This window comes from Arthrobacter sp. Y3223151 (assembly GCF_059091125.1).
On sequence record NZ_JBNHGI010000001.1, the window covers coordinates 55889 to 112280 of the forward strand.

Sequence of the window (56392 nt, forward strand, 5' to 3'; positions counted from 1 at the left end):
CGGTTGCCCCGCCCGGGCCGGCGGAGAAGGTGTGCGTCTCGTCGATGATCAGCAGCGTGCCGTGCCGGCGGGTCAGTTCCCGCACGCCGTCCAGGTAGCCCGGTTCCGGCAGCACGATGCCGATATTGGTCAGTGCCGGTTCCATCAGCACAGCCGCCACGTCTCCATAGGCAAGCTGGCGCTCCAGGGCGGCAAGATCGTTGAACTCGGCGACCCTGCTGGTTTCCGTGACGTCCACCGGCGCCCCGACGTTGCCCGGGCGGTTCAGCCCCTCGCCGTCGGGGCCGGCCACGATCAGCGATTCGTCCACCGACCCGTGGTAGCAGTACGGGTTGAACAGGATTTTGCTCCGGCCGGCCAGGGCCCGGACCAGCCGGATGGCCCACCGGTTGGCATCGGTGGCGGTGAGCGAGAAGCTCCAGCGCTCCACGCCGAACCGGCGGGCCAGCTCCGCCCCCACCCACTCGGCGTCCGCGGTGGGCAGCATGGTGGCCAGTCCCCCGTCGTCGGCGGCACGCCGGATCATCGCCTCGACGGTGGGCTGCGGGGAGTGGCCGGCCATCGCGCCGGTATCGCCGAGCGCGAAGTCCACGTATTCGAGTCCGTCCACGTCCCACACCCGGCAGCCGCGGGCCCGTGCCAGGTAGAGGGGGAAGCTGCCCGCCTTCTTGTTCATCCAGGTCATCGGGACTTTCCCGAAGAGGTGGGACGCGCCGTCGTACAGTGCCTTGGACTGGGGATGCTTGGCCTCGAAGTCCTGCAGTTCGCGGGCGAACAGCATCGCCAGCCGGTTCCGGTCGATCATGAAGGGCTCCTGGTCAGCAGGTTGGGCGGGTCAGCGCGCCGCCAGCATCTTGGCGCGGCGGTGGGCGAGGATCTGCCCGCCGATCACGATCAGCAGCGCGATGATGAACATGGCCGAGCCGATCACGTTGGCCTGGGCGGGGATGCCGCGGGTGGCGGCCACGTAGATGAACTTCGGGAAGGTATCCACGTTGCCGGAGTTGAAGTTGGTGATGATGAAGTCGTCGAAGCTGATTGCGAAACTCAGCAGGGCCGCCGCCACGATCCCCGGCAGCAGCAGCGGGAAGGTGACCCGCCAGAACGCCTGCATCGGGGAGGCATAGAGGTCCGCCGCCGCCTCCTCCAGCTTCGGGTCGAGGCTGGCGACCCGTGCCTTGACCGTGACCACGACGAACGAGATGCAGAAAACGGTGTGGGCGATGATGATGGTGCCCTTGCCCAGTTCCGCGCCCACGTTCAAAAACTGCGCCAGCAGCGAGGCGCCGAGGACGACTTCCGGGGTGGCCAGCGGGAGGAAGATCAGCATGTTGGCGGTGGAATTGAACCGGAACCGGTAGCGGACCAGCCCGATGGCGATGGCCGTGCCCAGGAGGACGGCGATCACCGTGGCAACCGCGCCGATCTGGAGGCTGTTGCCCAGCGCCTGGCAGACTGCCGGGGCGCCGCACGGGTTGACCCAGTTGTCCCAGGTGAAGGCGCGCCAGGTGAGGTTGGTGCGCCCGGCGTCGTTGAAGGAGAACACGAAGACGTAGGCGATGGGGACCAGCAGGAAGACGAATGCCAGGCCGCCGAACACAGGGACCAGCCAGCGGCCGAAGGAGTTTTTCACGTCAGAGCCCCTTACAGCAGTTCTTTGGTGCCGAAACGGCGCACGTAGATGAAGACCAGGGCGAGGATGGCCAGCATCAGCACAAAGGACAGTGCCGAAGCGCCCGGATAGTCGACGATGCGGAAGAACCGGGAGTCGACGACCTGGCCGATCATGGTCGTGTTCTGGTTGTTGCCCAGCAGCGAGGCGTTGATGTAGTCGCCGGCAGCCGGAATGAAGGTGAGCAGCGTTCCGGCCATCACCCCGGGCATCGACAGCGGCAGCGTGACCGTCCTGAAGGTGGTGAAGCCGTTCGCGTAGAGGTCGTTGCCGGCCTCGATCAGCCGGGTGTCCAGCCGCTCCAGGTTCGCGTAGATGGGCAGGGTCATGAAGGGCAGGAAGTTGTAGGTCAGGCCGCAGACCACGGCGAAGGCGGTGGCCGTGAGCCGCCCGTCCGGCGGAAGCAAGGCCAATGCCCTGAGCACGGAGACCACCGGGCCCTCGTCGGCGAGGATCTGTTTCCAGGCCTGGGTGCGCAGGATGAAGCTGGTGAAGAACGGCGCGATGATCAGAACCAGCAGGATGCCACGCAGCAGGCCGCGCCCGCGCAGCCTGACCGCAATCAGGTAGGCCATCGGATAGCCGATCAGCAGCGCCGCGGCGGTGGCGGCCAGCGCGAACCCGAAGGAACGCAGCAGCTCCGGCCAGTAGCTGCCCAGCACCCGGACGTAGTTGTTGAACTCCAGCGCCGGCACGAACTGGCCGATGTCGGCCCCCGGCGGCTTCGTGTAGAGCGAGGTCGCGAGCAGCGAGAACACCGGGAGCACGAAGAAGAGCAGCAGGAAGAAGAAGCCGGGCAGGATCAGCCAATAGCCCATCCGTCCCCGGCGGCGTTCCTCCTTAAGCTCGCCGCTGCCGCCTCCCTGATCCGGCGCCGATGACGTGTCTGCGGTGGCCAGCGCACTCATCAGACACCGTCCTCGGGCGCCCCGTACTGCGGTTCCTCGTCGCCGTCGAGGCCGAAGGCGTGTTCCGTGTCCCAGCTGAGCACGACGGCGTCGCCCGGCTGGGCCAGCTGCTGGCCGTGGTTCTGGCTGAAGACGCCCACCGTGCCGATCCCGGCAACCTCTACCAGGTACTCGGTACTGACCCCGGTGAACGAGGTGTCGAGCACGGTGCCGCGCAGGACGTTGGCGGCCTCGGCCGGCGCATCGTCCGGCCACATCATCTTCAGCTTCTCCGGGCGGATCCCGATCAGCGCCTTGCCCCGGTGCACGGTCGCGCGCTCCTTCAGCACGGTCAGCCGGTTGCCGTTGGCATTGACGACGACGGCGTCGCCCCGGTCCTCGATGATCTCACCGGCGACCAGGTTGGACTTGCCCAGGAAGTTGGCCACGAACACGGTGCGCGGCAGTTCATACAGCTCGCGGGGAGCACCCATCTGCTCCACCTTGCCGGCGTTCATGACGGCCACGGTGTCCGCCATGGTCATGGCTTCTTCCTGGTCGTGGGTGACGTGGACGAAGGTCAGCCCGACCTCGGTCTGGATCTTCTTCAGTTCCACCTGCATTTGCCGGCGGAGCTTCATGTCCAGCGCGCCCAGCGGTTCGTCCAGCAACAGCACCGCCGGTTGGTTGACGATGGCCCGCGCCAGCGCCACGCGCTGCTGCTGCCCGCCGGAGAGCTGGGCCGGCCGGCGTGCGCCCAGGTGCGACAGCTCCACCAGCGCCAGTGCCTTCTTCGCCTGCTCCTGGGCGTCGCGGACCTTGCGCCGGCGCAACCCGAACGCCACATTGTCCAACACGCTCATGTGCGGGAACAGGGCGTAGTTCTGGAACACGGTGTTGACCGGCCGCTGGTGCGGGCTGGCCTTGCTGATGTCCTTGCCGCCGATGCTGATGCTGCCGGACGTGGGCTGTTCCAGCCCGGCTACCATCCGCAGGGTGGTGGTCTTGCCGCAGCCGGAGGGGCCGAGCAGGGCAAAGAACTGGCCGGCCGGAATGGTCAGGTCCAGGTCATCCACGGCCACGAAATCGCCGAACCGCTTGGTCACGGACGCCAGCACCAGATCCGCGCCGCTGTCTTCGCCGACGGCGTTGGCGTGCTCTGTCCTCAGTGGTGCCTGGGTCATCAGTTGCCGATCGCCTGCTGGAAACGGTTGCCGAAGTCGGTTTCCTCGTCGGCCTCAAGGCTGCGGAAGACCTTGACCTTGGCCAGGTCTTCGTCCGTCGGGAAGATCAGCGGGTTGTCGACCAGCTCCGGATCGATCTTCTCCATCGCTTCCTTGGCCCCCTGCACCGGGCAGATGTAGTTCACATAGGCCGCGACGGTCGCCGCGTTTTCCGGATCGTAGTAGAAGTCCATCAGCGTTTCCGCGTTCTTCTTGTGCGGCGAGCCGATCGGCACCAGCAGGTTGTCCGACCACAGGGTTCCGCCGGCTTCCGGGAGCGCGAACTGCCACTTGTCGCCCTCTTCGAAATTCAGCTGCGTGATGTCGCCGGACCAGCAGATCACCGCCAGCGCGTCGCCGGAGATCAGGTCTTCCTTGTAGGAGTTGCCCTTGACCTGGCGGATCTGGCCGTCGGCAATCTGCTTCTGCAGGACCTCCAGGGCGGCGTCGTATTCGCTCGTGCCCCAGTCGCCGGAAATGTCCACGCCGTTGTCCAGCATGAGCAGGCCCATGGTGTCGCGCATCTCGTCGAGCACTTCCACGCGTCCCTTGAGTTCGGGCTTCCACAGGTCGGACACCGTCCGCAGCCCGCCGGGGACCGCTTCCTTGTTCCAGGCAATGCCCGCGTATCCGGACTGCCAGGTCAGGGAGTTCTTCCGTCCCGGGTCGAAGTCCACGTTCTTCAGGGTCTCCAACAGGTTGGCCGCGTTCGGAATGTTCGCGTGGTCCAGTTCCTGCGTGTAGCCGAGCCGGATCAGGCGGTCCGCCATCCAGTCGGTGAGCGTGATGATGTCCTGTCCGATGTCCTGCCCTGCGGCGAGCTGGCCCTGGACCTTCCCGAAGTACGTGTCGTTTCCGTCGATGTCCTCGGAATAGTTGGCCTGGATCCCGGTTTTCTTGGTGAAGGCCTCCAGCGACGGGTAGGTCTGGGTGGAGTCGTCATAGTCCAGGTACAGGGTCCAGTTGGCCCAGTTGACTTCCTTTTCCTGGTCCGACAGGTCTTCGGCCGGGGACAGCGCACCTGCCGAGCCGGTGTTCGACGAGCCGCCCGTGCCGCCCGTGCCACACGCAGCGAGCAGGCCGGCCAAAGTCAGTCCGCCGGCGCCCATCAGGACGTTCCGGCGGGACATCTGCGCAGCGATCAGGCGTCGCAGGCGTGGGTCTTCAGGTAGTCGTTTCGGCATCTGGTGCTCCTGTTGACGGATCGGGCCTCGCTGGTGCGTCGATACTTGCAGACGGCCGAGACCCCGACAATAGTTTCAGTTGTAAATTTTTGGTACCACAACGAAATCCGAAGCACCCGCTGCCTGAACGTGGAGTGTCCCCTCCCCGAAGGGCGCACCCGCGAAGTATGCACCCGGCGGACGGAACGGCCGCACGCTCAAGCCCAAGTGAGCTGCTTCACAACAGATAGTAGCCTCTAGATCTGCGTATATCGATAGCCTCGGCCGCGAATCTTTTCGGATTCAGCACTTGCGCTCTCATCAGACAACGGATTCAATAGTCAGCAATCCCTGCCGGTGGCGGGTATTCGCTTAGGAGGTGGATACGCTTGACCTTGCTGCCCAGTGCCGGCCATGGCCTCATCGGCAACGGCCACAGCCCTGCGGTTGACGAGGTCTCCAAGGCCATCATCGAGCAACTGCAGGAAGACGGCCGCCGCTCCTACGCCGCCATCGGCAAGGCGGTCGGGCTCTCCGAAGCAGCCGTCAGGCAGCGGGTGCAGAAGCTGATCGACTCCGGCGTCGTGCAGATCGTCGCGGTCACCGATCCGCTGCAGCTGGGCTTTGCGCGGCAGGCCATGCTGGGCATCAAGACCGCCGCCGACCTGCTGGAAGTGTCGGACAAGATCGCCGAACTGGACCAGGTGCACTACTGCCTGGTCACCGCGGGCTCGTTCGACATTCTGGCCGAAATCATTTGCGAAAACGACCAGGATTTGTTGCGGCTGGTCAACCAGATCCGCGGCATTCCCGGTGTCCTGAGCACCGAAACATTCATGTATCTCTCTCTGCGCAAGCAGGAATACAACTGGGGAACCCGATGACACAGACATCAGCATCGCCAAGCACCAGCATCCCGGGCCAAGGCACGCCCGCCGGCACCACGACCGACGCCCCGATGCGCCGGGCCTACACCACTCCGCTGGGAACGGACCGCCAGCAGGCGGCCCGCGACCACCTGTGGATGCACATGGCCCGTCACTCACCACTGGTTGCCGGCGGCAACGTACCGGTGATTACCCGCGGCGAGGGCCACCTCATCTACGACGATCAGGGCCGCGAATACATCGACGGCCTGGCCGGGCTCTTCGTGGTCCAGGTGGGCCACGGCCGCGAGGAACTCGCGCAGGCAGCCGCCCGGCAGGCCAAGGAACTGGCCTTCATGCCGCTGTGGTCCTATGCCCACCCGGCGGCCATCGAGCTGGCCGAACGCCTGGCCCACCACGCCCCCGGCGACCTGAACCGGGTCTTCTTCACCACCGGCGGCGGCGAAGCCGTGGAATCCGCGTGGAAGCTGGCCAAGCAGTACTTCAAGCTGCAGGGCAAACCCAACAAGACCAAGGTGATCTCCCGCGCCGTTGCCTATCACGGCACCCCGCAGGGAGCGCTCTCGATCACCGGTATCCCGGACATGAAGGCACCCTTCGAACCGCTGGTGCCAGGCGCTTTCCGCGTCCCCAACACGAACCAGTACCGCGCCCCGGCGGGCCTGGAAGATCCGAAGGCCTTCGGCCGCTGGGCCGCGGACCGGATCGGCGAAGCCATCGAGTTCGAAGGCCCGGACACCGTTGCCGCGGTGTTCCTGGAACCGGTGCAGAATTCCGGCGGCTGTTTTCCGCCGCCGCCCGGGTACTTCGAGCGGGTGCGGGAAATCTGCGACGAGTACGACGTTCTGCTGGTCTCCGACGAGGTGATCTGCGCGTTCGGCCGGATCGGTTCCATGTTCGCCTCCACCGACTTTGACTACGTGCCGGACATGATCACCTGCGCCAAGGGCATGACCAGCGGCTACTCCCCGATCGGCGCGATGATCGCCTCGGACCGCCTGTTCGAACCGTTCAAGCATGGCGACACGACGTTCTACCACGGCTACACCTTCGGCGGGCACCCGGTCTCGGCCGCCGTTGCCATGGCCAACCTGGACATCTTCGAACGCGAGGGCCTGAACAACCACGTCAAGGAGAACGCCCCGGCCTTCCGCAAGACGCTGGAGAAGCTGCTGGACCTGCCGATCGTCGGCGATGTCCGCGGCGAGGGCTATTTCTACGGGATCGAACTGGTCAAGGACAAGGCCACCAAGGAGACGTTCAACGACGAAGAGTCGGAGCACCTGCTGCGCGGCTACCTGTCCAACGCGCTGTTCGACGCCGGCTTGTACTGCCGCGCGGACGACCGTGGCGACCCCGTGGTGCAGCTGGCTCCGCCGCTGACTATCGGCCAGCGCGAATTCGACCAGATCGAGCAGATCCTGCGCTCCGTCCTCACGGAGGGCATGAACCACCTCTGACCGCCAACGGGACTCCCGGGGAGGGGGCTTTTCCCGAATCGGTGAGGGCGGTGGGTGGTTGGCCACCCACCGCCCTCAGCCGGCTTCGCCGCGGACCTGCCGCAGCCACGTGCGCCGCGCGGCCAGGCAAGGCTCGATGTCGGCCACGCTTTCCAGCGCCACCGCCTGCGCCTCGAGCCCGGCCGCTTCGATGATGATGCCGTACCGTCCGCGCTCGGCACCTGCCCACCACTTGCCGCCGTCCTGCCAGAGCGCGAATTCCACCTGCTCACCGTCGACGGCGATGCCCACCATCCGCGGCTCCTGGCGGTCCAACTCGTCCAGCTGCCGCAGGTAGGCGTCCTTGTCCTCCACCATGGCGCGGGCGCCCAGCCGCATGGTTCGAATGCTCTGGTTTACCTCGTGGGCCGTGGTCAGGACCTGCGCATAAGGCGAACCAAGCCCCGGATCGCCATGCAGCAACCCGTGGGGGCCGCCGTCGAAAATCCATTCGCCGACCATGACGCCGCCGTCCCAATCGCGGAGGCCGAAACACGGCAACTCCGGAAAAGTCTCGCGAATGCGCTGCTCCCCTTCGGCCACGATGGCCCAAAATCCGTCCTGGTCCCGCTGCCCCTCAACGCCCATGGAGCAAGTATGGCAGCGGCCTGCCCGGTTTCGCCCGGAAATTTTGGCCGCGGGCCCCGCGGACCCGGCGGGCACGTACACCACGCCCGTGTCCCGGCCGGCGGTGCGCAACGCACGGCGGCCGGCGGTGCCGCCGTCACGAGGGGCATTCGGGTGCCGGCGCCCTACAGTTCGGCTTTTCCGGCCCGCCAATAGCCCATGAACGCCACCTGTTTGCGATCCACTCCCACGTCCCGGACCAGGTAGCGGCGCAGCCCGCGGATGACCGCCGCCTCCCCCGCCATCCAGGCGTAGAACGGCCGGGTGGAACCGGCAGTGGTTTCCCACAAGATCACCTGGTCAATGTCCACTTCTTCGGGGTCCTCCCCCGTCGCCGGGGCCAGGCCGGCTCCGGGCACGACGACGGCGGCGCGCACCGCTTCGTCCAGCAGCTCGCCGTGCGGGCGGCCGCCCCGCGCCAGCCAGGAGATCTGCACGTCCGCCGCAGACCGGATGTCCTGGAAGTCCGCCGGGTCGGGGACCTCGAGCACGGCGTGGCCCGTCATGTGCCCCGGGAGGCTCTCCAGGATGGACGCGATGGCGGGAACGGCGGTTTCGTCGCCGGCGAGCAGCACGTGCGAAGCCAGCCCGCGCCGCCACTCAATGCCGCCGTAGCTCTTCGCCGTCGCGCAGTTCGCCGCCGCGGCGTTCGGGCCGATGATGGTGACCTCGTCGCCGGGCACGGCGGCGGCCGCCCAGCACGACGCCGGGCCGCCGTTTCCGTCGGCGTCGAAATGCAGCACGAAGTCCACGTCCAGTTCGGGCCCCCGCCTGCCTTCCGCCGGCCGGAAGGCGCGGACGGTGTAGGTGCGCATGGAGCCGCGGCGGGCCGGGTCCATGGCCAGCCACTGCTGGTACCAGCCGCCGCCCAGTTCCACCGCGGTGTCCGTGCCGGCCGCCGAGGCTCCTTGGCCGGCCGGCGTTCCGGCACCGGACGGGCACGCGGGGCCGCCAAATGCCGGCAGCGGCAGCGGACGTCCGTCGGCGCCGGCGGACGGGATCATCACCTTGATCCGCAGATCCAGCGTCGGCCCGTCCACGCCGAAACGGCGGAGCGACTCACCGCAAAAGGTGACCCGCCGGTAGCTCGGCGAGAGGTCCTCTACCCGGGCGACGGCTACGCCGAAGGCCAGCACCGGCACCACGGCGGATGTTTCAGTTGCTACGGCGGTCATCGTGCTCCGTTCTCCCTGTCCGTTCCTTCGGCTGCGCGCCGGGTTTTCCTTCGGCTGCCCGCCGGAGTTTCCTTCCGGCGCCGCCGGGACCCTGTCCGGGCGGTTGTCGGCGCCTGCCGGCCGCGCTCACGCCGCGGGCTCTTCGTGCTTGAGGTCCGTCGTGGACAGGGTTGGGGCGGCGCCGGGTTCCCCGGCCGGGGCGGGCGCCTCGCAGTGGTGGCGGCCGACCGGAACCACCATCGGCGTTCCGGAGACCGGGTCCTGGATCACCCGCGATTCCAGTCCGAACACCGTCTGCACCAGCTCCTCGGTGACCACCTGGGCGGGGGCGCCCTCGGCCACCACCCGGCCGCCCTTCATCGCCACGAGCTGGTCGGCGTAGCGGGCGGCCAGGTTCAGGTCGTGCAGCACGATGGCCACGGAGGTGCCGCGGCGCCGGTTCAGGTCGGTGATCAGGTCAAGCACCTCCACCTGGTGGGCCACGTCAAGGAAGGTGGTCGGCTCATCCAGCAGCAGCACGTCGGTCTCCTGGGCCAGCGCCATCGCGATCCACACCCGCTGGCGCTGGCCACCGGAGAGTTCGTCCACGTTCCGGTCGCCCAGCTCCAGGGTGTCGGTGGCCGCCAAGGCCGCGTTGACGGCGTCGTCGTCCTCCCGGGTCCACTGCCGGAACCAGCCCTGGTGCGGATACCGGCCGCGGCCCACCAGCTCCGCGACGCTGATGCCGTCGGGGGCCGCCGGGCTTTGCGGCAGCAGGCCCAGCACCTTCGCCACGTCGCGGGTGGGCTGCCGGTGGATGTCCTTGCCGTCCAGCAGCACGGACCCGGCACCCGGCTTGAGCAGCCGCGCCAGCCCGCGCAGCAGCGTCGACTTGCCGCAGGCGTTCGCCCCGACGATGATCGTCACCTTGCCCTCCGGCAGCCGGACGGTGAGGTCCTGCACGACGGTGCGCTGGTCGTAGGCCAGCGTCAGGTTCCGGGATTCGAGCGTGCGCACTTAGCCTCCTTGGCCTCGGCGGTTGGTGGTGACCAGCAGCCAGAGCAGGAACGGCGCACCCAGCGCACCCGTCACCACCCCGACCGGCAGCGAGGCGCCGTCGGTCAGATACATCGGAATGAGGTTGGCCGCGGCGAAGTCGGCGGCCAACACGATCAGGGCACCCACCAGCGCGGCCGCCGGCAGCGATGCCGCACCCCCCAGCAACCGGCGGGCGATCGGCCCGGACAGGAACGCGATGAACGCGACCGGACCTGCCGCGGCAGTGGCCGCGGCGGCCAGCAGCACCCCCACCGCCATCAGGCCCAGCCGGGCCGGCGCCACCCGGACGCCCAGCGCGGCAGCGGCGTCGTCGCCCATTTCCAGGCCGTGCAGGCTGCGGGCCAACAGTGCCACGGCCACGAACAGGACGCACAGCCCCGCCACCAGGACCGCTGCCCGGTCCCAATTGCTGGAGTTCAGCGACCCGTTCAGCCAGACCAGCGCGCCCTGGGCGGTGCGGATATCCGTGCGGGTCAGCAGGTAGCTGACCAGCGCCTGCATCACCGCGGCGAAGCCGATGCCCACCAGGATCAGCCGCGAGTTGGCAGCCCCGGACACCGTGCTGGAGCGGTACGAGATCGCGTAGATTCCCCCCGCCACCACCAGCGCACCGGCCATGGCGGCGGCGGAGACCGCGGCGCCGGCCGCGCCGAACACGACGATCGCGGTCACGGCGGAGGCGCTGGCCCCGTAGCTGATGCCGATGATGTCCGGGCTGGCCAGCGGGTTCCGCAGCATGGTCTGGAAGATGCTGCCGGCCAGGCCGAACGCGAGCCCGACCAGCACGCCAATCACGGCCCGCGGCAGTTTGTGCTCCATCACGATGAAGCTGGCCCCGGGGATCTGTTCGCCGGCCAGCAGCCGGAAGAAGTCCGGAACGGTCACGGTGTAGCTGCCCAGCAGGACGTTGACCAAAAACAGGACGACGACGATGCCCGCCAGGGCGGCGATGACCGCCGCGCGCCGCCGGCTGCGTCGTCCGGCCCTGACGGGAGCCGCGGCTCGCCGGCCGCCGCCTCCGCGGGTGCGGGGTAAATCTTCGAGTGCACCCTCCATATACCCTGCACTCGACGACAAACCCTGTCCTGGCCGGTCCGGGGCCTGGGGCAAAGCGGAGCCGGCCGCCTGCTGCGCCGATTCGGGGCGCTTTCCGCGCGGGGTGTCCACCTTGCTCACAGCCCGGCCGCCTTCCGCCGCCGGACCAGCCAGATGAACACGGGCGCGCCGATCACCGCGGTGGTGATGCCGGCTTCGATCTCGCCGGGCGGTGCCAGGAAGCGGCCGGCCACGTCGGCGCCGACCAGCAGCACGGGGGCCAGCACCATGGAGCAGGGCAGGATCCAGCGGTAGTCGGGTCCGGTCAGGGCGCGGACCATGTGCGGGATGATCAGGCCCACGAAGGCGATCGGGCCGGCGATGGCGGTCGCCGCGCCGCACAGGATCACCACGCCGAGCGCCGTGACGGCACGGGACAGGCCCACCTTCTGGCCCAGCCCGCGGGCCACGTCGTCGCCCAGCGACAAGTTGTTCAGGATCCTCCCGGTGAACAGCGTGATCACCAGTCCGACGGCGATGAACGGGGCCACCTGGCCGATCAGGTCCCAGCCGCGGCCGGCCACGGATCCCACCTGCCAGTAGCGGAAGCCCTCCAGCGTGTCCTGGTTGGTCACCAGCACCGAGTACATCAGTGAGCTCAGCCCCGCGGACAGGGCGGCGCCGGCCAGCGCCAGCTTGATCGGGGTGGCCCCTTCCCGTCCCATGCTCGCCACCCCGTAGACCAGCACGGCAGCGAGCGCGGCGCCGGCGAACGCGAACCAGACGTAGCCGGAAAGTTGGGTCACGCCGAACAGGAAGATGCCCGCCACGACCGCGAGCGCGGCCCCGGCGTTTACGCCCAGGATGCCGGGATCGCCCAGCGGGTTGCGCGCCACGCCCTGCATGGCGGCGCCGGCGACGCCCAGGGCCGCTCCCACCAGCAGTCCGGTGACCGTCCGCGGGATGCGCGAGTGGACCACGGCGTGGTCTCCGTTGGCGGGGTCGAAGGCGACAAAGGCCTGGATGAACGTCTCCACGCTGATGGGGCGCGCCCCGAGGGCCAGCGAGGCGCAGCAGACCAGCGCCAGGACCACCAGGGCGGCCGGGATGCCCGCCAGCACCCTGCGCGGGAGCCGTGCCGCGCAGGGAGCGGTCGAGGACGGCCTGCCGGTCCCGTTCGCGCCGCCCGCAGCGCGGCCCAGCCGAGGCCCGGGCGCCGGCCGGGAAGGCGCCGTTGCCGCCGGATCAGCTGGCATGCGCATACCCCCTCGGGCCGGAAAAAGCGACTCAAGTAAGGCTAACCTATGTTCTCCGCGCTTAAGAAACGCTTCCCTGCCCTAATTGCTGCCCGTGCCGCACGCAGGCCGCGGGCCCGGACAGCGCGGCGCCCGCCCGCCTCACCGGCCGCCCGGGGCGCCCTGTTTCCGGCGGACTGCCGGGCATAATCGAGCCATGACGCATCCGATCGTCCTGCTGCACGGCTGGGCCTGCTCCGCCGGCTACTGGAAACCGCTGGCCGCCCGGCTCTCCGCCGGCGGCCGCGACGTCGCGGCCCCGGACCTTCCCGGCTACGGCAGCGGCCCGCCCGCCGGCTTCGACTGGACCGTGGAGAACGTCGCCGCAGCCCTGGTCGACCGCTTCGGCAGCGGGCCGGTGCACTGGGTCGGGCACTCCCTGGGCGGCAACATCGCCGCCACCATCGCGGCGCGCTTCCCGCGGACGACGGCGTCGCTCACCGTCATGGGGATGGTGCCGGTGCCGCCGTCGGCGGCAACCGTCGACAAGCTCAGCCGCCTGTTCGGCGGGGAATCTTCCGATCCGGCGGCGGACCTGGCCGCCGGCGAGGAGCTGATTCGCGCGTGGTTTAGCGGCGGCAGCGAGCCGCAGGGCGGGGACCGCGAAACATTCCGGGCCCCCTTCAGGCGGCACCCCGACGTCGTGCGCCGGAGCCTGCCCGCGGGGCTGGCCGGGGCCGCACCCGAGGTCGCGGCGCTGGTGGCCGCTCCCACCCTCGTGGTGACCGGTACCCGCGATCCCACCCGGCCGCCTGCCGCGGTCGCCGACTTCCTGGCCCGTCACCCGCACTGGCACCACGTGGCCGTGCAGGATGCCGGGCACATGGTGCACTGGGAGCAGCCCGCCGCCTGCGCCGACGCGGTCCTGCGGCACGCGGAGTCCGCCGAGCACGGCGCCTGACCCCGGCCGCGCAAGCGGCCGGGCCCGTCAGCAGGCCGCCCTAGGGCTGCTTGGCCGGATGCGTCTCCCGCTGGATGACCGGCATGATCTCGGTGGCCAGGAGTTCGATGGACCGGGCGGTGTCCGCGAACGGCAGCCCGCCGAGGCCCACCTGGGCCATGTAGCGGTCGTGGCCGAACAGCTGGTACTGCTCCATGATCTTGTCGATCACTTCCTGCGGGCTCCCGGCGAGCAGGCCGCCGCCCGGTCCGGCCCACGCTTCGAAGGTCTCGCGGGGGAAGTGCCCGGCCGGCCGCGGCATGTTCTGCTCGAAGTATGCGCGATAGTACGGGTAGAACGTGTCGCGCGCCTGCTGCGAGGTCGGAGCCACGAAAAAGTGGCCGCCCGTTCCCACCGGCAGCGCGGCCGGATCGTGCCCGTGCGCCGCGGCGGATTCGCGGTAGTACTCAATGTGCCGGACGAAGTGCTGCGGACCGGAGAGCAGCGCCAGGTACAGCGGCAGCCCCAGGCGTCCGGCCCGCTCGAAGGAAGAAGGCGTGCCGCCCACGCCCACCCAGACCGGAAGCCTCTCCTGCAGCGGCCGCGGCGACACGTCCATGCCCCCGATGCTGTGATGGTAGGTGCCGTCCCAGGTCAGGTTTTCCTGTCCGCGGGCGGCCAGCAGCAACTGAAGCTTCTCTTCGAACAGTCCGTCATAGTCGGCCGTGTCGTACCCGAACAGCGGGTAGGACTCGGTGAAGGCGCCGCGGCCGGCAATGACCTCGGCGCGTCCGCCGGAGAGCAGATCCAGCGTGGCGAACTGCTCGAACAGGCGCACCGGGTCTTGGGTGGACAGCACGGTCACGGCGGTGGCCAGGCGCAGGTTGGTGGTCTCGCGGGCGATGGCGGCCAGGACGATTTCCGGCGCCGAAATGGCGAAGTCCTTGCGGTGGTGCTCGCCCAGCCCCAGGAACGAGATGCCCGCCTGGTCGGCAATCTTGGCCAGCTGGACGAGTTCCTCCAGTCGCCGGCGCGGCGACAGCGCCTCCCCGCCCGGGCCACGCGTCAATTCGCCGAAGGTAAAAATGCCGAAGTCCATGGTGCTCCCGGGGTAGCGCGTGCAATAACTAATTAGTTGAAGCTTCAGCTATTCGCCGTTATTCCCGTTCAAAGGATTCCACCCTCGGCAAAAGGGCTACCGGGCAGTAACATGAGGGGACAGCACAGGGCCTGGAGCCCGCAGGCCCGCGTCGAAGGGGACTGCCATGAGCGCCGAGACCGACCAGACAACTGCCGCCCGCACCGCCGCTGCCGGAGCGAAGGCCGGGAACGCCGCCACGGCGCCCGACGCGGGACCGCTGCCGGCCGAAGCAGGGACAGCCGGCCCGGCCGAGAGCGGGGAGCGGGAGGCGAGGGAACTCGCCGAGGCAGCCCGCGAAACCGAATGGAACCGGCCGAGTTTCGCCAAGGGCCTGTACATGGGCCGCTTCGACCTGGACCTGATCCATCCACATCCGCTGCCGACTCCGTCCGAGCGCGAGGCCGGCGAAGCGTTCCTGGCGACGCTGGCGGAGTTCGCCCGGAGCATGGACGGGGCGCGGATCGAGCGCGAGGCGAAAATCCCCGACGAGTACCTGGCCGGCCTGGCCGGAATCGGCGCGTTCGGCATCAAGATCCCGGTCGAATACGGCGGCCTCGGACTGTCGTTGCTGTACTACGGCCGCGCCCTGATGCTGCTGGGCTCCGTGCACCCCTCGCTCGGCGCGCTGCTCTCGGCCCACCAGTCCATCGGCGTGCCCGAGCCGGTGAAAGTCTTCGGCACCGAGGAGCAAAAGCGCGAATACCTTCCCCGCTGCGCGGCCGGCGCCGTGACGGCGTTCCTGCTGACCGAGCCCGACGTCGGCTCCGACCCCGCCCGGCTGGGCACCACCGCGACCCTCACCGAGGACGGCGGCGCGTACCTGCTCAACGGCAGCAAGCTGTGGACCACGAACGGCGTGATCGCGGAACTGGTAGTGGTGATGGCCAAGGTGCCGGAGCATGACGGCCAGCGCGGCGGCATCTCCGCCTTTGTGGTGGAAGCGGATTCACCCGGCATCACGGTGGAAAACCGCAACGCCTTCATGGGCCTGAGGGGCATCGAAAACGGCGTGACCCGGTTCGACAACGTCCGCGTCCCCGCAGCCAACCGCCTGGGCCGTGAAGGCCAGGGCCTGAAGATCGCCCTGACCACGCTGAATACCGGGCGCCTGTCCATTCCCGCGCTCTGCGCCGCGAACGGCAAGTGGTCGCTGAAGATCGCCCGCGAATGGTCCAATGCGCGGGTGCAGTGGGGCAGACCCGTGGGCAAGCACGAGGCGGTCGGCAAGAAGATCGCCTTCATCGCCGCGGGCTCCTTCGCCCTCGACGCGGTTTTTGAGCTGTCTGCCGGACTCGCGGATGCCGGCATGAAGGACATCCGGATTGAAGCGGCGCTGGCCAAGCTGTGGTCCAGCGAAACCGCCTTCAGGATTGCCGACGAACTGGTGCAGATCCGCGGTGGCCGGGGCTACGAGACCGCCGAGTCACTGGCTGCCCGCGGCGAGCGCGCCGTTCCGGCGGAACAAGCGTTCCGCGACATGCGGATCAACCGGATCTTCGAAGGCTCTACCGAAATCATGCACCTGTTGGTTGCCCGCGAGGCCGTCGACGCCCACCTGGCCGCGGCCGGAGACCTGGCCTCGCCCGACGCCGACGCCCGGGCCAAGGCGAAGGCCGCCGTGGGCGCCAGCGGCTTCTACGCCAGATGGCTTCCCCAGCTGCTCGCCGGCCGCGGCATGAACCCGCGGTCCTACAGCGATTTCGGCCTGCTGGCCCGGCACCTGCGGTTCATCGAACGGTCCTCCCGCCGGCTGGCCCGGCAGACCTTCCTCGGGATGGGCCGGTGGCAGGCCGGGTTGGAGAAGCGGCAGGCCTTTTTGGGCAGGATCGTGGATATCGGTGCCGAACTCTTTGCCATGGCGGCCTGCTGCAGCCACGCCGACATGCTGCGCAGCCTGGACGCCGCCCAGGGCAGGTCGGCCTATCAGCTGGCCGATGCCTTCTGCCTGCAGGCCCGGCAACGGATCGGCCACCTCTTCGACGACCTCTGGCGTAATTCCGACGCAAGCGACGGCAGGCTGGCCGCGCACGTGCTGGCGGGCGACTACACCTGGCTGGAAGCCGGCGTGCTGGACCCGTCCGAGGGCACCGGCCCGTGGATTTCCCAGCGTCCGGACGGCGCCTCCGCCAAGGAAAACCTGCACCGCTCCTACCGCTGATTCCCCGCCGGGCTCAGAGCAAGGGCCACACCCGGCGCTCCCTGTCGAAAACGTCCCAGGCCCGCGGCACCAGACCCAGCGACACCTCGCACATCCGCCGCAGCTGCCGCATGCTCCCCGGCCGGAACTCCTCGGCCCCGGAGTCGCTGAACGGATCCGGGTACCGGACCCCCTGGGCGGATGCCCACTGAAGCCCGTGCGAATGCCCGCTGCAGAACTGCCAGACATACATTAACGACGGCGGCAGATCCCCCTCCCGCAGGTCCTTCAGGATGGAGGTTTGCGTACGGTTCTTGGTGGCGTAGCCCCAGGAACCGTCGGCCTTGCGGGCGAAAATCGGCGGCAGCTGCAGCGACTCGGCGGCCTCGTTGACCGCGCGCCGGAGGCCATCGAAGTAGTCCATGGTCCGGGCATGCCGGTCCGGCCGCAGGTCACCCAGATACGCATCCCAGAACGACGCCGCATTGAAGACGTCGCGGGCAATGAGAACCAGGCCGCGCCGCGCCCGCTCCGTTCCTCCCTCGGGCTGGAGGGCCCACAGCACCGTGGAGGTGCATTCGATGACCGACCGCACCAGCGAGTACGGCGAGTGCGTGTGCACCCGATACGACGTCGTTCCTTGCTCCCCCTGTTCGTCGAACAGCAGCCGGCGCAGCGCCAGCACATTGTCCGTCGCCGCAGCCAAGGACTGGCGCAGCAGGCTGCTCACGCTGTGGACCGCGGCGAATCGATCGTCCAGCAGCGCCAGCGCGGACCCCGGCTCGACGGCGGCCCCGTCCCGCAACAGCCATGGCTCAAGGTCCCGCAGCATCTGCAGGACGGCCAGGGCCGCGCGGCTCTCCGGATCCGCTCCGGAGACCGAGCGCACCGGGCCGCAGGAGGCACCGCCGTCGTCCATTGGGCCATGGTAGCGCCGGCCACCGCCAGGCTGCCCGCGGCGCCCGACCTTCCTAGCGAACGCGGCCGGAACGGCGTGCGCGGCCGGCCTTCCTAGCGTGCGCGGCCGGAACGCCGTGCGCGGCCGGAACGGGCGGCAATCAGCAGCCCGGCGCCCGTCAGCGCGATGCCCACCAGCGTCTGCGGGCCGACCGCGCTCCCCGCGGACGCCCAGAACAGATCCAACACCAGCGCACCCACCAGCTGTCCGCCGATCACCGTCAGGGTGGTCAGCAGCACGCCGCTGCTGGCCACCGCGACGGTGGCGGCGGCCAGGATCAGGGTTCCGAGCGGCCCGCCCAGGTACAACCACCAGTCACCGGTGATCAGGTCGGCCCGCCCGGTCATCATCGCCTGGGCCGCCCAGACCGCCAGCAACGCGGCCGTCCCTACCCCGAAGTTCAGCAGCGTGGAAATCACCGGGCTGCCGTGTGCCGCGCCGACCTGGCCGAGGACGCCTTGCTGCACGCTCTGCAGCAACCCGGCCACCAGCGGGATCAGCATGAACAGTAAGAGCAGCCCCGCTGTCCTTGACGATCCGAGGTGGGCGCTGGCGGCAATGAGCGAGGCCAGGAAAGCCAGCGCCGCGCCGGCGAACCTTGCACCGCTGACCTCGATTTTCCGTCCGGCCCCGATTCCCCACCGGTCCATCAGGAGACCGGAAGCCATTTGGCCGGACACAATGGCAATGGTGAACAGCGACAACCCGATCGGCCCGACGGTGGCCGCCTGAGCGAACACGTAGAAGGCGCCGACCAACCCGGCCCCCAGGTACCAGCGCGGATAGGCCCGCTGCCGCAGGAGCCGGGGAACGGCACGCAACTTGCCCCGCACCGACGGGTGCACCAGCGCGAAGAGCAGAACGGCCGCCAGCCCGGTACCGAAACTGACCAGGGCCGCTCCCACCTGGTCCCCCAACTCGATGCCCAACTGGCTGTTGAGGCGGCTCTGCATGGCCAGTCCGACCCCTGCCAACATCGCCAGGAACAACGCGAGCGGCGCGGACATCCGGATGCCTTGGCGGTGCGCCACGTTCTGCCCGCCGGGCGGGGAGACACCGCCGCCGGGGCCTCGGGGAGAATCTGCGGGCCGGTCGGTGTGCACGTGCCGATGCTATCCCGGACGGCCGGGGATCCGCCGCACCGGCCCACTTGACCTTGCCGCTGCGTCAACCTCCATAGTGGTTGTCATGGGAACAGCACCGCAGGTTGATCGGGGCGAATACTCGATCCAGGAGGTCGCCAAGGCGGCGGGAACAACCAGCAGGACCCTCCGGCATTACCAGGACATTGGCCTGCTTGCGCCGAGCCGCATCGGCCACAACGGCTACCGCTATTACGACGACGGAGCCCTCCTGCGGTTGCAGCGCATTTTGCTGCTGCGGGAACTCGGGTTGGGGCTGCCGGAGATCGGCAAGGTGTTCGAGGGCACCCGGGACGCGTCGGCGGCCCTGCGGGGCCACCTGGAACTTCTCCTGCAGGAGCGCGACCGGCTGGAGCGGCAGATCGCCTCGGTCAAGACCACCATCGACAAGACGGAAAGGGGCGAGGATCTCGTGGCCAGTGAGATGTTCGACGGATTCGACCACACGCAGTACAAGCAGGAGGTCGAAGAGCGCTGGGGCAAGGACGCGTATGCCAAGGGCGACAAGTGGTGGCGCGGGATGTCCGGCGCGGAGCGGAAGGCTTGGGCGGAACGGTCCCGCCAGCTGATGGCCGACTGGGTCGCCGCCGGCCAGGCCGGGGTCGCCGCCGACAGCGCGGAAGCTCAGGCCTTGGCGCAGCGCCAGTTCGACTGGCTTTCCAGCGCCAACGGCGGCCAGCAGGTGTCCTACGGTTACTTCACCGGCCTGGGCGAGATGTACGTGGCCGACCCGCGGTTCGGCGCCAACTACGGCGGCGAGGCCGGTTCATCGTTCGTGCGGGATGCCATGAAGGCCTACGCCGAGAGGCATTTGGCTTAGTGCCGGCCTCTGTCAGCCCAGGCCTGCGGTCGTCTTCCGGCACGCCTCGACGAAGGGTCTGAGCAGCGCCTGGAACTGCCCTTCGGACGACCCGGGTTCTTCGGGGTGCCACTGGACCGCCAGCAGCCAGCCTTCGTCGGGGCGGGCGAGTTCCACGGCTTCCACCACGCCGTCGGCCGCGGTGGCCACGACGCGGAGCCGGTCACCCAACCGGCGCACGGCCTGGTGATGGCCGGACTGGACCGCGACTTCGCCGGTGCCGAGCGCCGCCGCCAGCAGGCTGTCGGGGGCAATCCGCACCGGATGGCTGGCCATGGGCGGCTGCGGCCGATGGATCTTGTGGAACGACTCCGGGCCCAGATCCTCAAAGAGGGTGCCGGCGAAGGCGACGTTGATCAGCTGGAGACCGCGGCAGATGCCGAGGACCGGCCGGCCGTTGGCAATAGCCCCCTTGACCAGGTCGATCTCGGTCTCGTCGGCGGCCGTGTCCACGCCGTGGACGGTTTTTTCGTCGGTGTCGCCACCGTAGCGGGCCGGGTCCACATCCCCGCCGCCCAGGATGACCACGCCGTCATAGTCGAGCGCGCTGAAGACGTGGCCCGACGCGGAATTCACGACGACGGGATCCGCGCCGGCGGCTTCCAGGCCTGCGGCCGCGTGCCGGGCCAGAGAGGCCAGGACGTCAGAGAACCAGGCGGGATGCGACGCCGCGTCCCGGGCGTAGCTGACGGCAATGTGGGGACGGCCGTCGTCATCCACCCCGCGGGACATGCTGTTATGCGGGGTAGAGCGGGTTGTGGCCGGCGGTGACACGTTCGGACTCGCGCACCGGACCCGGTGCGGTGCCGTCCCCGAAGGGGCTGCCGCCGAGGGCCTCGCGGCCGTGATCGGTCAGCCAGCCGGAGAGCTCGGGGCCCTGCGGGACGATCCGGGTGGGATTGATGTCCTCGTGCACGATGTAATAGTGCTGCTTGATCTGCACGAAGTCGGTGGTGTCGCCGAAGCCCGGGGTCTGGAAGAGGTCACGGGCGTAGCCCCACAGCGCGGGCATCTCGGTCAGCTTGTTCCGGTTGCACTTGAAGTGGCCGTGGTAAACGGCGTCGAAGCGGGCCAGCGTGGTGAAGAGGCGGACGTCCGCCTCGGTGATGGTGTCGCCCATCAGGTAGCACCGGCTGGTGAGGCGCTCCTCGAGCCAATCCATGGCGGCCCAGAGCCGGTCGTAGGCGGCGTTGTAGGCTTCCTGCGAACCTGCGAAACCGCAGCGGTAGACGCCGTTGTTGACCTCGGTGTAGATGCGCTTGATGACCGGCTGCATTTCGTCGAGCTTGTCCGCGGGCAACAGGTCCGGGGCGCCGTCGCGGTGGAATTCCTTCCACTCGGTGGAGAAGTCCAGGGTCATCTGCGGGTAGTCATTGGTGACGACGGCGCCGCTCGCCTCGTCCACGATGGCCGGCACGGTGATGCCGCGGGGGTAGTCCGGGAAGCGCTTGAAGTAGTTCTCCTGCAGGCGCTCGGTGCCCAAAACCGGATCCCGGCCGCCGGGGTCCAGGTCAAAGGTCCAGGAACGGGCATCGTGGGTGGGGCCGGGCAGGCCGAGCGAAATGGCGTCCTCGAGCCCGAGCAGGCGCCGGACGATGATGGCGCGATTGGCCCAGGGGCAGGCGCGGGCGGCGACCAGGCGGTAGCGGCCGGCCTCCACCGGCCAGGCTTTGGCGCCGTCGCCGAGGCCGCCGTTCGGGTTGCCGATGGTGCCGCCGGTCGGCCCGTCCGAGGCACGCACGGCATCGGGATCGGCCACGATCCGGTCCTCGATGTAGTTCGTGTCCCGGTCGAACTCTTCGCCGCTGTGGACGTAGGCGCCCTTGGTGCTGAACTCCGCCGTGTCGCTGCTCTGGCTCATGCTTCCACCATATCGGCCGGTCGCCCACCGCTGGCAAGGGTTCGCTGCCGGCCTAGCCTGCGCCGGGCCGGTCGGGTCAGCCGCGCATCCTGTGCAGCAGCAGGGCCACGTGCAGCGACGTCCGCGACTCGGCGTCCTCGAGCGGGACGCCGAGCTGCTCCTGCAGGCGCGCCAGCCTCGCATAAAGCGTGGGGCGGCTGAGGTAACCGTCGCGCGCGAGCCGGGCCTTGTTGCCACCGGCCTCCAGATACCGCTGCAGCAGGTCCAGGGCGTCGCGGTCGTGGGCGACCGCGGCGAGTTCGGCGTCGGCGAAGGCGGCCACGCGCGGATCGTCACGCAGCAGGGAGAGCACGCCGCGCAACCGTACATCCGACGAACGGTAGAACCGTTTGCCGGTGCCGAGCCCGGCAGCGGCTTCGGCCACATGTGCCGCTTCGTCCATCCCCGCAGCAGCGGCCAGCAGCTCCGGCCGGCCGCGGCCAACCCCCACGGTCCAGTCGGGGCTGGTCTGCTCGGCCAACTGGCCGCACAGCCGCTCCAGCACGGGGTCTTCCAGCTGCCTGGCCGGCACCGAGACCAGCAGCCCGATGGAGCCGGCCTGCAGGCTCGCTGCCAGCACCGACACCCGGGCGGCCGCGGCCACACTGTTCAGCAGGTCCAGCAGCGCCCGCTCCCGGCGCTGCAGTTCGATCGGTTCCTCGGCGGCAGGCCGCGCCAACTGAAACACCACCGGCAGGTAGACCGGAGCGGACGCCAGCCCCAGGGCCGCAGCCCTGGCCAGGGCCTCGGCCTCTTCCAGCGCGCCGGGCCGGCGGAGTTCGTGCAGCAGGCCGGAGCGGGCCTGGTGGGCAAGTTCGCGCTGGTCCCGTTCCGCCATGCGGTTGATGGTCAGGGCCTGGCCGGCCCGCTCCAGCACCATGGCGGCGTCGGCGTCGGCGGTTTCGGCAGTCCCGCCCGCCCGCCCGCCGGCCAACGGTTCGCCCGCCACCGGCACCACGAGGCGGCCCCAGCGCTGGCCGCGCAGTCCCACCGGCGCCTGCAGCCATCCTGCCGATCCGGCACGGGCCGTCTCCTCGCGATAGTGCACCAGGCGCGAGCGTTCGGCCCAGCCGTCGAGCAGTTCGGAAGCAGGCATGCCGGCCGGGGCGAACGCGAGCACCAGATGGGCCACGTCTTCCAGCACCACAGGGGCATTGATCAGTTCGGCGGCCCGGGCCACGATCTCTTCCGGCGGGGCGTTCTCCAGGCTGAGCATGGTGAAAACCTCGTGCACCTGGCGCGATCGCTCCAGCTGCGCCAGCTGTCCGGCCACCAGCATGCGGTGGACCACCTCGGTGACCTCCACGAACCTGATGCGGCGGGTCACCAGGATGACCGGCAGGCCGGCGGTGCGGCCGGCCTCGCGCAGCGCGGCGGCGGCCTGCGGTCTCTGGGCGGTGATTTCGACGATGACGGCGGCGGCTCCTGCCGCTGCCAGCTCGGCGAGGTAGCGGGTCGCGTCGGCGGCGGAGTCCTCGAACGCCAGGCCGGTGGTCAGGACCAGCTCGCCGCCCTCCAGCAGGCCGGCAAGGCTCCGCAGCTCGGCCACGTGGACCCAGCGGACGGGCGAGGCCAAGGCGTCGGCGCCCGAGAGGACCTCGGGTTCGCCGGCCCGCACCACCTCGAGGTCGAGTACGTCCCGCACGCTCAGCTGCATTGACACAGTGTAAGCCCCAGCGCGCATCTTCCGACAGAGTGTCAGTGGCACCGGCAGTCCGGGCACCCGAGGATAGGGGAAGACCCTTCGCACGTGTCCCGGTTCACTTCATGGCCGCGGGCCAAGTGCGTGCAACAACTCAAAGCAAGGAGCACCATGCAGACCATCCAGCACTGGATCGAGGGGACCTACACTGCCCCGGAGCCCGACAGCCGACTCGGCGACGTGAGCAACCCGGCCACCGGCAAGGTCTCCGCCCGCGTCGCCCTGGCCAGCACCGCCGTCGTCGATCAAGCGGTGCAGGCGGCAGCGGCAGCGTTCCCGGCCTGGCGCGACACGTCGCTGGCCCGCCGCATGCAGATCCTGTTCAACTTCCGCGAGCTGCTGAACGCGCGCAAGGGCGAACTGGCCGCCATCATCACCGCCGAACACGGCAAGGTGCTGGACGACGCGCTCGGCGAGGTGTCGCGCGGGCAGGAGGTTGTGGAATTCGCCTGCGGCATCCCGCACCTGCTGAAGGGCGGCTACACCGAGAACGCCTCCACCAAAGTGGACGTGCACTCGATCCGGCAGCCGGTGGGGCCGGCCGCGATCATCTCGCCCTTCAACTTCCCCGCGATGGTACCCATGTGGTTCTTCCCGGTGGCGATCGCCAGCGGCAACACCGTGGTCCTGAAGCCCAGCGAAAAGGACCCGACGGCCGCTAATTGGATGGCCGAGCTGTGGAAGGAAGCCGGGCTGCCCGACGGCGTCTTCAACGTGGTGCACGGCGACAAGGAAGCCGTGGACGCCCTGCTGGAGCACCCCGAGATCAAGTCCGTTTCCTTCGTCGGGTCGACTCCGATCGCCCGCTACGTGTATGAGCGCGGCACGGCCTCCGGCAAGCGGGTGCAGGCGCTGGGCGGGGCCAAGAACCACATGCTGGTACTCCCCGATGCCGACCTGGACCTAGCCGCGGATGCCGCCGTCAACGCCGGTTACGGCGCGGCCGGCGAGCGCTGCATGGCGATCTCCGCGGTGGTGGCAGTGGAGTCCGTCGCGGACGAACTGGTGGCCAAGATCGCCGAGCGGACCGCAAAGCTGCGCGTGGGCGACGGCCTGCGCGGCACGGATATGGGGCCCCTGATCACGGCGGCGCACCGCGACAAGGTGGCCGGCTACATCACGGCAGGCGTTGAAGCAGGCGCCGAACTGGTGCTGGACGGGCGCACCGTGGAACCGGATGCGGAGGGCGACGGCTTCTTCCTGGCCCCGACGCTGTTCGACCGGGTGACGCCGGAGATGTCCATCTACACGGATGAGATCTTCGGACCGGTCCTGTCGGTGGTGCGAGTGCCGGGCTACGACGAAGGGCTGGCGCTGATCAACGAGAATCAGTACGGCAACGGCACGGCGATTTTCACCAACGACGGCGGTGCCGCCCGCCGCTTCGAGAACGAGGTGCAGGTGGGTATGGTGGGGATCAACGTGCCGATCCCGGTGCCCATGGCGTACTACTCGTTCGGCGGCTGGAAGAACTCGCTGTTCGGTGACAGCCATGCGCATGGTTCCGAGGGCGTGCACTTCTTCACCCGCGGCAAGGTTGTGACCTCGCGCTGGCTGGACCCGAGCCACGGCGGCATCAACCTGGGCTTCCCGCAGAACATCTAGGAGGAGAGAGCCATGACCACCACCACAGGCACACCGTTGAGTTCGGCCGAGCTGGAAGCCGGACGCCGCGCCTACCAGCTGGACCGGCAGCATGTGTTCCATTCCTGGTCCGCCCAGGAACAGATAACCCCTATGGTCGTCACCCGGGCGGAGGGGTCCTGGGTCTGGGACGGCGAGGGCAACAGGCTGCTGGACTTCTCCTCGCAGCTGGTGAACACCAATATTGGCCACCAGCATCCCAAGGTGGTCGCGGCCATCCAGGAGCAGGCCGGGCTGCTGTGCACCGTGGCGCCGCAGCATGCGAACGCCGCCCGGTCCGAGGCCGCGCGGCTGATCGCCGAGCTGACCCCCGGGGACCTGAACCGGGTCTTCTTCACGAACGGCGGCGCGGACGCCGTCGAGCACGCGGTCCGGATGGCCCGTCTCCACACCGGCCGCTACAAGGTGCTCTCCGCCTATCGCTCCTACCACGGCGGGACGGCGCTGGCGGTCAACATCACCGGCGACCCCCGGCGGGTGGCGAACGACTACGGCAACGCCGGCACGGTCCACTTCCACGCCCCCTTCCTGTACCGCAGCCAGTTCCACTCCGCCGACGAGGCGCAGGAATGCCAGCGCGCGCTGGAACACCTGGAAACCACGATCCAGCTGGAAGGAGCGGCCAACATTGCCGCCGTCGTGCTGGAATCGATCCCGGGCACCGCGGGCATCATGGTGCCCCCGCCCGGCTACCTCCAGGGTGTCCGCGACCTGGCGACCAAATACGGGATCGTGTTCATCGCCGACGAGGTGATGGCCGGGTTCGGCCGTGCCGGCACGTGGTTCGCCATCGACCACGCCGGCGTGGTGCCGGACCTGCTCACCTTCGCCAAGGGCGTGAACTCCGGTTACGTGCCGCTGGGCGGCGTGGCGATCTCCGAGGAGATCTACGCGACCTTCGCCCAACGTGCCTACCCCGGCGGGCTGACCTACTCCGGGCACCCGCTGGCCTGCGCCGCGGCGGTGGCCACGATCAACGCGATGCGGGACGAGAAGATGGTCGAGCATGCGGCGGAGCTGGGCACCACGGTGTTCGGCCCGGGGCTTGCGGAGCTGGCGGCCAAGCACCCGTCGGTCGGCGAGGTCCGCGGCGTCGGGGCCTTCTGGGCGGTGGAACTGGTCCGCGACCGGGCCACGCGCGAACCGCTGGCGCCGTACGGTTCCTCCAGCCCGGAGATGAACGAGCTGATCGCGGCCTGCAAGTCCCGCGGGCTGCTGCCGTTCGCCAACTTCAACCGGATCCATGTGGTGCCGCCGCTGAACATCAGTGCGGAGGATGCACGCACCGGCCTGGCCATCCTGGACGAGGTGCTGGAGCTGGCGGACACGCACGCGGCGGGCTGAGCGGGCGCGGCGGGCTGAGCGGGCGCGGCGGGCGCGCCCGAACTGGGTGCGTTCGCCGCGGGCCCGCAGTCCGCTCCCGGCATCCTGCGGATACGTTCCGCGGCCGCTGTCTTGGTAGGTTATTCACTTACCGCATGAAGCTACCGCAGGAGAGCCAGGAGCATGGGCATGCATTGGGATCGGTTGGATGAGCAACTGCGCCCGCAGGTGGAAGCCAGCACGGCGCACTACGAGCGGGTTCGCCCGGCGTTGGAAACGGTCACCTCGCAGCTGCAGTCGGACATCCGCAACATCTTCCGCACCGCCGAACTCACGCCTCTGTTCGTCACGGCCCGGACCAAAAGCGTGGAGTCTTTCCGCGACAAGGCGTCGCGGATGCTCCAGCCGGCCGAACCCGGCGGCGCCCCGGCGCTGGAATTCCCCGATCCGCTGCGCGAAATCCAGGATCTGGTGGGCGTACGGGTGATCGTCAGCCTGCCGCACCAGATCCGGCAGGCCGCCGCGCTGATCAAGCGCCAGCGCAGCGACTTCGACTGCCGCGCCGACCGGGAGAAGGATATCGGCTCGATCGAGTCCGGCACCTACGGCTACGCCAGCCGCCACCTGATCCTGCGCACGCTGCAGAACAACGCGGTGAAGGCGTACCAGCAGGCCCTGGGCGAGCCTGCCCGCGCCACCGGCAGCTACCTCTTCGAGGTCCAGATCCGTACGATCCTTTCGCACGCCTGGTCGGAACTGGAGCACGATATCCGCTTCAAGTCCGCTGACCCGCGCGCCTGGAGCCCCTATTTCGACCGGCAGTTCACGGCCACGGCGGCCATGCTCGAAGCGGTCGAGTCGGCCTTCGCCGAACTCCACGATCGCTACGAAACCGTCACCGGCTACTGGGACGAAGAGGGCGAAGGCGCCGCGCCGCTGACCCCCCGCCGGGTCCGCGAGGTCTGGCAGACCCTGCTGCCGCACGTGGACCGCAAGTCCGACGACGACTGGGGCTGGGCGGCGGAGTTGCTGGCGGCGCACGGCCTGAAGACCACGACAGAACTGGCGGCCTTGCTGAATCCGGAAACCATCACGGATGTCCGCGCCGCCCTGGAACACCGCTACTCCCCCGGACCGGACCGCCTGCTGGACGATCTGCTGCTGTGGCGCTTCGGCCGCCGCCACATCGAGCTCACCGCCGGCGAGGATGAGCACCGGCGCGAGTCGCTGCAGCGCCGGTTCCGGCAGCTGGAGACCTACCGCCAGGGCATGTAGGCGGCCGCCCGGCCTGTCAGGCGCGCGCTCGCTTGGCCGTTCACCCGGCCGGCGCGGTCGGGCTCACCGGTGTGAAGGCGAAGCGGTCCCGTCCAACCAGCAGCCCGATCGCCGCCTGCGCCACGGCGATGAGGCACAGCAGCGCCAGGGAGGTTTCCCAGGCCCCGGTGGCGGCGAAGAGCCCGCCGAAGATCGGCGGGCCGGCGGCGGCCAGCAGGTATCCAATCGACTGGGCCATGCCGGAGAGGGCGCCGGCTTCGCGGTGGGTGCGGGTGCGCAGGCCGAAGAGCGAGAGCGCGGTGACCAGGGAGCTGCCGCAGCCGAAGCCCGCCACCAGCACCCAGAACAGCATGACCTGCGGCATCAGCATCATGCCCAGGCCGCCGGCCACCACCAGCAGGGGCGGCAGCGAAGCGGCCAGGAGCTGGGTCGGCCCGCGCAGGGCAACGGGGGTCAGCAGGCTGGATACCACCCCGATCAGCTGGAACAGCATGAGGTCCCAGCCGGAGGCCAGGTCACCGCGGCCGTGGAAGCGTTCCAAGGTGGGCAGCCACGTGATGAGAATGTAGAAGGTCATCGACTGCAGGCCCATGTACACCGTTACGTGCCAGGCGAGGCCGGACTTCCACACCGAACCGCGGACCAGAGCCGGCGCGGCGGCGGCGGCACGTGCCCGCTCTTCGGCCGCGGTGCCGCCCCGCAGGCGGGGAAGCCACAGCAGCACGGCCGGCACCGCCAGCACCACGAACGCCGCCAGAGCGAAGCGCCAGCCGGCCGGTCCGCCGCCCACCGGAAGGAGCGCCAGCGGCACCGCCAGGCCGGCGCCGAGGGATGCACAGCCGCCCAGCACAGCCGAATAGGCGCCGGTCAGTGAGGCCATCCGGTCCGGGAAGTCCCGCTTGAGCAGCGCGGGCAGCATCACATTGCAGACGGCGATGGCCGCGCCGACCAGGAAGGTGCCGATCCACAGATTCGCGATGGCGCCGGGAACCGGCCGCAGGAACGTCCCGGCCACCAACAGCATCAGGGCACCGAAAACCGTGCGCTCGACGCCGAATTTTTCGCTCAACCCGTGCGCCAGCGGGGACACCGCGCCGAAGGCCAGCAGCGGGACCGCGGCGAGCACGCCCAGGGCGGTGGTGCCCAGCCCGGTGTCCGCGCCGATCTGGTCCAGCAGCGGGCCCACGCTGGTCAGCACCGGGCGCAGGTTGGCTGCCACCAGCAGGATGCCGGCAATCAGCAACCCGGCGGACAACGACTGGCTGGTCCCGCGGGTCTTCACCGCCCCCACCCCTTCCGCGATAGGCAATCTCCGGCAACCTTATGCGACGGGACAGGCAAAGGGGCACCCTGCCCGCGCCGGCACTGCTCACGCTGCGCGGAGGGTGGCCCCTCGCCGTCGTCCTGGGGATCGGCGGCCGCGGGCTATTTGGCGGCGGCGGCGTCAGCCGCGTCAGCGGCCTCGGCGAGCATGGGCAGGAAGGTATCCAGCGCCCACGGCAGGCTCAGCGGCGACGCGGCGGAAATAGACAGGGTGAGCGTATTGTCCGAGTCCGCCACCAGCGCGCCGTCTTTGATCGCCGGGATCTGGCCCAGCAGCGGGTCCTTGGTGATTTGCCGGGCGGTCTTGTCGTCCGGCACCCAGGTCACAAACACATCGGATTCCAGTTCGTTGGCCTTCTCGGCCGACCAGGGAATGAAGAACTCGTCGGAGCCGGCGGTGGCCTCGGTGACAACATCCGCCTGCACCATGCCAATGCTGGTGAGGAACTTCGGCCGGTTGTCGTTGGCGGTGTAGACGTTCACGCCGTCGCCCTTGGCAGGTTCGAGGTTGCCGTAGATAAAGCTCTTGCCAGCCAGCTGCGGGTACTCCGCGGCCTTGGCCACGATAGTCTGCTCGGTTTCGGCCACCAGGTCCTCGGCTTCCGCACTGCGTCCGAGCGCCTGACCGATCAGCCGCGTGGAGTCCTGCCAGTCCGTGCCGTAGGGAGTCTCCGGGTAAGCGACGACCGGGGCGATCTTGCTGAGCGTGTCGTAGTCCTCCTGGGTCAACCCGGAGTAGGCGGCAAGGATGACGTCCGGGGCCAGCTCGGCAATCTCGTCGAAGGCGATGCCGTCCACCTCCGAATACAGGGTGGGCGCATTCTCGCTGCCGATCGCGGCGCCCAGTTCTTCCAGCTTGGCGTCCCGCCACGGGGTGGACCCGTTCTCGTTTCCGCCCCAGTCTTCCTTGGGCATGCCGACCGGAACCACACCCAGCGCCAGCGACACATCGGAATTAACCCAGGACACGGTGGCCACGCGTTCGGGCTGCTCTTCGATCACCGTCTCGCCGAAGGCGTGTTCCACCGTCACCGGGAACTGGTCCGACGCCGCGGCCGACGGGCCTCCCTCGGAACCTCCGCCCGCGGGACCGGTGGAACAGGCGGTCAGGGACATCAGGACGACGGCGGCGGCAGCTGCCAGTCCGCGCATGCGTGAAAGGGCCAACGCGGGCCTCCTCGGATCAAGGGATGGAAACAGAAGTAAGGGTAGCCTACGCTCACCCGGATTAAGCAACTACTTCGTTGCGTATTTCGACGCCGCTGCCCCCGAGGCTGCCGGCAGGGCCGGCCGGCGCCGTCACGTTCCGGGGAACCAGCGAAATCCGTTGACAAAGAGACCTCGGTCACTGTGTCATAAGTGAAACCCATTCATTTCCGGCATCCGCCGGGTCAGAGGAGCGGCCATGGCGGCGGACTGGATCTTTCACTCCGGCAGGATCTTCGATGGACGGCGCCTGCTGTCCGGAGCCCCGGCCGTCGCCGTCGCGGACGGGGTGGTCACCGCCGTCGGGACCGACGCCGAAGCCCGGGCGGCGGCGGGGCCTGAAGCCACCGTCGTGGACCTGCGCGGCCGGCTGCTGGCGCCCGGCTTCACGGATGCCCACGTGCATGCCGTGATGGCCGGGATGGAACGGTTGGGCTGCGACCTGTCCCTGTGCGCCGGGGCCGACGAGGTGCTGGCCCGGATAGCTTCGTTCGCCTCCTCCGCCGACGGCGGGTGGATCACCGGCGGCGGCTGGCACAAGGCGGATTTCCCGGGCGGCTATCCGACCCGGCAGGCGCTGGATGCGGTGGTCCCGGACCGCCCGGTCTATCTGGTCAACGCGGACCACCACAGTGCCTGGGTCAACAGCCGCGCGCTGGAGCTGGCCGGCATCGATGCCGCCACCCCCGACCCGAAGGACGGCCTGCTGGAGCGCGATGCCTCCGGAAACCCGGACGGGACCCTGCACGAAGGTGCCATGGACCTGGTCAACCGGGTCATCCCGCGGGCGACGGTCGAGGACATGCGGGCCGGCTTGCTGGAGGCCCAGCGCTACCTCCACTCGGTAGGCGTCACCGGATGGCAGGAAGCGATCCTGGGCGACTACGCCGGTTATCCGGAGGCCAGCGCCGCGTACCGGGCGTTGTTGGACGAGGGCCTGCTGACCGGCCGCGCCGCCGGAGCCCTTTGGGTGCCGCGGAGCACCAGCCTGGCCACGGTCCCCGACCTGGTCGCGGACTTTATCGCCCGCCGGGAGCAGAACGCCGCGGCCGGTTTCCGCACCACCAGCGCCAAGATCATGGTGGACGGGGTGCCGGAGAACAGGACTGCCGCCATGTTGGAGCCGTACCTGCAGCCGTGCGCCTGTGCCGGCGCGGCGGGACACGAAGGCCCTGCCGCCGCCGGCGACGCGGCGGACGGTCCGTCGGCGGGCCGCGGTTTGACGTATCTTTCTGAGGACGTTCTGGTAGCAGTAGTGACGGCTCTGGATGCCGCCGGATTCGACCTGCATCTGCATGTGATCGGCGACCGTGCCGTGCGGGAGGGACTGGACGCCGTCGAGCGTGCCCGGCGCGCGAACGGCCCCGGCAGCGGCCGGCACCACATGGCGCACCTGCAGATCATCCACCCCGCCGACGTCGCCCGCTTCGGCGAACTGGACGTCACCGCGAACCTGCAGGCACTCTGGGCCTGCAACGACGCCCAGATGCGCGAGCTGACCGTGCCGCTGATCGGCGAGGAACGGGCCGGCTGGCAGTACCCGTTCGCCTCCCTGGCCGCCTCCGGCGCCCGGCTCGCAATGGGCTCGGACTGGCCGGTGTCCAGCCCGGATCCTTGGCAGGCCATCCACGTGGCGGTGAACCGCCGGCACCCGGACGACGGCTCCGACGGGCCGCTGCTGCCGGACGAGGCGCTGTCCCTGCAGACCGCGCTGGCCGCCTATACCTCCGGCTCGGCCTGGCTGAACCGCCAGGACGACGGCGGCCGCATTGTTCCCGGAGCGCCGGCCGACCTGGCCGTGCTGACCGTCGACCCGTTCAGCCTCCCCCCGGAGGAACTGCACACCGTCGGCACCGATATGACCCTGGTGGCCGGCCAACCGGTCTTCGAACGGCAGGGGGCGCCGGCATGAAAACGTTCTACGACCGTGCCGAAGAGCAGATCCCGGACGCACGCCTCGACGCCGCCTTGGCCGGGGCGTCCCCGACGCCGTTCTGGCTGGATGATCCCTCGCGCCCCGAACCGCTGCCGTCCTTGCGCGGCACGGTAACGGCGGACCTGGCGGTGGTCGGCGGCGGCTACACGGGCTTGTGGACCGCGCTGCTGGCCAAGGAACGCGACCCGGACCGCTCAGTGGTGCTCCTGGAGGGCAACCGCATCGGCTGGGCCGCGTCCGGCCGCAACGGCGGCTTCTGCGAGGCCAGCCTGACCCACGGGAGCGCGAACGGGCAACGACACCTCCCCGACGAAAACGAACTGCTGGACAAGCTGGGTTTACAGAACCTGGACGAGATCGAAGAGAGCCTGGCCCGGTACGGGATCGACGCCGGCTTTGAACGCACCGGCACGCTGTCCGTGGCCACCGAAGAGCACCACGTCGGCTGGCTTGCCGAGGAGGCCGCCGAGGACCCCGCGCTCGAGTTCCTGGACCAGGCCGCCGTCCAACAGCAGGTGGCCTCCCCCGCCTACCGGGCAGGGTTGCGGGACCGGCGGGGAACGGCGATGGTGCATCCGGCGAAACTCGCCTGGGGGCTGCGCGACGCCTGCCTGCGGGCCGGCGTCGAGATTTATGAACACACGCCGGCACGTTCCCTGTCCCAGCGGGCGGGGTCCATCCTGCTGGCTACCGACGCCGGCTCCGTGGCCGCCGGACGCGTGGCGCTGGCGACCAATGCCTTCCCGTCGCTGCTGGCGCGCACCCGGCTGCATACCGTCCCGGTGTACGACTACGCGTTGATGACGGAACCGCTGACCGGCGGGCAACGGGAATCGCTGGGCTGGTCCGAGCGGTTCGGCATCGCCGACAACGACAACCGGTTCCATTACTACCGGCTGACCACCGACGCCGACGGGCAGGACCGGATGCTGTTCGGCGGCTACGACGCCGTCTACCACTACGGCAGGTCGCTCCGGCACTCCTACGACCACCGCCCGGAAACGTACCGTCGGCTCGCCGCCCACTTCGCCGCCACCTTCCCGCAACTGGCAGACGTGCGCTTCAGCCACGCCTGGGGCGGTGCCATCGATACCTGCAGCCGCTTCTTCTCCTTCTTCGACACCGCCTACGCCGGCCGGGTGGCCTATTGCGCCGGCTTCACCGGCCTCGGCGTGGGAGCGTCGCGCTTCGGCGCCAACGTGATGCTGGACCTGCTGTCCGGCCGGCCGACCGAACGGACGGAACTGGAGCTGGTGCGGCGGAAGCCGCTGCCGTTCCCGCCCGAGCCAATCGCCTGGCTCGGCATCAAGCTCACCACCGCTGCCCTGATCCGCGCCGACCGCAACCGGGGACGACGCGGCCCCTGGTTGAAAGCCATGGACGCGGCCGGCATGGGCTTCGACTCGTAAAGGAGACAAAGGATGCACCAGTACATCAACGGCGGGCTCCGCGAGGGCCGCGGAGAGCGCGCCACGCGCGTGAACCCGGCCACCGGCGAGGCCGCGGAGACCATCGGCTATGCCTCCGGGGCGGATGTGGACGACGCCGTGGCGGCGGCCAAGAGCGCCTTCCCGGCCTGGGCCGGCGCGACGCCCGCCGAACGGTCCGAGGCCCTGCTGAAGCTGGCGGCCGAACTGGACCGCAGGGCCGCGGAACTGGCGGCGGTGGAGACCGCGCAGACCGGCAAGAGCATCCGCCTGGCCACCGGATTCGACGTCCCCGGGACGGTCGACAACGCGGCGTTCTTCGCGGGCGCGGCCCGCCAGTTGCAGGGAGTGGCGGCCGGCGAATACGGCACCGGCGGCACCTCGATGATCCGGCGCGAGCCGATCGGCGTGGTGGGTTCCGTGGCGCCGTGGAACTATCCGCTGCAAATGGCCGCGTGGAAGATCCTGCCGGCGATCGCCGCGGGCAACACCATTGTGCTCAAGCCCTCCGAGCTCACGCCGGGCACCAGCCTGCTCTTCGCCGAAGCCGCGGCCGCGGCCGGAATACCGGACGGCGTGGTCAACATCGTCACCGGCAGCGGCCGGGAAGCGGGCGAGGCCCTGGTGACCCACCCGGATGTGGCCATGACGTCCTTCACCGGCTCCACCGCCGTGGGACGCCGCATCATGGCGCTGGCCGCGGGGCGCGGAAACCGCGTGCACCTGGAACTGGGCGGCAAGGCACCGTTCGTGGTGTTCGACGACGCGGACCTGGAAGCCGCCGCGCACGGAGCGGTGGCCGGCTGCACCATCAACGGCGGTCAGGACTGCACCGCCGCCACGCGGGCGTACATCCAGCGGCCGCTGTTCGACGCCTTCACCGCACGGGTCGCCGAGCTGATGGAACTGGTGGTCGTCGGCGACCCCACCGACGACGCCACCGACATGGGCTCCCTGATCAGCCACGCGCACCGGGACAAGGTGGCGGGCTTCGTGAACCGGGCGCGGGACGCGGGGGCGAAAATCCTGGCCGGCGGCGCCGCTCCCGGCGCCGACCTGGCGGACGGCGCCTATTACCGGCCCACGCTGGTCACCGGCATCGGGCAGGACGCGGAAATAGTCCGCGAGGAAGTCTTCGGCCCGGTGCTGACCGCAATTCCGTTCGATACCGACGGCGAGGGCCTCGCGCTGGCCAATGACACGCAGTACGGGCTGGCCGCCTCCGCGTGGACCAGCAGCCTGGCCCGTTCGCTGCGCGCTTCGGCCGAGATCCAGGCCGGCTGCGTCTGGATCAACGACCACATCCCGATCGTCTCCGAAATGCCGCACGGCGGGTACAAGGCGTCCGGCTTCGGCAAGGACATGTCCGCCTATTCGCTGGAGGACTACACGAACATCAAACACGTGAGCATGGGCAGCGACCCGGCCGCGCACAAGGAATGGCAGGACACGGTGTTCCGTTACCGCGGCTGACCGGCACCATCCGCGCGGGCACCACCCGCCCCGGCGGCGCGTGTCCCGGAGTGCCCGCGCCGGTGTGTCCACCCGGGCCGGCACTCCGGACGCCGGTAGGCTGGCCCGGATTGTTCCGCATTCGGTGGGACGGATCGAGGAGACACTCGGTGACAATGGTTTCGATGCTTGGGCTCTTGCCCTTCTTGATCACGCTCGTCGTGGCGGTCCTGGCGGTATGGGTGCTGATCCTGCTGATCACGTACCTGCGCCTGAAGAACGCCGAACTCCGGGCAGCCGCCGCCGGGAGGACGTCGGAGCAGTAGCGCGGAACTTACGTTAACGCGCGCCGCAACGTCTGCACGGGAGAGAATGAAAGCGGACGAAGGAGCGCCATGACCCGCGTGCACACCCTCATCGACACCCCGCTCGGGGAACTGACGGCCGTCGCCGAGGACGGGTCGCTGACCGCGCTCTACTTTCCTAGCCACAAGCGGATGCCGGCTGCCGCCACGTTCGGCGACCGCACCGCCGTCGGCTTCGAAGCCGTCACCGCGCAACTGGACGAGTACTTCGCCGGCCGGCGCACCGGGTTCGACCTGCCGCTGGCGCCGAAGGGCGACCCCTTCAAGCTGAAGGTGTGGACGCTGCTGCGGCACATCCCCTACGGCCAGACCCGCTCGTACGGCCAGCTCGCAGCCGAGCTGGGCGACCCGCATCTGGCCCAGGCCGTCGGCCATGCCAACGGCCACAACCCGCTGTCCATCGTGGTGCCGTGCCACCGGGTGGTCGGAGCGGACGGATCGCTGGTGGGTTATGCCGGAGGGCTGGAACGGAAACGCTTCCTGCTGGAGCTGGAAGAGCCGGCGGACGTGAAAGCGGGCAAGCTTTTCTGATGACCACCTCACGGAATGCGCCCGACGGGCGTCTACAAGGTGTGCAGATGAAACCCTTCGAGCAACTGGTCAGCGACCACGGCCCCACCGTGCTGCGCGTCTGCCGGGTGGTGCTGGGCCCCGGGCCGGACGCCGAGGATGCCTGGTCGGAGACCTTCCTGTCCGCGCTCAGGGCCTATCCGGGGCTGCCCGCCGCCGCAAACCATGAGGCCTGGCTGGTCACCATCGCCCACCGCAAGGCCCTTGACGTGGTCCGGCGGCGGGAGCGCGCTCCGGTGCCGGCAGGGTATCTGCCCGAGTCGCCGTCGACGTTGGGAATCCCCGGGAATGACGACGACGAACTGCACCAGGCCGTCGCGGCCCTGCCCCTGAGGCAGCGCGAAGCCGTCGCGCTGCACTACCTGGCCGGGTTGCCTTACGCCGAAGCCGCCGCACTGACCGGCTCCACCACCGGAGCCGTCCGCCGCGCGGCCGCCGACGGCATCGCCAAGCTGCGGGCGTCGTACCGCGGCGGCCGGGAGCGGGACGCGGGAGCGGCCGCACACCACGCGAGTGAAGGAGTTTTGCGATGACCAACGCACAATCGGCGGCCCGGGACGCCGCTCCCGGACCCGTGCTCGACGTGCTGACCCGCCTGGATCCGGCGCTGCTGCAGCGGCTGCACACCAGGCTGGAGCATCAGGCCGCCGCCGAAGGATCCCTCGACCTGGCCTACGCCACCGCCGACACGCCGCTGGGGCGGCTGCTGCTGGCAGCCACGGAGGAAGGACTAATCCGCGTGGCCTTCGAGGGCGAAAACCACGATGCCGTGCTGGCTGAGCTGGCAGCCGGCGTCAGCCCCCGGATCCTGCATGCTCCGGCCCGGCTTGAGGCCGCCGCCCGGCAACTGGACGAGTACTTCGCCGGCCGGCGGCGCTCCTTCGACCTCCGGCTGGACCGCCGGCTGTCCAAGGGATTCCGGGCGGAAGTGCTCAGGCACTTGCCCGAGATCCCCTACGGCCGGACCGAAAGCTACGCGCAGGTGGCCGCCGCCGTCGGGAATCCAAAGGCGGTGCGCGCGGTGGGCAGCGCCTGCGCCACCAACCCGCTGCCCGTCGTCGTGCCCTGCCACCGGGTGCTGCGCTCGGACGGCGCCTTCGGCGGCTACCTCGGCGGGCCGGAGGCCAAGGCCTACCTGCTGCAACTGGAGGCAGCGGCGTGAGCACCCTGTTCGAGGACGCTCCGGCCGGCCCGCGCGAGATCGCGCCGGGCGCGGTGCATGTGCCCGGCTGGCTGACCGTGGAACGGCAGCGGGAACTGGTCCGGGCCTGCCGGGAATTCGGCCGCGGACCGGTCCCCTACCGTGCCGCCAAGCTGCCTGGCGGCCACGAAATGAGCGTGCGGACGCTGTGCCTGGGCTGGCATTGGGCGCCGTACAAGTACACCCGCACCGCCGACGACGTGAACGGCGCGCGCGTGCTGGAGTTCCCCGGCTGGCTCGCCGACTGGGGCCGGCGGGCGCTGGCCGACGCCTCGGGGGATCCGGCCGCGGCGCAAGGCTACGAGCCGGATACGGCCCTGATCAACTTCTACGACGACACCGCCAAAATGGGCATGCACCAGGACAAGGACGAACAGGCGAACTTCCCGGTGGTTTCGCTCAGCGTGGGCGACGACTGCTTGTTCCGCTTCGGCAACACCGAAACGCGGACCAAGCCGTATACGGACGTCCGGCTGCGCTCCGGCGACCTGTTCGTCTTCGGCGGACCGGCCCGGTTTGCCTACCACGGCGTGCCCAGGATCTACCCGGGCACGGCCGATCCCGCCTGCGGGCTGACCGGCGGCCGGCTGAACCTGACCATGCGGGTGACCGGCCTGGGATGAGGGTCCGCGGTTTTCCACAGCATGCAGGGCGGGCCTGCGGGCCGTCCTCGGTAGGAGAGAATCGAATCATGGAGACAACCGCTTCCGGCGTAGTCCTCTGCGAGGACGGCCTGGCCCGGCCCACGTGGGCCGCCACGGATCCGCTGCTGCGCGAGTACTACGACACGGAATGGGGCATGCCCGTCCGGGGCGAGCAAGGCGTCTATGAGCGCATCACGCTGGAGGGCTTCCAGGCCGGGCTCTCCTGGGCCACGATCCTGCGCAAACGTCCCGCCTTCCGGCAAGCGTTCCATGATTTCCAGGTGGATACCGTCGCCGCGTTCACCGAAGACGACGTCGAGGCGCTGATGCAGGACGCCGGAATCGTGCGGAACCGGGCCAAGATCCGCGCAGCCATCACCAACGCGAAGGCCACCATCGACCTGCGCGCGGAAGGCGGCCTGAGCGACTTCGTCTGGTCGTTCCAGCCGGAGGAGACGCCCGAGCCGCGGCACATCCAGGACGTGCCCACCACATCCCCGGAGTCCGTCGCGCTGTCCAAGGCCCTGCGCAAGCGCGGCTTTGCCTTCGTCGGCCCCACCACCATGTTCGCCCTGATGGAAGCCATCGGCATGATCGACACCCACCTGGTGGACAGCCACCGCCGCGGCTCCTCCGGCGTCTGGGACTAGCACCGGCTTTCACAATCACTTCACGCATCCGCCGCACCGTGGGATGCGTGCCACAATGATGTGCACCCGCTGGCTTCGGGGGGAACCGGACGTGCATGTTCGACCGGGAGCCGGCACCGCAGGAGTTATCCGGTAAGGAGAGCACGTTGACGATTCTTGTTGCCTACGCCCCGCGTCCCGAGGGCCGTGCGGCCCTGAGCAAGGGCATTCAAATGGCCACGCAGAACAATGAGAAGCTGGTGGTCGTCAACGCCAGCCCGGGCGGGGCGCAGAAGGACGAGTCGTTCTCGGACGCCCACGACGCGGCCTGGGTGCAGCAGGAACTGTACAATTCCGGCCTGCAGGCAGAGTTCAAGCAGTATGTCCGCGGCAAGGACGCCGTGGACGAGATCGTGGAACTGGTTGAAGAACTTTCGGTCTCGCTGCTGGTCATCGGCCTGCGCCGGCGCTCCCCGGTGGGCAAGCTGATCATGGGCAGCACCGCCCAGGAGATCCTGCTGACCGTCGATTGTCCGGTCCTGGCGGTCAAGGCCCGCTGACCCAATGCAGGTCGGCCTGCCGCTGCTTCCGCCGTTCGACTTCCCGGCCGCGCTGGCCGCCCTGGCCGCCCATGCGGTACCCGGCCTCGAAACCGTCGATGTGGCGGCGGGCACCTGCACGCGCCTGTTCAACACCGGCGCCGGCCCGGTGCCGGTCACGGCCACCCTGTCACCCGACGCCGTCGACCTGGACATCGGCAGCGACTCTCCAGCAGTCCTGAGGGAGATTACGACGGCGGTGCGCGGCTGGCTCGACCTGGACCTGGAACCGGAGCGGGTGGCGGCTGCGTTGGGTGCCGACCCGGTACTCGGGCCCCTGCTCGCCGACCGCCCCGGGCTGCGGATCCTTGGGTACCAGGACGGCTTCGAAGGTGCCGTATCCACCGTGATCGGCCAGCAGGTCTCGCTCGCCGCGGCCCGCACCTTCACGGCCCGGCTGGTCTCTGCCTTCGGCTCCCGGACCGGCACCGGCCTGGCACTGTTCCCAACTCCGGCTGCCCTGGCCGACGCCGGCCCCGACACCGTCCGCGAAGCCGTCGGGCTGACCGGCGCCCGCGCCCGGACCGTCCAGGTCCTGGCCGAAGCCTGCGCGGACGGGCTGGACCTCTCTCCGGATGCGGACCTCCCGGACACCCGCCGCCGCCTGCTGGCGCTGCCCGGCATCGGCCCGTGGACGGTCGAGTACCTCGCCATGCGGGCGCTGCACGACCGCGATGCCTATCCCGACGGCGACCTGGTGCTGCGGCGGGCCCTCGGAGTGAAAACCGCCGCCGAGGCCCGCGCGCTCGGCCGGTCCTGGTCGCCGATGCGGGCCTACGCCGTTTTCCATCTCTGGACCGCCTCGGCGTACCTGCCTTAGGTAAGCCCTGCACCGGCGACCCGTGCAGGGGCGAAAGCGGCGTCTCCTTCCGGCCGCTTGGGCTCCGGGGCGCGCACCCTCATCTCCGGGCCGCAGAGCCTGCCTGCTCGATACGTTCCAACAGCTCCGCCGGCAACCGGACCTGCGGCGCCTTGAGGTTGGAGCGCAGGTGTTCCGGTTTCACGGTGCCGATCACCGCACTGGAGACCCCCGGATGGCTGAGCACGAAGGCCAGCGCGATCTCGCTCGCGGAGAGGCCGTCGATGTCGTTGATGAACCGGTACTTCCGGCCCTGCACAAACTTGTGCCGGTGGTTCTTCAGCGCCCGCAACAGGTACCAGACGTCGCTCGGGCCGGTGATCTTGAAGATGTCGCGCGAGTAGAGGGTCTGGGCCAGCGGCGACTTTAGCTTGACGCCCACCCCGGCCTCCTGCGCCTGCGAGATCACCGGCGCCAGCGACCGGTCAACGATGTTGTATTCCAGCATGAGGGCGTCGAAAATGCCCAGCTTCAGCGCCTTCGCTGCCCCGCCGCGGCCGGTGGAGACGCCGAGCGCCCCGACCTTCCCCTGTTCCTTCAGCTTCAGGACGGTGTCGATCGCGGGCCCGGCCGGATGCGGGAAACCATGGAAGTGCAGCAAGGGCAGGTGGTCCAGCTGGAGCCGCCGCAGGCTGCCGTGCACGCTGTTTTCGATGGCCCGGGCCGAGTAATCCTTCACGTTCCGGTTGTTGATCCAGTGGGATCCGACCTTGGTGGAGATCACCAGATTTTCGGTGCGGCCCCTGAGGAGCCGGCCCAACCGCTCCTCGGCGTTCCCGCGGCTGTAATTCGGGCCGGTGTCAAAGGCGGTGATGCCGCCGTCGAGCGCCTGGCCGACCAAATGCGCCGCCTGCCGTTCGGGGAAAGCCTTCATGCCCCAGTACCCGCCGGCCCCAAAACTCAGTTCTGAGACGTGCAATCCCGACCGTCCGAGTGCGCGTTGTTTCACCATGTGCCTTCCTGCCGTCCCAAATCTAACCATTCACCAAGCTACCCGAGGCGGCTCTCCGGCCCTGCCCCGGAAGCCGGTCGGGCCAGGCGGGTCAGCGTACGACGCCGGCGCGGTTGCCGTAGGCGCGGAGTGCGACGGCCAGCACCGAGCACAGCAAGTATCCGGCGCCCACCAGCAGCCAGCCGGTATCGAAGCTGCCGGTGGTCTCGAGCAGCAGGCCCATGAGCAGGGGACCGGCGGCGAAACCGACATACATCCCCATCGAGACAATCCCGGAGGCCGCTCCCACTCGTTCGGCCGCAACCACGCGCATCACCCCCGCGATCACCACCACATTGGTGCCCAGCACGGTGGCCCCGTGCAGGACGACGCCCAGCCAGAGCAACGCCGGGACTCCGAGCGAGCCCGAGGCGAGGAATGCTCCCGCTCCGCCGAGCGCCCCGATTCCGAGCAGGATGAGCAGCGTGGAGGCCCGCACACCGGTGGCCATGCGCCGCCCCCACAGCACCCGGGAGGTCACGCCGACGACGCCGGAGACGCCGGCTGCCACGCCGCCCATGACCAGGCTGAAGCCCAGTTCCCGGACGGTGAACAGCGGCAGGTAGACGTTGGTGGCCTGCATGCCCAGGCCGGACAGCAGCGCGTAGCCGGCGAACAGCCAGACCGAGAGCGGGAACCGGGCCGGCGCGCCGGCGCCGGCGGTTTGCTTCGTGCTGCCCGTGCGGCCCGGCGGGGCGGCCGGGCTGCTTGCGCCAGGTGCGGCCGGGGCGTCGGCCGGCGGGGTGGCGGAAGGCGCCGCGTGGGCGGGAGGCGCCTTCGCCGCCGTCGTTTCGGTGCCCCGTTCCGGGAGTTGGCGGAGCCCGTAGAGCAACAGCCCGACGGCGACGACGGCCGCCAGGGCGGTGGCGCCCTGCCAGCCGGCCCAGAGCGCGGCGACGGGGAAGAACAAGCCCGAGAACAGCTGGCTGCCCTGAACGCCGGACTGCTTGACCCCGATCCAGCCCGGGCGCTTGGGCGCGGGAACCTGGGTCATGATGATCCGGTTCGTGGTCGGGTTGGAAATGGCCTGCGTGGGGCCGGCCAGCAGCGCGGCGATCACCAAAACCAGATAGTGGTGGGACAGCGAGGCGACCACTAGTGCCACCGCCGTGCCGGCGAAGATCAGGATCAGCTGGGCGCGGCTGGAAATCCGGTCGCTGAGTTTGCCCAGCCACATGCTGGAGACGGCGGCGCTGGCGAAAATGGCCGTGGCCAGCAGGCCGAATTGGGCCTCGCTGATACCCAGGTCGTCAATGACCAGCGGGCTGACGGTGCTCAGGCCGTAGTTCAGCAGCGGGCCGACGCCCATGGCGCAGGTCAGGACGAAAAGCAGTGCGCCACTGGGGTGTCTGGACATACTGCTCTCCTCGCTGCCCGGGTCGGGCTCCGTCCAGCAGGTTACTCCCCGCGCCGGCCTTCCGGCGGCAGGCTTCGCAGCAGAACGGTCTCCGACCGTAACAATGGAGAGGTGGCTCACGTGCGGCGGCGCCGGCCGGACTCCCGCCGCCCTGGTGGCGGCCGGACGGGCGCGGGAGGGCGCGGGCCGGTGGCTTCCGCACCGCCGGCGGGCAGCTGCGGAGCTACCGGCGGCGGCGCGACACTAACTCAGCTCCCAGCCGGGGCCGGCGCCCTGCCTGCGGCCCGCCCGACACCTGCCTTCTTGCCCGGGGGCTGCCTGCTTGGCCGGGGCCCGCCTGCTTGCCCGGGGCCTGCCTGCTTGCCCGTGTCTACGCCCGGCCCTTCTGCGTGCCGGCATGCGCCTCCACGAAGGCGCGTCGGGGATGCTGGGTGGCGCCCATCGACGTGATGTCCCGGCCGCCGAACACCAGCGGGCTCCAGCCAGCCAGCAGGCGCCATTTGTGGATCCAGGTGGGCAGCGCCAAGCCGTGGTAGCCCATGGCGGCATACCAGGCGGGCTTGCCCTTTAACTCGTAGCCAAAGATCTTCGCGGCGCCCCGGCCGACGCCGTAGGTCGCGACCGTTCCCAGCGATTTGTGCCGGTACTCGGCGGGCGGCCGCCCCTCCACCGCGTTGACTATGTTGTGGGCGAGGTGCTTGGCCTGGCGGACCGCGTGCTGGGCGTTCGGCGGGCAGTAGGCCGGCTGCTTTTCCGCCTCCAGATCGGGTACCTGGGCGCAGTCGCCGGCGGCCCATGCACCTTGCACCACCTGGCCGGCATCGTCGATGACCTGCAGCCGGGCGTTGGCGTTCACGTGTCCCTTCGGGCCGCGCGGCACGTTCGTGTCGTCCAGCACCGGATTGGGCTTCATGCCGGCCGTCCAGATGATGAGACCGGCCGGAATGCGCTCGCCGGTACTGAGCTCGGCCACCGAGTCCTCGCAGGACGGCATGGTGGTGTTCAGCCGCACATCGATGCCGCGCTGGCGCAGCTGGTCCAGGGTCCACTCCGAGAGATTCGGCCCGACCTCGGGGGCCACCCGGTCCAGTGCCTCGACCAGCACCCAGCGCAGCTGCGAACGGTCCAGCTCCGGATGCGCGTCCACGGCGAGTTTGGACAGGTCGCTCAACTCGGTCAGGGCCTCGACGCCGGTATAGCCGCCGCCGACCACCACGAACGTAAGTGCCTTGGCCCGTTCCTCCGGGTCGCTCGTGCCGGCGGCCAGCGCCACGTTGTCGAGCACCTTGTCACGGCAGTAGATGGCCTCTTCCACGGTCTTGAACCCGATGCCGTGCTGCTCCAGCCCGGGCGTGGGGAAGGTCCTGGTGACCGCACCGACGGCGAAGACCACGTGGTCGTAGGCCACCGAAAATTGGTCGCCGCCGAGCTCGCGCAGCTGGGCGTTCTTCGCCTGGACGTCCAGCGAAACCAGCTTGCCGCGGACGATGTCCACCTTCTTCAGCGCGCTGCGGAGGTTGACCGTGACGATTCGCGGTTCGATTTCCCCGCCGCCCACCTCCGGCAGCAGCGGCTGGTACGTCATGTAGGAGTTGGGCTCAACCACGGTGATCCGTGCCGCGGACGGGCCCAGCCGCTTGCGGATTCCCCAGGCAGTGTAGAGGCCGACGTAGCCGCCGCCCAGGATGAGTATGTGGGGCGTCGCTGAAGTGGTCATGGTCCAGGTTTCCTCCCTGTTTGTCGACAGTGATGCGGTGGTCCTGGTGCATTCTTCGTTGGCAGGTGCGGGGCCGGCCTGCGGCCAGACTAGCACCGCCCCAGACGCAGCTGAACCCTCGGTCGGGCCCCGCTTCCGGCAGGGCCGCATTCGCCGGCCCGCTCCCCCGGCGTGCCCTGCGCGCCCTGCGCAGGCGGCTGCCTACAATGTGCTCAGGTGCCCCGATTCGTGGGGCTGTCGTTGGGGAGTAGGAAGCGTGGAGGCGGCCAAGTACACCGTGCGCGGGCGGTCGCTCCGCACCTACCGCCGGGCCCGCACCACGCTCTGCGGCGTCATGGTTTTCTGGCTCTGGCTGCTGCTGGGAGCCGCGGCCTTCGTCGCCGGCCTGTTTGATTCCCCCGCCAAGGTTTTCCTGGCCATGTATGCCGGCGCCGTTGCCGTGCTGGTCTCCATCCCGGTCGCCTTGCTCGCGGCCATCCTGATGGTGCTCAACCGGCCCGAGGCGGGTGGCCGGCGCCGGGCTGCCGAGCGGCTTTCGGCCGCGGCACGCGCCGCCGGCCCGGCGATCTCCGCGCTGCCGTGGGCCGAGGCCGCCGGCCGTGCCAGGGAGCTGGGCGGCAAAGTCGCTCCCGCTTCCCGCAGGATTGGCGCTGCCGCCAGGTCCGGTGCCGGGCGGTTGCGCGCCGGTCAGTGGCGCGGCGGTCAGTGGCGCGCCGGGCCGCGGCGCGACGTCGCGGGGCACCGGGCGGGGACACCACGTGCGCCGCAGCCCGCTCCTACACGGCCGCAGCCCGCCGAACGCCCGGTCGCCGACCTGCCCGGTGCCCGAAAGCGGGTCGTCCCGCGCCGGCCGCCGATGCCGCCGCGGCGTCCCGCGGACCCGCCGGCCGTCGGCCCGTCAGGACAGGATCTGGAGGACGTGGCTTCCTAGCACTCCACGACGTTGACGGCGAGGCCGCCGGTGGCGGTTTCCTTGTACTTGTCGCTCATGTCGCGGCCGGTCTCGCGCATCGTGATGATGACCTCGTCCAGCGACACCCGGTGCGTGCCGTCGCCCATCAGCGCCATCTTGGCCGCGTTCACGGCCTTGGCGGCACCGATGGCGTTCCGTTCGATGCACGGGATCTGCACCAGCCCGCCGATCGGGTCGCAGGTGAGCCCCAGGTTGTGCTCCATCGCGATTTCGGCCGCGTTTTCCACCTGGGCCGGGGTTCCGCCGAGGATTTCGGCCAGTCCCCCGGCAGCCATCGACGAGGCGGAGCCGACTTCGCCCTGGCAGCCGACCTCGGCGCCGGAGATGGAGGCCTGCTCCTTGTAGAGCACCCCGATGGCGCCGGCGGTCAACAGGAACTTCACGACCACCTTCTCCTTGTCCTCGCGGGTGGCCTGTTCCATGCCGGGTGCGTAGTGCGTGGCGTAGAACAGGACGGCGGGGATGATGCCGGCGGCCCCGTTGGTGGGCGCGGTGACCACCCGCCCGCCCGAGGCGTTCTCCTCGTTCACCGCCAGTGCCACCAGGTTGACCCATTCCTGCCAGTACTTGTGGTCACGGTCCGGGTCTTCCTTGCGCAGCCGCTCGTGCCAGGCGGGGGCCCGACGGCGGACGTTGAGTCCGCCGGGCAGCTCGCCTTCGCGGCGGATGGCCGAGTCCTTGCACTCCTCCATCACGTTGTAGATGTGCACGAGTCCGGCCTCGATCTCTTCCCGCGGGCGAGAGGCCTCCTCGTTGAGCATCATGATGTCGCTGATGGCCAGGCCGGTGCTGCGGCAGTGCTCCAGCAGCCCCGCCGCCGTGCGGAACGGGTAGGGCAGTTGCTGCTTGGAGGACTCCAGCTCCTCCCGGGCGGCTTCCTCCTCGCCGCCGCGGACAATGAAGCCGCCGCCCACGGAGAAGAAGGTGGCTTCGTGCAGGACCCGTGCCTCGCCGTCGTCGTTCGATTCCAGCACCTGGAACGTCATGCCGTTGGTGTGCCGGGGCAGCACGGTCAGCGGGTGCAGCACCATGTCCTGCACCCCGTAGTCCAGCGGCCGGGCGGCGGCGCCGGGAAGTTCCGCACCCAGCCGCAGCCGGCCGGACGCGGCGATGTCTGCCAGCCGCTCCTCCACCTGGTCGGGCAGGATGTGCTCCGGTTCGAAGCCCTCCAGCCCCAGCAGCACGGCGGTGAATGTCCCGTGCCCGCGACCGGTGGCGGCGAGGGAGCCGTACAGGTCCACGCGCAGCCCGTTAACCCTGTCGAGCAGGCCGGCGTCGGCCACCTCCCGCACGAACGCGGAGGCGGCCCGCATCGGGCCGACCGTGTGCGAGCTGGAGGGACCGATGCCTACGGAGAAAAGGTCGAAAACGCCTACGGCCATGTCATCCCTTTCCTGTCTGTGTGGAGAGGTGCGGCGCCGCCGTCCCCGCGGCCGCGGGACGGCGGCACCCTGGTAGCGGGTGAGGACTACTTTTCCCGCCGGTAGAACGGCAGCTCTACAACCTCGAACGGTTCGGGCTTGCCGCGCAGGTCAACGTCCACCCTGGTTCCGGGCTCGGCATACTCGGCGTCCACGTAGGCCAGCGCCACCGGGTAGCCGAGGGTGGGGCTGGGCTGGCCGGAGGTGACTTCGCCGATGGTCCGGCCGTCTTTCAGCACCGGGTAGTGGGAGCGGCCGGCGCGCCGGCCAACCCCCTTGAGCCCCACGAGCTTGCGGGCCGAGCCCTTCTCCTTCTGCGCCTCGAGGGCGCCGCGGCCCACGAAGTCGCCGTCCTTCTTCAGCGCCACCACGCCGCCCAGGCCGGCGTCGAACGGGCTGGTCTCGAGGGTGAGCTCGTTGCCGTACAGCGGCATGCCCGCCTCCAGCCGGAGCGAGTCGCGGCAGGCCAGCCCGGCCGGCAGCAGGTCGGCGCCCCGCCCGGCTTCCAGCAGGGCGTTCCAGAGCGCGGCCGCGTTGGTGTTCGGAACGTAGATCTCGAAGCCGTCCTCGCCGGTGTACCCGGTCCGGGCCAGCAGCAGCTTCAGCGGCGCCCCGGACACCGTGAAGTCCACCTCGTCGGCGGCGTAGTACTTCATGTCCCGCACCGTGCCATGCTGGTTGGCGGGCACCAGCTGGAGCAGGATTTCCACGGACTTCGGTCCCTGCACTGCCACCAGCGAGGTCTCGGCCGTGGCGTCCTCCACCGTGGCGTCGAAACCTTCGACCCGTGCGGCGAGTTCCGCGGCGACCGTCGGGGCGTTGCCGGCATTGGGCACCACCAGGTAACGGTCCCCGTGCTGGTCGGCGGGACGCCGGTAGATGATCAGGTCATCGATGATGCCGCCGTCGGCGTTGCAGATCAGCGAATACTTGGCCCGGCCCTCGGTGACGGCGGAGAGCTTGCCGACGAGTGCGTAGTCCAGGAACTTCCCGGCCTCCGGGCCGGTGACCCAAACTTCGCCCATGTGCGAGAGGTCGAACAGGCCGGCGCTGCTGCGCACTGCGCGGTGCTCGGCCAATTCGCTGCTGTACTTCAGCGGCATCATCCAGCCGCCGAAGTCGGTGAAGGACGCACCCAGCCGCTCGTGTTCCTCGTAGAGCGCGGTGTGCCGGGGCATGGTGGTGGTCTCGGTAGTCATGCGGTGCTGACCTCTCTAGTTCTCGAAGGCTTCGGGCGGCGGGCAGCTGCAGATCAGGTTGCGGTCGCCGCCGGCGCCGTCGATCCGTCCGACCGGGGCGAAGTATTTGTCCACTTGCAGGCCCGGTACCGGGAAGGCGGCCTGCTCCCGGGTGTACGGCCGGTCCCAGTCGGAGCTGACCACGGCGGCGGCGGTGTGCGGGGCCAGGCGCAGCGGGCTGGCGTCGAGCGGGAAGTCGCCGGCGATCACCTGGTCGATTTCACCCTTGATCGCGATCATCGCGTCGATAAACCGCTCAATCTCCGCCAGGTCCTCGGACTCGGTCGGCTCCACCATCAGGGTGCCGGCCACGGGGAAGGACAGGGTGGGCGCGTGGAAGCCATAGTCGATCAGGCGCTTGGCCACGTCCTCGGCGGTCACCCCCGACTTGGCGGTGAGTTCGCGCAGGTCCAGGATGCACTCGTGCGCGACCAGCCCGTCGTTGCCGGTGTAGAGCACCGGGAAGTGCTCGTTCAGCCGGGCGGCGACGTAGTTGGCGGCCAGCAGGGCGCTCTTCGTTGCCTCGGTCAGGCCCTCTGCCCCCATCATGGCCACGTAGGCCCAGGAGATCGGCAGCACGCCGGCCGAGCCGTACTCGCTGGCCGAGACGGGCACGCCCTTGCCTTCGTGTTCGGCCAGCGCGGCGTTGCCCGGCAGGAACGGCACCAGGTGTTCGGCCACCGCTACCGGCCCGACGCCGGGGCCGCCGCCGCCGTGCGGGATGCAGAAGGTCTTGTGCAGGTTCAGGTGGGAGACGTCGCCGCCGAACTTGCCCGGCTGCGCGAGTCCTACCAGCGCGTTGAGGTTGGCCCCGTCGATGTACACCTGCCCGCCGGCGGCATGGACCGCCTCGCACACGTCGCGCACATCGGCGTCGTACACGCCGTGCGTCGACGGATAGGTGATCATGATGGCCGACAGCGCGTCGGCGTGCTGGTCGATCTTCGCGCGCAGGTCGGCGTGGTCGATGGTGCCGTCCGGTGCCGTCGCGACCACTACGACCTTCATGCCGGCCAGCACGGCCGAGGCGGCGTTGGTGCCGTGCGCGGAGGCGGGGATCAGGCAGACGTCGCGCTGGTCGTCGCCGTTGGCCAGGTGGTAGCGGCGGATGGCGAGCAGGCCGGCGTATTCGCCCTGCGAACCGGCGTTGGGCTGGATGGAGACGCCGGCGTAGCCGGTGATCGCCGCGAGGCGTTCCTCCAGATCGGTGATCAGCTCTCGCCAGCCGGCGGTCTGGCTGGCCGGGGCGAACGGGTGGATGGACGCGAATTCCGGCCAGGTCATCGCCTCCATTTCCGCGGTCGCGTTCAGCTTCATGGTGCACGAGCCCAGCGGGATCATGGTCCGGTCCAGGGCCAGGTCGCGGTCCGACAGCCGGCGCAGGTAGCGCAGCATCTGGGTCTCGGAGCGGTGGCTGTGGAACACCGGATGGTCCAGGTAGGAGGAGCTGCGCAGCAGGTCGTCCTGCAGTTCGAAGCCGGTGTTCTCCGCCGCTTCGGCGATCTTGCCGGCGGCGTCCTCCACGCCGAAGGCCTCCGCGACCAGGGCGAGGTGCTCCGGCGTCGTTGTTTCATCGGCGGAAATGCCCACGTGGTCGGCGTCGATGCGGCGCAGGTTCACGCCCTTGGCCTCGGCGGCGGCGGCGATTTCCGCGGCCTTGCCCGGAGCCTTCACCGTGAGGGTGTCGAAGAACCGGTCGGCCGCCAGCGCGTAGCCGGCGCCGGTGAGCGCGCCGGCCAGGGTGCGGGCGGCCTCATTGGCGTGCTGGGCGATCGCCTTCAGGCCCTCGGGGCCGTGGTAGACCGCATACATGCTGGCAACGACGGCCAGGAGGGCCTGCGCGGTGCAGATGTTGGAGGTGGCCTTCTCGCGGCGGATGTGCTGCTCGCGGGTCTGCAGGGCCAGGCGGTAGGCGGGGCGGCCGGCGTCGTCCTTCGAGACTCCCACGAGGCGACCGGGCAGGGAACGCTCCAGGCCCTTGCGGACGGCCATGTAGGCGGCGTGCGGGCCGCCGAAGAACAGCGGAACGCCGAAACGCTGGGTGTTGCCGACGACGATGTCCGCGCCCTGCTCGCCGGGCGGCGTGATCAGGGTCAGTGCCAGCAGGTCGGCGGCCACGGTGACCAGCGCGCCGCGCTCCTTGGCCTGTGCGATCACCGGAGCGTGGTCGAACACCCGGCCGGAGGCGCCCGGCTGCTGCAGCACGATGCCCGAGATATCGCCGTCGGGCAGGCCAGCGGAGAGGTCGGCAACCTCCACGTCGAAGTCCAGCGCTTCGGCCCGGCCCTTGACGACGGCAATGGTCTGCGGCAGCAGGTCCGCGTCCAGCACGGTCTTGCCGGCGGACTTGGACTTGTTGGACCGGCGCATCAGCAGCACGGCTTCGGCCACTGCGGTGGCTTCGTCCAGCAGCGAGGCGTTGGCGATCGGCAGCGCCGTAAGGTCCTGGACCATGGTCTGGAAGTTCAGCAGCGCCTCCAGCCGGCCCTGTGAGATTTCCGGCTGGTACGGGGTGTAGGCGGTGTACCAGGCCGGGTCCTCCACCACGTTGCGGCGGATCACCGGCGGCGTGATGGTGTCGTAATAGCCCTGGCCGATCATCTGCACGGCCGTGACGTTCTTCGCGGCGAGGGCGCGCAGGTCCCCGAGGACCTGGGACTCGCTGCGGGCGGCGGGCAGCGCCAGCGGTTCCTGCTGGCGGATGTCGGCGGGCACGGCCGCGTCCACCAGGTCGTCGATGCTGCCGTAGCCCAACTGCTTGAGCATGGTTTCCGCGTCGTTCCGGCGCGGACCGATGTGGCGGTCGGTGAAGGAGGCGCTGCCGGGTCGGGTAGCGCTGGTGGACTTAGCCGTCATGTGAGGAACTCCAGTTATCCCCGGCTGGGCGGACCATGCCGGTAGTGAAGGGTTCCTCCCCGCTCTGTGACTGAACCTGAGAGATTCCGCAGGCTGTGGCCCAGGGGCCGCCTCCTGCTTGCACCGTCGGTGAGCCGGTCCTGAACGGTCCGGCTGCTTTCCAGAGTTGCCTCTCCGCGGCGGTACAGGGGCCTGAGAGATTCCTGGGGAGGTATTGCTCCTACGGCGCCTGCTGACTGGTACCCAGCAGGACTCTCCCGCCGCATGTCGAAGGCTGTATGCAGTTGTGTCTGACTCCTTGAATGGTAGTCCAGCGGCTGGCGGGCAACAAGGCGGCGACGCCCGACGGCGCGGTGTACGGCCGCCGCGGGGGCGCCGGAACCCGCGTGGCCGCGGCTACGCTTCGGTGCGCGAGAGCATGCCCTTCACGTAGGCGGCCTGCCCGATGTGCTCCAGGCAGTCGTCCAGGACGCTGACCAGCCGCACCCCCAGGCTGACGTGCGGGTCCCACCGGGTGTCCACGATCCGGTCCAGGTCATCCTCGCTCAGCCCGGCCAGGTACTTCAGGGTGCCGGCATGGACGTCGTCGTAATAGCCGCGCAGCAGGTCGGCCGATTCGACCCGGACGGCCGCCACCTGCTCGGACGTGTGGCCGTAGCCATGGTCTTTTCGCGGCAGCGGCAGGTCGAACCGCTCCGCCCAGCCGGTAAGCCAGTACTGGTCCGTGCCGGCGACATCGGCAATATGGTCGTCCTGGATGCGCGTCAGATGCCAGACCAGCCAGGCGATCGAGTTGCTGTCGCCGCCGGGCCGGGTGGCCAACTGTCCGGCGTCCAGCCCGTCCAACACGAAGTGGACGCGTTCCTGGATCCTGCCGTAGGCATCTGCGAGCAGGTCGTTGAACTTCATGGCGCCTCCCGCCGGTCGACTGTGGCGCCAGCTTACCGGCCGGGGCCGCGGCGAGGAATGCGTGCCCGCCGGCAGGCGGGGGGCGGTCCCGGTGCCCGCGCATCCGCCGCCCGGACCGCCTGCCACCCGGCGGTCAACTGTAATCGGCCGTGATGGTTCGATCTCGGCCATTGAGCCGCATTGTCCCGCCGTAGGGCACGATCCATTGCGGACGGGTATGGCCGAACGGGACTCCGACGCAGACGACGGCGTGGTCGTTGTAGCGCTTCATCTCGGCGAGGACTGCATCGCGTTGCGCGGCGCGGAGCCGTGCCCGCTCCTCCGCCGGCGGGACCGTACCGTGACTGCTCACCGGCGGCCGGGCGACGAGCACTCCTTCCACGGCCGAGAGGACGCCCCGTTCCCCCAATGCCCGGACCCATCTCTTGACCCACGCTGCCGGAGGCAACTCCTCGCTGGTTTCAAGGATCAGGACCGACCCCTCGAGGGCTTCCCGAGGCGGAAGACGGTCGGCCATGGCCAGCTGATCGATGACTTCCAGGCAGCCGCCCCAGGTGCGGCCGGTCGCTTCCCGCTCGGGCCCCGCCCAGGTCCACGGCTGCGTGGGTTCCCGTTCGCCGAAGTCGACAAGGGCTTGCGGCGTCAGCCAATCCGGCCCGAAGTCCTCGGACTCGCCCGGGTCCACAATTTCCAGCTCACCGCCCGTCAACAGCGCTGCCTTCAGCGAGGCGAGGTGCTGGTCGTCAATGTGCGGCCCGGCTCCGAGGTGCACCTGGGTCGAGCCCCCGTAGTAGCCCGCTATCCCGAGCGACCACAGCCAGTTCAAGAGGTTCGTGTTGTCGCTGTAGCCCATGAAGATCTTGGGGTTCGCGGCGGCGAGGCCAGCGTCCAGATGGGGAATGAGGGCTACCTGGTCGTCGCCGCCTATGGTCGCGAGGACGGCCCGGATCGCCGGGTCGGACAGAGCGGCGTGTAGATCCGCGGCGCGTTCCGCGGCGGAAGCGCCAAGCTTCCGGGTCGTCGGGTATTCCACGGGGACCAGTCCCGTTTCGGCGCTGAGCCGACGCATCGCCTGCTCGTGGACATCCGGCGCGAACCCCGGGGCAGCAAAGGACGGGGAGAGAACCGCGACCCGGTCACCGGGCTCAAGCTTGGGCGGGGATACGCGGGCATGGCTCGGCATTTCCCCATCCAACCACGGGCTGTGCCTCAGCGGCCGCTATTCATCCCGGGCCGAATCCTCCAGATAGCGGGGCCGCCCCACGATGACCAGGCCCACTGCCAGGATGAGCAAGGCACCGCCCAGCAGGCCGAAGGAGGCACCCCAGCCGCCGCTGGCCTCGCGCAGCAGCCCGAACATCAGCGGGCCGGCGCAGGCGACCGTGTAGCCGATGCCTTGCGCGAACCCGGAGAGCAGACCCGCGCCGGCCGTGGTGCGGGTCCGGAGGTTCACCAGCAGCAGGGCCAGCGCAAAGGTGCCCTGGCCGAGCCCCGCCAGGGTGATCCACAACCAGGTGCCGAACGAGGGTGACAGCAGCAGCCCGGCGTATCCGGCCGCGTAGAAGCCGATGAACAGCAGGCCCAGTCCCAGCGGATTGCGCAGCCGCGCGGCGATCAGCGGCACCACCAACAGGCTGGTGGGCAGGCCCAGGATGGCGTAGTAGGCCAGCATGGTGCCCGCCGTCGGGGGCAGCACCCCGCTGTCCACCAGCAACGGCGGCAACCACGTGAACATGGCAAACGTGTTCGACAAGGTCCCGGCGAACACCAGGGCGAGGCCCCAGGCGACCGACGAGCGCCAGACGCGGACCGCCGTCGTCTTAACGGAACCGGCCCGGGCTTCCGCTGCGGGCCACGAGGCTTCCGCAGCGGGCGGCCCGCCGGGCCCCGCGGGGCCGGACCCAGGCCCGGGGCCGGACCCAAGCCCGGGGCCGGCAGCACCGGGGCCAACTCCCGTACCGGGACCAACGGCAGGCCCGGGACCGGCCGGCTGCCGGGCGCTGCCCTCATCCGGCGGGAGGATATCCAAGCCGCCGGGCCTGTAGGGCTGCAGCACCAGGCGCGCGGTGCGGCGGCGCCAATGTTCCGTCCACGCGGTCATCAGCCACGGCACGAGGGCGGCCACGCTCACGGCCGCCCACACCCCGATCGAGAACCGCCAGCCCGCGGCCTGCTCAAGCGGCACGGCAAGCAGCGGGCTGAGCGCCGTGCCGACCGCCAGCAAGGTCACGTAAAGCGCGGTGATGAGGCCCATCCGGTCCGGGAAATAGCGCTTCACCAGCGGCGGCAGCAAAATGTTGCCGATCCCGTAGCCAACCATGGTGAGGCCGGACAGGATCAGGAATGCCGGCACATCGGAGACCATGGCGCGGCACAGTTGGCCGACGGCGGCCATGCCCAGTGCCACGAGCAGCAGCGCTTCCATACCGATCCGGCGCATCAGCAACGGAACGGCGAACCCGGCAGCGGCGAAGGCGGCGGTGGGCAGCATGCCCAGCACACCCGTGGAGGCCGTGCCGAACGGCAGATCCGCGGCAATATCCGCCAACACCGGCGACACGCCGGAGACGGCCAGCCGCAGGTTGAGCGCCAGCAGCAGGACGCCGACGAGCACGGTCAGCCGGCCGGCAAATGGGGCGGGCGGCCGCCGGGCGGGGCCGCCCCCTGGGCGGGCATCCGGAGGCGGCGGCGAATCGGGGCTCGGTGGGGCGTCGGCGGTCAGTTGTGCGGGCGAGGGCAAGCGTGGTCCATGGGTCGAAAGGCCGGGCGGGCGGCCGGGATCAAAACCGGCAAGGAATCACTTTATCCCGTCGCGGCCCGGCTGCCCGGCAGGCGGGCTAGGAACCCTCCTGGCCCAGCCCTTCGGCGAGGATCCAGAATGTCTGGCGCAGCCGCTCCACCGCCGCCTCGTGCTGCCCCCGCTGGAGGTACTGCACGGTCTCGCGCCAGCCGTCGGCCCAGAGAGGATAGGCGACGGCGTGTTGGAACAGGTGCAACCGGGCCAGCGAGCGGTCGAGCACGTGCATGTTAACCGCCCTCAGTTCCTGATGATCCGCCGCCCCAAGGATGACGGTTACCAGGCTGCCGACGGCGCGGTAGGCGCCCAGCACGTCCTCTCGGTCGATCGCCGCCCTCAGGTCGTCCGCCATCGCGGCCATGGTGTCGATCTCCTCAGGCGACAGCCGCGGGGCTGCCCGCTCGAACAGCGCAACCAGCACCACGCCCATCACATCCAGGAGTTGGATGGCCTGCTGGGGACCGGGATTGGCGATTCGGTGTTCGTGGCCGGTGGCCTCGATCAGGCCTTCTTGCGTGAGATCGCCGACGGCGTCGCGCACCAAGGCTTCCTCCGCACCGATGCGGCCGGCGAGCCCGGCAACGGTGACCCTTGAGCCCGGCTCCAAACCGCCCGCCAGGATGTCCTCCCGCAACCTGCGGACCGCTTCGTCGCGGACCGCTCCCCCGGGACCGCTGCCCCTCATCATGACCCCCTGCCGCGTATGACCGACGTCACATATGAGTAATGTACGCGAAAAGGTAGATCGGGGTCACCGGTGCTGGCTACTCTGATGGGACCTGCGGCACAGCGTCGTGCGGCAGGTTCTAAACGTGCAGTCAGGATGTGCGCAGAATGAACGCCACCTATACCGCCACCGCAACCGCCAACAGCAAAAACCACCAGGACTGGGGGCGGGCGATGGCCGCCGCGTTGGCCGACCTGGTACAGCAAAGCGAAAGCGGCCCCGCCGGGCCGCGGGAGCTCTATGGCGATGAGCTGCGCCTGCTGATCGAAGAGACGGCGGAGGGGGTCCTGATCCACCTGTCCTGGACACCCGGCGGGCGGGACGCCTCCGACACCGTCGCCTGAATCCTTCCGGCCGGCTGGAGATTGTTCCGCCGCCGCCGATGCTGCCAAGATGATTCCATGCTCTACCGCCAGCCGTACCTGCACGATCTCACGGGAGTATTTGCGGCACCCGTCCAAGCTTGGAGCGAGCCCCACGGGCAGATCAGGGGTACCGGAGCCCAAGGGGTCTACTGCGGGGACGACCGGGTGTTGGCCCGCTGCCTGCTGGCGGTGAACGGGCAGGAACCGGAGTGGATCTCCACCCAGTCGCGCTCGGCCGGACGCGTCGACTTCTTCTCCTTCATCCGGACCGCCGAGGACGGGACCGATCCGCTGGTCACCCTGAACCGCTCGCGGGCGGCGGAAGGCAGCCGGCTGGCCGAGGCGCTGACGTTCACGTCGGCCCTCGAGGACGAGTTGGAACTCCAGGTCCGCGTCGACCTGGTGGCCGATGCCATTCCCCTGGAACAGGTGCGCGCCGGCGCCGCGGGCGAGGCCGGCTCGGTGGCCCCCGGCGACGCCGTCTGGAGCTGGCGGGACAATACACGCGCCGCGCTGACGGCCGAAGGCGCCCGGGTCAGTTTCGACGGCAGCTTGGTCCGGCTGGAGTGGACGGAACGGCTCAAGCCGGGCGCCGTCGTCGTCCTGTCCTGGAGCCTAGAGCTTGACGACGCCGAGGCTCCCCTGACCGGCGCGGCCGCGCCCCCGCTGCGCACGCCGTCACTGGCCGGGGATCCCCGGCTGCAACGGCTGATGAGCCGCTCCATGACCGACCTCAACAGCCTGCGGATGGCCGGGCGCCAAACCCCGGGCGACGTCTTCCTGGCCGCGGGGGCCCCGTGGTTCCTGACGCTGTACGGCCGGGAGGCGCTGGTTGCCGCCCGGCTGCTGCTGCCGGTCGACGCCGCGGTAGCGGAAGGGACGCTGCGGGCGGTGGCAGCCTGGCAGGGCACGGCCGAGTCGGCGGAATCGGGCGAACAGCCCGGCCTGATGGTCCAGGAGGTGCGGCAGCGCCGCCTGTCGATGCCCGCGGACGCCGCGGTCCGGCAGCTGCCCCCGGTCCTGTACGGGTCGCCCGACGCCACGCTGCTGTGGATCGTGCTGCTGCACGACGCCTGGCACTCGGGGATGCCGGAGGATGCCGTCCGGGACCTGCTGCCCCATTTGGAGGCCGCGCTGGACTGGCTGCGCATCGACGGCGACCCCGACGGCGACGGCTTCCTGGAGACGCCCGTTCCCGCCCTGCAGGGTCCGGGACACCAGGGGTCCGGCGACACGCGGGCCGCCTACCACTATCTGGACGGCAGGCCAGCCACCGGAACCGTCGCGCCGGCCGAACTCCAGGCCTACGCCTACGAGGCGGCCCGTGCCGCGGCCGTGCTGCTCGACTACTTCGGCGAAATGAACGCC

General features: G+C 69.7%; 50 protein-coding genes and 1 riboswitch (2 of these 51 cut by a window edge). Of the genes, 22 read left to right on the forward strand and 28 right to left on the reverse strand.

All coding sequences use genetic code 11. The features are described 5' to 3' along the window. The 5 genes in view from AC5RUP_RS00285 to AC5RUP_RS00305 are tightly spaced (at most 30 nt apart) and all read right to left on the reverse strand, a layout consistent with a single transcriptional unit that may run on beyond the window. Positions 1 to 805, reverse strand: the 5' portion of a protein-coding gene (locus tag AC5RUP_RS00285; protein WP_494158184.1) for a transaminase. It extends 551 nt beyond the left edge of the window; 805 of the gene's 1356 nt are visible here — the first part of the coding sequence; it begins with the start codon at positions 803 to 805; its stop codon lies beyond the left edge, outside the window. Between the two features lie 30 nt (positions 806 to 835). Continuing rightward, positions 836 to 1633 (reverse strand): ABC transporter permease, encoded by a 798-nt coding sequence (locus tag AC5RUP_RS00290; protein WP_494154194.1) that lies wholly within the window; start codon positions 1631 to 1633, stop codon positions 836 to 838. Positions 1634 to 1644: 11 nt separating this feature from the next. Next, positions 1645 to 2580, reverse strand: coding sequence for an ABC transporter permease (locus AC5RUP_RS00295; RefSeq protein ID WP_494154193.1), 936 nt, complete (start codon positions 2578 to 2580; stop codon positions 1645 to 1647). Continuing rightward, complete coding sequence (locus tag AC5RUP_RS00300) at positions 2580 to 3743, reverse strand: ABC transporter ATP-binding protein (protein WP_494091998.1); 1164 nt, start codon at positions 3741 to 3743, stop codon at positions 2580 to 2582. Before AC5RUP_RS00300 ends, AC5RUP_RS00295 begins: the two co-directional genes overlap by 1 nt. After that, positions 3743 to 4966 carry an ABC transporter substrate-binding protein gene (locus AC5RUP_RS00305; protein WP_494132282.1) on the reverse strand — a complete coding sequence of 408 codons (1224 nt, stop codon included), beginning with the start codon at positions 4964 to 4966 and terminating at the stop codon, positions 3743 to 3745. The genes AC5RUP_RS00300 and AC5RUP_RS00305 overlap by 1 nt, the downstream gene beginning before the upstream one ends. A 368-nt stretch (positions 4967 to 5334) precedes the next feature. Between AC5RUP_RS00305 and AC5RUP_RS00310 the strand changes: the two genes are divergently transcribed. Continuing rightward, positions 5335 to 5829, forward strand: a complete 495-nt coding sequence (locus tag AC5RUP_RS00310; RefSeq protein ID WP_494064967.1) for an Lrp/AsnC family transcriptional regulator — start codon at positions 5335 to 5337, stop codon at positions 5827 to 5829. A gap of 74 nt (positions 5830 to 5903) precedes the next feature. Further along, positions 5904 to 7292, forward strand: a complete 1389-nt coding sequence (locus AC5RUP_RS00315) for an aspartate aminotransferase family protein (RefSeq protein WP_494154196.1) — start codon at positions 5904 to 5906, stop codon at positions 7290 to 7292. 75 nt (positions 7293 to 7367) lie between these two features. Here the strand turns inward: AC5RUP_RS00315 and AC5RUP_RS00320 are convergent, their stop codons facing one another. The 5 genes from AC5RUP_RS00320 to AC5RUP_RS00340 all read right to left on the reverse strand — a co-directional run bounded on the left by AC5RUP_RS00320 (position 7368) and on the right by AC5RUP_RS00340 (position 12462). Continuing rightward, positions 7368 to 7919: a hypothetical protein gene (locus AC5RUP_RS00320; RefSeq protein ID WP_494154192.1), complete on the reverse strand. Its 552-nt coding sequence runs from the start codon at positions 7917 to 7919 to the stop codon at positions 7368 to 7370. 164 nt (positions 7920 to 8083) lie between these two features. Next, complete coding sequence (locus AC5RUP_RS00325; protein ID WP_494158185.1) at positions 8084 to 9133, reverse strand: siderophore-interacting protein; 1050 nt, start codon at positions 9131 to 9133, stop codon at positions 8084 to 8086. 126 nt (positions 9134 to 9259) lie between these two features. Continuing rightward, a complete protein-coding gene (locus tag AC5RUP_RS00330) occupies positions 9260 to 10129 on the reverse strand; it encodes an ABC transporter ATP-binding protein (protein WP_494154859.1) in 870 nt (289 codons plus the stop codon). Beyond that, positions 10130 to 11347, reverse strand: coding sequence for a FecCD family ABC transporter permease (locus AC5RUP_RS00335; protein ID WP_494154860.1), 1218 nt, complete (start codon positions 11345 to 11347; stop codon positions 10130 to 10132). Next, positions 11344 to 12462 (reverse strand): FecCD family ABC transporter permease, encoded by a 1119-nt coding sequence (locus AC5RUP_RS00340; protein ID WP_494158186.1) that lies wholly within the window; start codon positions 12460 to 12462, stop codon positions 11344 to 11346. Before AC5RUP_RS00340 ends, AC5RUP_RS00335 begins: the two co-directional genes overlap by 4 nt. Positions 12463 to 12658: 196 nt before the next feature. Between AC5RUP_RS00340 and AC5RUP_RS00345 the strand changes: the two genes are divergently transcribed. After that, a complete protein-coding gene (locus tag AC5RUP_RS00345; protein ID WP_494158187.1) occupies positions 12659 to 13402 on the forward strand; it encodes an alpha/beta fold hydrolase in 744 nt (247 codons plus the stop codon). A 40-nt stretch (positions 13403 to 13442) separates the two neighbouring features. Here the strand turns inward: AC5RUP_RS00345 and AC5RUP_RS00350 are convergent, their stop codons facing one another. Continuing rightward, positions 13443 to 14480 carry an LLM class flavin-dependent oxidoreductase gene (locus AC5RUP_RS00350; RefSeq protein WP_494154707.1) on the reverse strand — a complete coding sequence of 346 codons (1038 nt, stop codon included), beginning with the start codon at positions 14478 to 14480 and terminating at the stop codon, positions 13443 to 13445. 166 nt (positions 14481 to 14646) lie between these two features. Between AC5RUP_RS00350 and AC5RUP_RS00355 the strand changes: the two genes are divergently transcribed. Continuing rightward, positions 14647 to 16680: an acyl-CoA dehydrogenase family protein gene (locus tag AC5RUP_RS00355; protein WP_494154708.1), complete on the forward strand. Its 2034-nt coding sequence runs from the start codon at positions 14647 to 14649 to the stop codon at positions 16678 to 16680. Positions 16681 to 16693: 13 nt separating this feature from the next. Here the strand turns inward: AC5RUP_RS00355 and AC5RUP_RS00360 are convergent, their stop codons facing one another. Both AC5RUP_RS00360 and AC5RUP_RS00365 read right to left on the reverse strand, forming a co-directional pair. After that, a complete protein-coding gene (locus AC5RUP_RS00360; RefSeq protein ID WP_494158188.1) occupies positions 16694 to 17578 on the reverse strand; it encodes a hypothetical protein in 885 nt (294 codons plus the stop codon). 92 nt (positions 17579 to 17670) lie between these two features. Beyond that, positions 17671 to 18720 carry a DMT family transporter gene (locus tag AC5RUP_RS00365; RefSeq protein ID WP_494158189.1) on the reverse strand — a complete coding sequence of 350 codons (1050 nt, stop codon included), beginning with the start codon at positions 18718 to 18720 and terminating at the stop codon, positions 17671 to 17673. An 85-nt stretch (positions 18721 to 18805) separates the two neighbouring features. Here AC5RUP_RS00365 and AC5RUP_RS00370 point away from each other — a divergent pair, with 85 nt between their 5' ends. Beyond that, positions 18806 to 19579, forward strand: coding sequence for a MerR family transcriptional regulator (locus AC5RUP_RS00370; protein WP_494154655.1), 774 nt, complete (start codon positions 18806 to 18808; stop codon positions 19577 to 19579). A 12-nt stretch (positions 19580 to 19591) separates the two neighbouring features. Here AC5RUP_RS00370 and AC5RUP_RS00375 read toward each other — a convergent pair whose 3' ends face one another. The 3 genes from AC5RUP_RS00375 to AC5RUP_RS00385 form a co-directional block, all read right to left on the reverse strand. Beyond that, a complete protein-coding gene (locus AC5RUP_RS00375) occupies positions 19592 to 20350 on the reverse strand; it encodes a gamma-glutamyl-gamma-aminobutyrate hydrolase family protein (RefSeq protein ID WP_494154656.1) in 759 nt (252 codons plus the stop codon). 4 nt (positions 20351 to 20354) lie between these two features. After that, on the reverse strand, positions 20355 to 21479 hold the full coding sequence (locus AC5RUP_RS00380) for a glutathione S-transferase family protein (protein WP_494154657.1): 1125 nt from the start codon (positions 21477 to 21479) through the stop codon (positions 20355 to 20357). Positions 21480 to 21555: 76 nt separating this feature from the next. Next, on the reverse strand, positions 21556 to 23175 hold the full coding sequence (locus tag AC5RUP_RS00385) for a PucR family transcriptional regulator (protein ID WP_494158190.1): 1620 nt from the start codon (positions 23173 to 23175) through the stop codon (positions 21556 to 21558). A gap of 156 nt (positions 23176 to 23331) precedes the next feature. Between AC5RUP_RS00385 and AC5RUP_RS00390 the strand changes: the two genes are divergently transcribed. The 3 genes from AC5RUP_RS00390 to AC5RUP_RS00400 all read left to right on the forward strand — a co-directional run bounded on the left by AC5RUP_RS00390 (position 23332) and on the right by AC5RUP_RS00400 (position 27462). Further along, positions 23332 to 24825, forward strand: coding sequence for a CoA-acylating methylmalonate-semialdehyde dehydrogenase (locus AC5RUP_RS00390; protein WP_494154291.1), 1494 nt, complete (start codon positions 23332 to 23334; stop codon positions 24823 to 24825). Positions 24826 to 24837: 12 nt separating this feature from the next. Then, positions 24838 to 26208, forward strand: a complete 1371-nt coding sequence (locus AC5RUP_RS00395; RefSeq protein WP_494154292.1) for an aspartate aminotransferase family protein — start codon at positions 24838 to 24840, stop codon at positions 26206 to 26208. Between the two features lie 162 nt (positions 26209 to 26370). After that, positions 26371 to 27462 carry a GTP pyrophosphokinase gene (locus AC5RUP_RS00400; RefSeq protein ID WP_494000753.1) on the forward strand — a complete coding sequence of 364 codons (1092 nt, stop codon included), beginning with the start codon at positions 26371 to 26373 and terminating at the stop codon, positions 27460 to 27462. A gap of 40 nt (positions 27463 to 27502) precedes the next feature. Here AC5RUP_RS00400 and AC5RUP_RS00405 read toward each other — a convergent pair whose 3' ends face one another. Further along, the gene (locus tag AC5RUP_RS00405) at positions 27503 to 28771 is read right to left on the reverse strand and encodes a CynX/NimT family MFS transporter (RefSeq protein WP_494158191.1); all 1269 of its coding nucleotides are present in this window, start codon (positions 28769 to 28771) and stop codon (positions 27503 to 27505) included. Between the two features lie 116 nt (positions 28772 to 28887). Further along, on the reverse strand, positions 28888 to 29937 hold the full coding sequence (locus AC5RUP_RS00410; protein WP_494132616.1) for an iron-siderophore ABC transporter substrate-binding protein: 1050 nt from the start codon (positions 29935 to 29937) through the stop codon (positions 28888 to 28890). A 253-nt stretch (positions 29938 to 30190) separates the two neighbouring features. Here AC5RUP_RS00410 and AC5RUP_RS00415 point away from each other — a divergent pair, with 253 nt between their 5' ends. The 11 genes from AC5RUP_RS00415 (at position 30191) to AC5RUP_RS00465 (ending at position 39634) form a co-directional block, all read left to right on the forward strand. Further along, positions 30191 to 31903 (forward strand): amidohydrolase, encoded by a 1713-nt coding sequence (locus tag AC5RUP_RS00415; RefSeq protein ID WP_494158192.1) that lies wholly within the window; start codon positions 30191 to 30193, stop codon positions 31901 to 31903. Beyond that, positions 31900 to 33336, forward strand: a complete 1437-nt coding sequence (locus tag AC5RUP_RS00420) for an NAD(P)/FAD-dependent oxidoreductase (protein WP_494154515.1) — start codon at positions 31900 to 31902, stop codon at positions 33334 to 33336. Before AC5RUP_RS00415 ends, AC5RUP_RS00420 begins: the two co-directional genes overlap by 4 nt. A gap of 12 nt (positions 33337 to 33348) precedes the next feature. After that, a complete protein-coding gene (locus AC5RUP_RS00425; protein WP_494154514.1) occupies positions 33349 to 34827 on the forward strand; it encodes a gamma-aminobutyraldehyde dehydrogenase in 1479 nt (492 codons plus the stop codon). A 149-nt stretch (positions 34828 to 34976) separates the two neighbouring features. Continuing rightward, positions 34977 to 35132 carry a hypothetical protein gene (locus AC5RUP_RS00430; RefSeq protein ID WP_494154513.1) on the forward strand — a complete coding sequence of 52 codons (156 nt, stop codon included), beginning with the start codon at positions 34977 to 34979 and terminating at the stop codon, positions 35130 to 35132. A 69-nt stretch (positions 35133 to 35201) separates the two neighbouring features. Then, positions 35202 to 35702, forward strand: coding sequence for a methylated-DNA--[protein]-cysteine S-methyltransferase (locus AC5RUP_RS00435; RefSeq protein WP_494154512.1), 501 nt, complete (start codon positions 35202 to 35204; stop codon positions 35700 to 35702). Positions 35703 to 35749: 47 nt separating this feature from the next. Beyond that, the gene (locus tag AC5RUP_RS00440) at positions 35750 to 36274 is read left to right on the forward strand and encodes an RNA polymerase sigma factor (RefSeq protein WP_494158193.1); all 525 of its coding nucleotides are present in this window, start codon (positions 35750 to 35752) and stop codon (positions 36272 to 36274) included. After that, positions 36271 to 36903, forward strand: coding sequence for a methylated-DNA--[protein]-cysteine S-methyltransferase (locus tag AC5RUP_RS00445; RefSeq protein WP_494154882.1), 633 nt, complete (start codon positions 36271 to 36273; stop codon positions 36901 to 36903). The genes AC5RUP_RS00440 and AC5RUP_RS00445 overlap by 4 nt, the downstream gene beginning before the upstream one ends. Further along, positions 36900 to 37565 carry an alpha-ketoglutarate-dependent dioxygenase AlkB family protein gene (locus AC5RUP_RS00450; protein WP_494154881.1) on the forward strand — a complete coding sequence of 222 codons (666 nt, stop codon included), beginning with the start codon at positions 36900 to 36902 and terminating at the stop codon, positions 37563 to 37565. Before AC5RUP_RS00445 ends, AC5RUP_RS00450 begins: the two co-directional genes overlap by 4 nt. A 68-nt stretch (positions 37566 to 37633) precedes the next feature. Beyond that, a complete protein-coding gene (locus AC5RUP_RS00455; protein WP_494154880.1) occupies positions 37634 to 38236 on the forward strand; it encodes a DNA-3-methyladenine glycosylase I in 603 nt (200 codons plus the stop codon). Between the two features lie 146 nt (positions 38237 to 38382). After that, positions 38383 to 38775 carry a universal stress protein gene (locus AC5RUP_RS00460; protein ID WP_494064994.1) on the forward strand — a complete coding sequence of 131 codons (393 nt, stop codon included), beginning with the start codon at positions 38383 to 38385 and terminating at the stop codon, positions 38773 to 38775. 4 nt (positions 38776 to 38779) lie between these two features. After that, on the forward strand, positions 38780 to 39634 hold the full coding sequence (locus AC5RUP_RS00465; RefSeq protein WP_494158194.1) for a DNA-3-methyladenine glycosylase family protein: 855 nt from the start codon (positions 38780 to 38782) through the stop codon (positions 39632 to 39634). A 79-nt stretch (positions 39635 to 39713) separates the two neighbouring features. Here AC5RUP_RS00465 and AC5RUP_RS00470 read toward each other — a convergent pair whose 3' ends face one another. The 3 genes from AC5RUP_RS00470 to AC5RUP_RS00480 form a co-directional block, all read right to left on the reverse strand. Then, entirely contained in the window at positions 39714 to 40625 is a 912-nt protein-coding gene (locus tag AC5RUP_RS00470) for an aldo/keto reductase (RefSeq protein ID WP_494155088.1), read from the reverse strand. A gap of 91 nt (positions 40626 to 40716) precedes the next feature. After that, positions 40717 to 42021: an MFS transporter gene (locus AC5RUP_RS00475; protein ID WP_494158195.1), complete on the reverse strand. Its 1305-nt coding sequence runs from the start codon at positions 42019 to 42021 to the stop codon at positions 40717 to 40719. A gap of 370 nt (positions 42022 to 42391) precedes the next feature. Then, positions 42392 to 43738: an NAD(P)/FAD-dependent oxidoreductase gene (locus AC5RUP_RS00480; protein ID WP_494132308.1), complete on the reverse strand. Its 1347-nt coding sequence runs from the start codon at positions 43736 to 43738 to the stop codon at positions 42392 to 42394. Positions 43739 to 43994: 256 nt separating this feature from the next. Between AC5RUP_RS00480 and AC5RUP_RS00485 the strand changes: the two genes are divergently transcribed. Further along, positions 43995 to 44669, forward strand: a complete 675-nt coding sequence (locus tag AC5RUP_RS00485) for a hypothetical protein (RefSeq protein ID WP_494158196.1) — start codon at positions 43995 to 43997, stop codon at positions 44667 to 44669. Here AC5RUP_RS00485 and AC5RUP_RS00490 read toward each other — a convergent pair. The 7 genes from AC5RUP_RS00490 to AC5RUP_RS00520 form a co-directional block, all read right to left on the reverse strand. After that, entirely contained in the window at positions 44666 to 46093 is a 1428-nt protein-coding gene (locus AC5RUP_RS00490) for an L-serine ammonia-lyase (RefSeq protein WP_494154204.1), read from the reverse strand. The two genes, AC5RUP_RS00485 and AC5RUP_RS00490, sit on opposite strands and share 4 nt — an antisense overlap. Before the next feature lie 86 nt (positions 46094 to 46179). Next, positions 46180 to 47331: a glycine cleavage system aminomethyltransferase GcvT gene (gcvT, locus tag AC5RUP_RS00495; RefSeq protein ID WP_494065001.1), complete on the reverse strand. Its 1152-nt coding sequence runs from the start codon at positions 47329 to 47331 to the stop codon at positions 46180 to 46182. A gap of 15 nt (positions 47332 to 47346) precedes the next feature. Further along, the gene (gene gcvP, locus AC5RUP_RS00500; RefSeq protein WP_494154203.1) at positions 47347 to 50226 is read right to left on the reverse strand and encodes an aminomethyl-transferring glycine dehydrogenase; all 2880 of its coding nucleotides are present in this window, start codon (positions 50224 to 50226) and stop codon (positions 47347 to 47349) included. A 170-nt stretch (positions 50227 to 50396) separates the two neighbouring features. Then, positions 50397 to 50496, reverse strand: a riboswitch (glycine riboswitch). Positions 50497 to 50622: 126 nt separating this feature from the next. After that, positions 50623 to 51135, reverse strand: coding sequence for a mycothiol transferase (locus tag AC5RUP_RS00505; RefSeq protein ID WP_494065003.1), 513 nt, complete (start codon positions 51133 to 51135; stop codon positions 50623 to 50625). A gap of 133 nt (positions 51136 to 51268) precedes the next feature. After that, on the reverse strand, positions 51269 to 52318 hold the full coding sequence (locus AC5RUP_RS00510; protein WP_494154202.1) for a S66 family peptidase: 1050 nt from the start codon (positions 52316 to 52318) through the stop codon (positions 51269 to 51271). A gap of 36 nt (positions 52319 to 52354) precedes the next feature. Continuing rightward, on the reverse strand, positions 52355 to 53875 hold the full coding sequence (locus AC5RUP_RS00515) for an MFS transporter (RefSeq protein ID WP_494158197.1): 1521 nt from the start codon (positions 53873 to 53875) through the stop codon (positions 52355 to 52357). Positions 53876 to 53972: 97 nt separating this feature from the next. Then, positions 53973 to 54617, reverse strand: coding sequence for a GntR family transcriptional regulator (locus AC5RUP_RS00520; RefSeq protein ID WP_494065006.1), 645 nt, complete (start codon positions 54615 to 54617; stop codon positions 53973 to 53975). Positions 54618 to 54766: 149 nt separating this feature from the next. Here AC5RUP_RS00520 and AC5RUP_RS00525 point away from each other — a divergent pair, with 149 nt between their 5' ends. Both AC5RUP_RS00525 and AC5RUP_RS00530 read left to right on the forward strand, forming a co-directional pair. Further along, on the forward strand, positions 54767 to 55003 hold the full coding sequence (locus AC5RUP_RS00525) for a hypothetical protein (RefSeq protein ID WP_494132315.1): 237 nt from the start codon (positions 54767 to 54769) through the stop codon (positions 55001 to 55003). A gap of 57 nt (positions 55004 to 55060) precedes the next feature. Further along, a protein-coding gene (locus AC5RUP_RS00530) for a glycogen debranching N-terminal domain-containing protein (protein WP_494158198.1) crosses the window boundary here: on the forward strand, positions 55061 to 56392 show its 5' portion. It continues 558 nt past the right edge of the window; only the first 1332 of its 1890 coding nucleotides appear in the window; the start codon lies at positions 55061 to 55063; its stop codon lies off the right edge, out of view.

What these genes read in the sequence shown, in the direction of transcription:
- AC5RUP_RS00425 (WP_494154514.1), top strand. Translation starts at nt 33,349, where the DNA reads ATGCACCAGTACATCAACGGCGGGCTCCGCGAGGGCCGCGGAGAGCGC.
- AC5RUP_RS00455 (WP_494154880.1), top strand. Translation starts at nt 37,634, where the DNA reads ATGGAGACAACCGCTTCCGGCGTAGTCCTCTGCGAGGACGGCCTGGCC.
- AC5RUP_RS00360 (WP_494158188.1), bottom strand. Translation starts at nt 17,578, where the DNA reads ATGGACGACGGCGGTGCCTCCTGCGGCCCGGTGCGCTCGGTCTCCGGA.
- AC5RUP_RS00375 (WP_494154656.1), bottom strand. Translation starts at nt 20,350, where the DNA reads ATGTCCCGCGGGGTGGATGACGACGGCCGTCCCCACATTGCCGTCAGC.
- AC5RUP_RS00370 (WP_494154655.1), top strand. Translation starts at nt 18,806, where the DNA reads ATGGGAACAGCACCGCAGGTTGATCGGGGCGAATACTCGATCCAGGAG.
- AC5RUP_RS00475 (WP_494158195.1), bottom strand. Translation starts at nt 42,021, where the DNA reads ATGTCCAGACACCCCAGTGGCGCACTGCTTTTCGTCCTGACCTGCGCC.
- AC5RUP_RS00465 (WP_494158194.1), top strand. Translation starts at nt 38,780, where the DNA reads ATGCAGGTCGGCCTGCCGCTGCTTCCGCCGTTCGACTTCCCGGCCGCG.
- AC5RUP_RS00390 (WP_494154291.1), top strand. Translation starts at nt 23,332, where the DNA reads ATGCAGACCATCCAGCACTGGATCGAGGGGACCTACACTGCCCCGGAG.
- AC5RUP_RS00525 (WP_494132315.1), top strand. Translation starts at nt 54,767, where the DNA reads ATGAACGCCACCTATACCGCCACCGCAACCGCCAACAGCAAAAACCAC.
- AC5RUP_RS00395 (WP_494154292.1), top strand. Translation starts at nt 24,838, where the DNA reads ATGACCACCACCACAGGCACACCGTTGAGTTCGGCCGAGCTGGAAGCC.
- AC5RUP_RS00400 (WP_494000753.1), top strand. Translation starts at nt 26,371, where the DNA reads ATGGGCATGCATTGGGATCGGTTGGATGAGCAACTGCGCCCGCAGGTG.
- AC5RUP_RS00315 (WP_494154196.1), top strand. Translation starts at nt 5,904, where the DNA reads ATGCGCCGGGCCTACACCACTCCGCTGGGAACGGACCGCCAGCAGGCG.
- AC5RUP_RS00440 (WP_494158193.1), top strand. Translation starts at nt 35,750, where the DNA reads ATGAAACCCTTCGAGCAACTGGTCAGCGACCACGGCCCCACCGTGCTG.
- AC5RUP_RS00380 (WP_494154657.1), bottom strand. Translation starts at nt 21,479, where the DNA reads ATGAGCCAGAGCAGCGACACGGCGGAGTTCAGCACCAAGGGCGCCTAC.
- AC5RUP_RS00350 (WP_494154707.1), bottom strand. Translation starts at nt 14,480, where the DNA reads ATGGACTTCGGCATTTTTACCTTCGGCGAATTGACGCGTGGCCCGGGC.
- AC5RUP_RS00480 (WP_494132308.1), bottom strand. Translation starts at nt 43,738, where the DNA reads ATGACCACTTCAGCGACGCCCCACATACTCATCCTGGGCGGCGGCTAC.
- AC5RUP_RS00355 (WP_494154708.1), top strand. Translation starts at nt 14,647, where the DNA reads ATGAGCGCCGAGACCGACCAGACAACTGCCGCCCGCACCGCCGCTGCC.
- AC5RUP_RS00435 (WP_494154512.1), top strand. Translation starts at nt 35,202, where the DNA reads ATGACCCGCGTGCACACCCTCATCGACACCCCGCTCGGGGAACTGACG.
- AC5RUP_RS00520 (WP_494065006.1), bottom strand. Translation starts at nt 54,617, where the DNA reads ATGAGGGGCAGCGGTCCCGGGGGAGCGGTCCGCGACGAAGCGGTCCGC.
- AC5RUP_RS00410 (WP_494132616.1), bottom strand. Translation starts at nt 29,937, where the DNA reads ATGCGCGGACTGGCAGCTGCCGCCGCCGTCGTCCTGATGTCCCTGACC.
- AC5RUP_RS00490 (WP_494154204.1), bottom strand. Translation starts at nt 46,093, where the DNA reads ATGGCCGTAGGCGTTTTCGACCTTTTCTCCGTAGGCATCGGTCCCTCC.
- AC5RUP_RS00445 (WP_494154882.1), top strand. Translation starts at nt 36,271, where the DNA reads ATGACCAACGCACAATCGGCGGCCCGGGACGCCGCTCCCGGACCCGTG.
- AC5RUP_RS00295 (WP_494154193.1), bottom strand. Translation starts at nt 2,580, where the DNA reads ATGAGTGCGCTGGCCACCGCAGACACGTCATCGGCGCCGGATCAGGGA.
- AC5RUP_RS00505 (WP_494065003.1), bottom strand. Translation starts at nt 51,135, where the DNA reads ATGAAGTTCAACGACCTGCTCGCAGATGCCTACGGCAGGATCCAGGAA.
- AC5RUP_RS00325 (WP_494158185.1), bottom strand. Translation starts at nt 9,133, where the DNA reads ATGACCGCCGTAGCAACTGAAACATCCGCCGTGGTGCCGGTGCTGGCC.
- gcvP (WP_494154203.1), bottom strand. Translation starts at nt 50,226, where the DNA reads ATGACGGCTAAGTCCACCAGCGCTACCCGACCCGGCAGCGCCTCCTTC.
- gcvT (WP_494065001.1), bottom strand. Translation starts at nt 47,331, where the DNA reads ATGACTACCGAGACCACCACCATGCCCCGGCACACCGCGCTCTACGAG.
- AC5RUP_RS00305 (WP_494132282.1), bottom strand. Translation starts at nt 4,966, where the DNA reads ATGCCGAAACGACTACCTGAAGACCCACGCCTGCGACGCCTGATCGCT.
- AC5RUP_RS00385 (WP_494158190.1), bottom strand. Translation starts at nt 23,175, where the DNA reads ATGCAGCTGAGCGTGCGGGACGTACTCGACCTCGAGGTGGTGCGGGCC.
- AC5RUP_RS00420 (WP_494154515.1), top strand. Translation starts at nt 31,900, where the DNA reads ATGAAAACGTTCTACGACCGTGCCGAAGAGCAGATCCCGGACGCACGC.
- AC5RUP_RS00320 (WP_494154192.1), bottom strand. Translation starts at nt 7,919, where the DNA reads ATGGGCGTTGAGGGGCAGCGGGACCAGGACGGATTTTGGGCCATCGTG.
- AC5RUP_RS00415 (WP_494158192.1), top strand. Translation starts at nt 30,191, where the DNA reads ATGGCGGCGGACTGGATCTTTCACTCCGGCAGGATCTTCGATGGACGG.
- AC5RUP_RS00300 (WP_494091998.1), bottom strand. Translation starts at nt 3,743, where the DNA reads ATGACCCAGGCACCACTGAGGACAGAGCACGCCAACGCCGTCGGCGAA.
- AC5RUP_RS00470 (WP_494155088.1), bottom strand. Translation starts at nt 40,625, where the DNA reads ATGGTGAAACAACGCGCACTCGGACGGTCGGGATTGCACGTCTCAGAA.
- AC5RUP_RS00345 (WP_494158187.1), top strand. Translation starts at nt 12,659, where the DNA reads ATGACGCATCCGATCGTCCTGCTGCACGGCTGGGCCTGCTCCGCCGGC.
- AC5RUP_RS00340 (WP_494158186.1), bottom strand. Translation starts at nt 12,462, where the DNA reads ATGCCAGCTGATCCGGCGGCAACGGCGCCTTCCCGGCCGGCGCCCGGG.
- AC5RUP_RS00510 (WP_494154202.1), bottom strand. Translation starts at nt 52,318, where the DNA reads ATGCCGAGCCATGCCCGCGTATCCCCGCCCAAGCTTGAGCCCGGTGAC.